Raw genomic sequence first — 43,042 nt, 5'->3', positions numbered from 1 at the left:
CTGGGACGCGGACCTGTGCGCCCTCCTCGCCGACGGCGACGGCCCGCTCGTCGCCCGCCCCATCCACGCCCTGCCCGCCGGCCACCGCGGGACCCTCCTCGAGGTCGGGTCGTGCGGGGCTGGGAGTGCGGTCAAGGCGGACCCGGCTCAGCGAGGGTTGAAAGCGCCTTCCAGGGCTGTGATGAAGAACGGGAACTGGCCGGCGAAGCGGTGCAGGTTGCGGTCGCGGTCGTAACCGGCGAACCAGTACAGGCCGGGCTGGGAGTCGGCCGAGGGGTCCATGTCGCGGAAGGCGCGGATCCAGTTGTCGGCCCGGCCGCTGATCACCGTGTACGGCAGGGCGCGGGAGAAGACCGTTTCCTGATCGATCGGCGGGATCTGCTCGCGGGTAACGGCATCAAGGCCGCGCTGCATGGCCCTGGCACGCCCGGCGACGGTGTCGCCGAGGGTCGTCCTGGTCGGCAGGTAGTTGGGCAGCAGGACCGCCGCGACACCGGCCAGGGCGATGGCGACGCCGACCAGCGCGTGCCCGGAGGTCAGCGCGAGGGTGACCGTGGCGATCAGGCCGAGCGCGATCAGGGCGACGCCGATCCACCGGGGGAGCGCGCGCTGCTTCGGGTCGGCGAAGGCACCGGTGGCGACCGCGTCGGCGCGCATGGCGGCGCGGACCGGCTCGAGCTGCATGCGACCGGGCGCGCGGAGCTCGCGGACGGCGACGGTGTCGGTGCCATCGGGTAGCAGCATGTCGTAGACGACGCGTTCGTAGTCGCGCAGCTGGTCGTCGGGTGCGTTGACCCGGCTGATCCGCCAGTCGTCCTCGCCACGGGCGTTCACCGGCGTGATCCACAGGTAGCGCCGGACGGCGAGATCGACGACGGTCGCGGCGATGTCGACCGGGTCGACGTGCTCGTCGAGCAACAGTCCCGCCTCGCCGGGCAGCACGCCGTCGGGCGAGGTGAAGTCGACCCGGCCGCCCTGTTGGACAAGGGGTTCGAACGCGTCGCTGCCCGCGATCGCCGCGGCGGCCCGCTTCCTGGCCAGCAGCACGTAGGCGATCATGCCCGCCAGGGCGAGCAGCAGCGCGCCGAAGGCGGCGAACACGGGCGCGGTGAAGGCGAAGAACCCGTTCGAATCGCCGCCGCGCACATCGGCATTGGCCGGCACGGTGCCGGGCGGGAGCTGCAGAGTGAGATCGATCGCGTCGCCCTTACGCAGATCGCGCTGGCTCAGGTACAGCACGCCGTCGGGTTCGGTGTGCACATCGGCGCACGGCTTGGCATTGCCCGCCGGTCCGAGTTTGCAGTCGACGATGCCCATTTGATAGCTGGGGCTGATCACCGAGACGTCGAGCGCGGCGATGTCGGCGTTGAGCACGCCGAGCCAGTGGAACACCTGGGTGCCCGGTGCGTCGGAGACGGTGTTGTGCAGCGAGTAGGTGAACTGGGATTCACCCGGCTTCGCTTCGACGACGAACTGATCGTCGACCGTGGTCGCGGTGCCGGCGCCGCTCGCGGTGACGTCGGTGACCTTGAAAATTCGCTCGACGTCGTCACCGACCTTGAGGCGCAAGGGAAGTGTCATCGTGAAATTGCCGCCGGCGGGTACACCGACCGTCTCGGTGACCTCGAGCACACCGGCTTCGGTCAGCGTGAGGTCGGCGGTGATCGTGACGCCGATCGGCGCGGGCTCCGTGTGGGCTACCGGCGCGGCCGCGAGCACACCCGCCGCAGCGAGCAGCAGCGCGCCTGCGGCGCCCCCCCGAAAAGTCAGCATGGCTGCTTACTCTAGACAGCTTGCTATCCTGCGTCAGCGGCTGTCGGCGACGAACTAGACGAGGGGGTACGGGGGACGTGACCCAACCACCGTACGGTTATGGCCCGGTCGGCCCTGGTGGACGACCTGTTCCGCCGCCTCCTGGCTATGGCCCGCCGCCGGGTTATCGGCCGCAGCCCGGATACGGCCCGCCCGGTTATCAACAGCCCCAGGGTTATCCACAGGGTTATGGACCGCGGCAGGGTTACGGTCCGCCGTCGGGCTACCGGCCGCCGCCGATGCCCTACGGCCCGCCCGGCCGCCCGACCCCGCCGCCGCGTAAGCGCCGTGGCGGCCTGACCTCGCTGTTCCTCGTGGTCGTCTTCCTTGTGGTCGGCGGCCTGGTGAAGTTCGCCGTCAACACCGGAATCGACGTCGGGATCGGCGCGATCGGCCCCAAGCCGAGCACCACCTACGAGCCGCAGCCCGGCACCGCACCGGCGGCGACCAGCGACAATCCGCTGCTCACCGACGCCGACGGCACCCTGGTTCCGGCGTCCTGCGACTACGCGCCGTGGGGCACCCAGGTCGACAAGGCGCGCGCGTTCTTCGAATCGGCAGCCCGCTGCCTGGAATCGGCGTGGAAACCGCTGCTGGCCGAGAACAACCTGCCGTTCGAGTCGCCGACGCTGAGCGTCACCGCGACCACCGCGGGCATCACCACCCCGTGCACCGGCTCGACGAGCAACTTCGCCGCCTTCTACTGCGCCGCGAACAAGACCATCTACATGCCGATCAGCCAGCTGCAGACCGACCAGTTCCGCGACAACTGGGTCGTGTACCTGTCGGTGTTCGCGCACGAATACGGCCACCACGTGCAGGCCCAGTCGGGCATCCTGCGCAAGGCCAACAGCGAACGCGTCGACGCGGGTGCCCGCTCACCCAAGGGGCTCGAGCTCTCGCGCCGAGTCGAGTTGCAGGCCAACTGCTTCGACGGCATGTTCATCGCCTCGTCGAAGGGCGGCGGTTCGCTGTCGTCCGCGCAGGTCACCGTCGCCACCAAGGATTCCTACGGCCGCGGTGACGGGCCAGGCGACATGCGCGATCACGGCACCTCCGAGCACGGTGGTCAGTGGTTCGAGGCAGGCCTCGACCACAACCTCACCCCCAAGTGCAACACCTTCACGGCCAGCACAGGCGAAGTGAGCTGACCCGCCTCTCCGCGATTCAGGCCGGACTCGTGTGCCACCTGCGCAACCGTTGGCGGCCGGCGGTTCGGGCTGGGGTGAGTCAGCCCGTGCCCGGTGAGTTACCCATGTGCTTGCGTTGTCAGTGCCCGCCGTAGTGGCCCTCGCCGAAGCGGCGGGGGGAACTGCCGTGCACGCCTTCGGCATACGCTGTCTCGGCGTGCAGGGCGAAGTCGATGCCCGCGGTTTCGTCTTCCTTGCTGACGCGGAATCCGATGACCTTGTCGATGCCCTTGCCGATCACGAACGACACCGCGAACGCGTACGCCGCGACCACAAGGACAGCGACGAACTGCTTGCCGAGCTGGGTGAAGCCACCGCCGTAGAACAGGCCGTTCACGCCGCCGGTCATCACCTCGGTGGCGAGCAGGCCGATCAGGATCGTGCCGACGATGCCGCCGACGAAGTGCACGCCGACCACGTCGAGCGAATCGTCGTAGCCCGCCTTGTGTTTCCAGCCGACCGCGAACGAACACACGATGCCGGCGGCCAGGCCGACGATCACCGCGCCGAGGGTGTTGATCACGCCGCAGGACGGGGTGATCGCGACCAGACCGGCGACCGCGCCGGAGGCCGCGCCGAAGGTGGTCGGCCTGCCGTCGCGGACCTGTTCGACGATCAGCCAGCCGAGCATGCCGAGGCTGCCCGCGACGAGGGTGTTGAGGAAGACCGCGGCCGCCGTGCCGGTGGCGCCGAGTGCGGAACCGGCGTTGAAACCGAACCAGCCGAACCACAGCAGACCGGCGCCGAGCAGCACGAACGGCAGGTTGTGCGGGCGCATCGCGTCGATGTTGAATCCGATGCGCGGGCCGAGCACCAGGGCGAGCGCCAGGGCCGAAGCGCCGGAGGCGATCTCCACCACCAGGCCACCCGCGTAATCGAGCGCGCCGAAATCGAGCAGCCAGCCGTCGGGTCCCCACACCCAGTGCGCGATCGGCGCGTACACCGCCAGCGTCCACAGCGGGACGAAGACCATCCAGCCCGCGAACTTGGCGCGGTCGGCGATCGCGCCGGAGACCAGGGCGGCGGTGAGGATCGCGAAGGTCAGCTGGAAGGTGACGAACAGCAGTTCCGGAATCGTGCCGCGCACTGAGCCGGGATTGATCCCGGCAAGGCCGACGTGCTCGAGGTTGCCGATGAGGCCGCCGCCCGCATCGTCACCGAAGGCCAGGCTGTACCCGGCGACCAGCCACACGACGGTGACCAGCGGGATCGCGATGAAGCTCATCATCAGCATGTTCAGCACGCCGGTGGAGCGCACCATCCCGCCGTAGAAAACGGCCAGCGCCGGCGTCATCAACAGCACCATGGCGGTAGCCGCGAGTAGCCAGGCGGTGGCCGCGGGATCGATCGTTGCGGGCACGGTAACTCCTTCCACGCGTGATTGCGTTGCGTGGAAATTACCGAATACTCACCGCCTGCGCTGGTGTCGGCCCGGTTCTAGCTCCGGTTGTCCTTCGCCAGTGCCCGCGTGCCGCGCTTGCCGGGAACGGGCAGGTCATCGCCGTCGGCGAGCCATTCGGCGGTGATCAGCCAGCGCCGCTGGGCGTGCGCGTCGGCCACGTCGAAGAAGACCCGCCTGCCGCGGTCGTCGCGCAAATCGCGGGCGAGCGCTGACCAGCTCGGCGGCCTGCCTCGCTCGGCGGTGTGCTCGACGACGAAACCCGCGACCAGCTTCCCGATCATGTTGACCGGTTTCTGCGACACCCGATTGCCGTACTTGGTCGTGTGCCAGCGGCGGGCCGGGCACAGCGAACCTGGACTCGCGTTGGAGGCGATCCAGCCCGCGCGCTGCGCCCGCTCGATCAGCCACAGATGCTTGACCGCCGAGGGCGCGATCTCGCCTACCCGCTCGGCGATGAGCTCGGTGATCTCGGCGTCGGCGAGGATGTCGCGCCTGGTCGGGCCGATGTCGTGCGCGGACCAGTACGCGGCGGCGAGCCTGGCCAGGATGCGACCGAACTCGTCGATGCTGCGCTGCGCGCGCCTGCCGAGGCGTTCGATCCGCTCGGCCTCGCGGCGCATCTCGTTCTGCGCGGTGAGGGTGCGGATCGCCGCCATCGTCGGCACCTGCCCGCGTTCGAGCAGTTGCAGGATGGCCGCGGCGGTCGCCGGGTCCGCCGCGGCGGCGACGGGCAGCGAATCGCGCTTTATGTCGAAGTCCTGTGGGCTGATCGCCCTGCTCAGCAGGCCGACAGCGGCGTGGTCGCCTGCGAAGTCGGTGTGGGCGAGCCAGGCGGTTGCGATGTCATCACACGACAGCACGGTGAAACGTTCCTCCGGTCGGCGGTGGGGGAGCGATACGGTGCGCGAAGGTTGTGCCCCGGCCGGGATGAGGGACCGGCCGGGGCCACCAACCTGATGAAGGTTTGGCCACCGAAGTTGCCGAGATCCACGGTAGCCAGCGGCTTGCGCTGCTGTCACGACCATTGATTGTTTCGTTACATCCGGAAAGCGCTGGTCAATCGGGGATCAAGTACGTATTTCCGCCGTAACCAGGATTGTCCGCCGATCCAGGCGGGATTCGCCGCGTGGCGGGCAGTCGTCAACTCGGCCGTTGCGCCCGGTCGACCGGGTTTGCCCGCCTTGTCCCAACCTGTACTCGAACTGTGATTCATGTCACAGTTTCGCGGCGATCTGTGCGAGGAGTGGCGACGCGTCGGCCGCTCATCCGCCTGTCGGTGGGCGGCGGTAGCCTGTGGGCCGTGGCTCTGTACCGGAAGTATCGACCGGCGACGTTCGCTGAGGTAGTGGGTCAGGAGCATGTCACCGACCCGCTGAGTACGGCGCTGGATACCGGGCGGATCAGCCATGCGTATCTGTTCTCCGGTCCGCGCGGCTGCGGTAAGACCTCCTCCGCGCGTATCCTCGCGCGCTCGCTGAACTGTGTCGACGGCCCGACCTCGACGCCGTGCGGGGTCTGCGCCTCGTGTGTGGCGCTGGGCCCCGGTGGTGCGGGCAATCTCGACGTCATCGAGCTCGACGCCGCCAGCCACGGTGGTGTCGACGACACCCGTGAGCTGCGCGATCGCGCGTTCTACGCGCCCGCCGAGTCGCGCTATCGCGTGTTCATCGTCGACGAGGCGCACATGGTCACCACGGCGGGCTTCAACGCGCTGCTCAAGATCGTCGAGGAGCCGCCTGCCCACCTGATCTTCATCTTCGCCACCACCGAGCCGGACAAGGTGCTGCCGACCATTCGTTCGCGCACCCACCACTATCCGTTCCGGCTGCTGCCGCCCGCCACCATGCGCGGCCTGCTCGGCAAGATCTGCGAGCAGGAGCACGTGCCGGTGGAGGAGGCGGTGTATCCGCTGGTCATCCGGGCCGGTGGAGGTTCGCCGCGAGACAGCCTGAGCGTGCTCGACCAGCTGCTGGCCGGTGCGGGGCCCGATGGTGTCACCTACCCCCGCGCGGTCTCGCTGCTCGGCGTCACCGACGTGGCATTGATCGACGACGCGATCGATGCGCTGGCCGCCGACGACGGCGCCGCGCTGTTCCGCACGATCGACAGCGTCATGGAAGCAGGCCACGACCCGCGCCGCTTCGCCGTCGACCTGCTCGAGCGCCTGCGCGACCTGATCCTGCTGCGCGCGGTCCCCGACGCCGCCGAGCGCGGCCTGGTCTCCGGCCCCGGCGACGTCCTGGAACGCATGCGCGACCAGGCCGAACGCCTCGGCCCCGCCACCCTGACCCGCTACGCCGAACTCCTGCACGAGGGCCTCGGCGAAATGCGCGGCGCCACCGCCCCCCGCCTGCTGCTCGAGGTCATCTGCGCCCGCATGCTCCTGCCCTCGGTCTCCGACACCGAGTCCGCGACCTTGCAGCGCCTGGAACGCCTGGAGCGGGGATTCGCGGGCGGTGCCATCCCCGCCGCGCCCGCCCGCTCCGGCCCAGCCGCCGGCGAACCGCCCGCCGAGCGTGCGTCCGCCCCGGCTCAGCGCCCCGCCGCCGGTGGCGAGAACCGCCGTCGCGGTGCGGAACTCCTCGCGGCGGCCAAGGCCGAAAAGGCGGCGGCCGCAGGCGGATCGGGGGCGTCCGAGTCGCCACGTGAACGTCTCGCGGATGCCGCGGGAAACCCCGCTGCCGCAGCCGAGTCTGCTGTGCAGGCCCCGCCGACCCCGCCCGCGCAGCAAAATGTGCCGGTGGCGCAGCAGAACGTGCCGCTCGCCCAGCAGGACGTGCTGGGTTCGCGGCACGGTGCGCCGTTCGAGCAGTCGAACCAGCCGGGTGCCCAGCAGAACCAGCCGGATTCGCAGCAGGACGCGTCTGTCGAGCAGCAGAGCCAGAACCCGCGGGGCGCGCAACAGAATCCGCTGCCGGCTCAGCCTGTGCGCGGGCCTGCAGCACAGCCTGTCGACGGCGTGGCATCGGAAGGCGATGTTTCTCAGGCATCTTCGGCGGAAGCGGGAGTCGGTCCTGCGGGTGACGCGGTGTCGTCTGCCGGGCGATCGTTCGACTTCCAGGAGCAGCTGGCCGATGCCGCTGCCCCGGCTGGCCCGGACGCCGGGTCGGCGATAGGCGATACGGCCGCGCCCGCGTCGCGAGTTGCCGATCCTGGCACCCAGCCATCTGGCGATCCGTACGCCCGTGGCTCGGAAACCCCAGCACCGCAATTTGATTCGCCCGCGCAGGCTCTGTCTCCGGCTGCTGGTCGGCAAGCGCCCGCCGCTCCCCAGGAAGCTGCGGGCCCGCAGACGGCTGGCGCCACGCAAGCCTCGGAAGCGCCTGCCGCTCCGCAGGCGGCAACGACACCGTCGACACCTCCTGTTGCGGCGCATGAGGCAACGACACCGCCGGCGCCTTCTGTCGCTGCGCAGGAATCCGCTGCGTCGCAGGCAGCTACCGCTTCGCAGACGGGTGTCGCCTCGCGGATGGCAGGGGCCTCCCAAGCAGCTGCTTCGTCCTCGCGGGCGGCAGAAGCTCTGCAGACATCTGCCGCCCCGGAGTCGGCTGCGACCCCGCAGGCGCCCGCCGCCCCGGCGGAGGATCTCGTCGCGCTGGTCGACGGTGCCTGGGCGGAGATCAAGGGGAAGGTGCGGGAGTTCGGGCCGACGTTGCAGGCGCTGTTGTCGGGGGCGGCGGTGTCGCGGGCCGAGGGTGAGGTGATCGTGTTCGCGCATCAGAGTCCGCCGTTGGCGCAGCGGTTGTCCGATCCGCGCAATATCGAGGCGGTGCGGTCGGCGGTGCGCGCGGTGCTCGGGCGCGAGCTGGATGTGCGCTGGGAGACGGGGGCGCCCGCGCCGCGTCCGGTGGCGAAGGTCGCGAGCGCGCCGGCGCGGGGTGAGGGCAAGCCGACCGGGCGGCCGAAGTTCTCCCGGCCGAGTCAGGCCAACGGGAATCAGGCCGGTGCGTCGGGGCAGGCCAAGCCGGTGTCCGACGACGACATCCCGCCGCCCGATTTCCCCGACCTACCCGACGACCCGGGTCCGGACGAGGGGTACGGGTCGGATTCGGGCCGGTCCGGTGGCGATTCCGGGCGCGGTGGCAGGCCGGGTGACGCGGTGCTGGCGCCGCCGACGCCGGAAGAGGAGCAGGAGATGCTGGCCGCCGCGGCGGAGCCGGTGGCGCCCGGAGATCGGCAGGACCCGGACGAGGTCGCTCTGGCGTTGCTGCGTAACGAGCTCGGAGCGAAGAGTCTGGATGGTTGACAGCTGCCAGCCGGACCGCGTTAAGTTAACCGGAGTTCGCACACCACGGTAGTATGAACGGGTGGCCGGAAACGCCGGATGAGCATAGTTCTATGCTCCGCTGGTGCTTGCCGGGATTTGTACGGCGTCAGGACGGATGGTCGTGGCGTTCGTGCGGCCACCGCACCCCAAGGAAGGAAACACTCCGATATGACCACAGAGGCCTACATCTACGAGGCCATCCGCACTCCGCGCGGCCGCGGCAAGAAGAACGGCTCGCTGCACTCGGTCAAGCCGATCGATCTGACTGTTGGTCTGATCCAGGAGCTGCGTGGCCGCTTCCCCAACCTCGACGAGGACCAGATCTCGGACCTCATCCTCGGTGTCGTCACCCCCGTCGGTGACCAGGGCATGGACATCGCCCGCACCGCGGTCACCATCGCGGGCCTGCCCGACACCGTCGGTGGCTTCCAGCTCAACCGCTTCTGTGCCTCCGGCCTCGAGGCCGTGAACCTGGCTGCGCAGAAGGTTCGCTCCGGCTTCGACGACCTCGTCATCGCCGGTGGCGTCGAGTCGATGTCGCGCGTGCCGATGGGCTCCGACGGCGGCCCCTGGGCGCTGGACCCGGCCACCAACTACGACGGCTACTTCGTGCCCCAGGGCATCTCGGCCGACCTGATCGCCACCATCGAGGGCTTCTCCCGCGATGACGTCGACGCCTACGCCGTGCGCTCGCAGGACCTGGCGGCCAAGGCCACCACCGGTGGTTACTTCGCCAAGTCGATCGTTCCGGTCAAGGACCAGAACGGCCTCGTCGTGCTCGACAACGACGAGCACATGCGTCCCGGCACCACCGCCGCCGACCTGGGCAAGCTGAACCCCTCCTTCGCCGGTATCGGTGAGATGGGTGGCTTCGACGCCGTCGCGCTGCAGAAGTTCACCTACATCGAGAAGATCAACCACGTCCACCACGGTGGCAACAGCTCGGGCATCGTCGACGGCGCCGCCCTGGTGCTGATCGGCTCCGAGGAGGCGGGCAAGAACTCGGGTCTGACCCCGAAGGCCCGCGTCGTCTCGACCGCCACCTCCGGTGCCGACTCGACCATCATGCTGACCGGCCCCACCCCGGCCGCGAAGAAAGCACTGGCCAAGGCGGGCCTGACGATCGAGGACATGGACCTCGTCGAGATCAACGAGGCGTTCGCCTCCGTGGTGCTGAAGTTCCAGAAGGACCTCAACGTCCCGGACGAGAAGCTGAACGTCAACGGCGGCGCGATCGCCATGGGCCACCCGCTGGGTGCCACCGGCGCGATGATCACCGGCACCGTGGTCGACGAGCTGGAGCGCCGCAACGCGCGCTACGGCCTGGTCACCCTGTGCATCGGCGGCGGCATGGGTGTCGCCACCATCATCGAGCGCGTCTGATCCCCGGCCGAAACTTCTCATAGGAGAGAACGAAAAACTATGACTGACAACATCATCGGCTGGGAGAAGGACGCCGACGGCGTGGTCGTCCTGACGATCGACGACCCCAGCCAGGGCGCCAACACCATGAACGACGCCTACCTCGCGTCGATGAACGCCACCGTCGACCGCCTCGAGGCCGAGAAGGACGACATCACCGGTGTCGTCATCACCTCGGGCAAGAAGACCTTCTTCGCCGGCGGCGACCTGAAGAACATGATGAAGGTCGGCCCGGACAACGCGGCCGAGGTCGTCAAGATGGTCACCGACGTCAAGGCCCCGCTGCGTCGCCTCGAGCAGCTCGGCAAGCCGGTCGTCGCCGCCATCAACGGCGCTGCCCTCGGTGGCGGCCTGGAGATCGCGCTGGCCACCCACTACCGCGTCGCGGCCGACGTCAAGGGCTCGGCCATCGGCCTGCCCGAGGTCTCCCTGGGCCTGCTGCCCGGTGGCGGCGGCGTGACCCGCACCGTGCGCATGCTCGGCCTGCAGAACGCGCTGATGCAGGTGCTGCTGCAGGGCCAGCGGCACCGCGTCACCAAGGCCAAGGAAATCGGCCTGATCGACGAGGTCGTTTCCTCGGTCGAGGAGCTGCTGCCCGCCGCCAAGGCGTGGATCGCGGCCAACCCCGAGGCCGCGCAGCCGTGGGACAAGAAGGGCTACCGGATCCCCGGCGGCACCCCGTCCACCCCGGCCTTCGCGGCGAACCTGCCCGCGTTCCCGGCCAACCTGCGCAAGCAGATCAAGGGCACCAACATGCCCGCCCCGCGCGCCATCATGGCCGCGGCGGTCGAGGGCGCGCAGGTCGACATCGACAACGCGCTGACCATCGAGGGCCGTTACTTCACGAGCCTGCTGACCGGCCCGGTCGCGAAGAACATGATCCAGGCGTTCTTCTTCGACCTGAACCACATCAACGGTGGCGGCTCGCGTCCGTCCGTCGCGGATGTGCCCAAGCGTGAGATCAAGAAGATCGGTGTCATCGGCGCCGGCATGATGGGCGCGGGCATCGCCTACGTCTCGGCCAAGGCCGGCTACGAGGTCGTCCTCAAGGACGTCAAGATCGAGGCCGCCGTCAAGGGCAAGGGCTACGCGGAGGCCATCGAGGCCAAGGCGCTCTCGCGTGGCAAGACCACCCAGGAGAAGTCCGACGCGCTGCTGGCTCGCATCACCCCGACCGCGGACGCCGCCGACTTCAAGGGCGTCGACTTCGTGATCGAGGCCGTGTTCGAGAACCCCGAGCTCAAGAACAAGGTCTTCCAGGAGATCGAGGACATCGTCGACGCCGACGCGCTGCTCGGCTCGAACACCTCGACCCTGCCGATCACCCTGCTCTCGGAGGGCGTCAAGCGCTCCGAGGACTTCATCGGTATCCACTTCTTCTCCCCCGTGGACAAGATGCCGCTGGTGGAGATCATCAAGGGCAAGAACACCTCCGACGAGGCGCTGGCCCGGGTGTACGACTACACCCTCGCCATCAAGAAGACCCCGATCGTCGTCAACGACAGCCGTGGCTTCTTCACCTCGCGCGTGATCGGCACCTTCATCAACGAGGCCATCTCCATGGTCGCCGAGGGTGTCGACCCGGCCACCATCGAGCAGGCGGGCCTGCAGGCCGGCTACCCGGCCGCGCCGCTGAAGCTGTCGGACGAGCTGAACTTCACCACCATGCAGAAGATCTACAAGGAGACCTCCGAGGCCATCCTTGCTGCCGGTGGCGAGCTCAACGCCGCGTCCGCGAAGACCGCTCAGGTCATCGACACCATGGTCAACGACCAGGGCCGCACCGGCAAGCTGGGCGGCGCGGGCTTCTACGACTACGTCGACGGCAAGGCCACCGGCCTGTGGGACGAGCTGCGCTCGATCTACAACTCGCAGCGTGAGCTCCCGGAGGGTGTCACCTTCCAGGACCTCAAGGACCGCATGATGTTCGCCGAGGCCATCGAGACCCAGAAGTGCTTCGACGAAGGCGTGCTCACCAGCACCGCCGACGCGAACATCGGCTCGATCTTCGGCATCGGCTTCCCGGCCTGGTCGGGCGGCTCGCACCAGTTCATCGTCGGCTACCCCGGCGGCCAGGAGGCCTTCGTGGCCCGCGCCGACGAGCTGGCGAAGAAGTTCGGCTCGCGCTTCGAGGTCCCCGCCTCCCTGCGCAAGTAAGTCACTGACAGCGCATTCAGTGCGCTGAGCTGTGCAGACAGCCCCGTTTCGCTCCGGCGAGACGGGGCTGTCCCCATCCAGTGGCAGGACGAATGCTGTTCACCCGGGGACACTTTGGGTGGCAGGCGGTGCGTCGAACGGCTGTGGCGGGGAACCGATGCCGCCACAGCATCGAATCTCCACCCGATAGATGCCGGATCGCGCTAGCTTGGATATGTACGGATTGTTCGGGGGTCCGTATGCCGACTGAAACGCCGGTGACGCCGATTCGCTTCGAGGGGTGGTCACATGGAACCGGAGCCGACCCGTATACAGCGCGGGCCGTCCGAGTCGTCACCGGTGGGGACGAACACCCAGCGCGCCAAGGTGCCGGGGGAGATCGACGAGGCGGTTGTCGCCGAGCTCGACGCCATGGGGCTCACGGGGGCCAAGGAGATCGGGCGCGGCGGATTCGGCGTGGTGTACCGGTGTTTGCAGCCCGCGTTGGACCGGGTCGTCGCGGTGAAGGTGCTGTCCTCGGAGATCGATCAGGAGAGCCGGGAGCGGTTCCTGCGCGAGGAACAGGCGATGGGCAGGCTGTCCGGGCATCCGAACATCGTCGACATCCTGCAGGTCGATGTGACAGCGACCGGGCTGCCGCTGATCGTCATGCCGTACTGCTCGCGCGGTTCGCTCGAACGTCTCATCCACGATCGCGGCCCGTTGACCTGGGCCGATACCCTGCGCGCCGGGGTGAAGCTGGCGGCGGCGATCGAGTCGGCGCACCGGGCCGGGATCCTGCACCGCGATGTGAAGCCGGCGAACGTGCTGATCAGCGGGTACGGCGAACCGCAGCTCACCGATTTCGGCATCGCCCGCATCCCCGGCGGCTTCCAGACCTCGAGCAGCCTGATCACCGGTTCGCCCGCGTTCACCGCGCCCGAGGTGCTCAAAGGTCATGAACCGACTGTTCAGTCTGATATCTACGGCCTCGGCGCGACCCTGTTCGCCCTGCTGACCGGCCACGCCGCCTTCGAGCGGCAGGCGGGGGAGAAGGTGGTGGCGCAGTTCCTGCGGATCACCACCCAGCCGGTGCCGGATCTGCGCGCCATGGACATTCCCGCCGACGTCGCCGCGGTGATCGAACAGGCCATGTCACCCGACCCGGACGACCGCCCCGCCTCGGCCCACGAATTCGGCGAGATGCTGCGCCAGGTGCAGCGCGCGCACGGCCAGATGCCCGACGAGATGGCCCTGCTCGACACCGCGGCGGACACCGCCGAGGTGGAGACCCCGGAATCGCTGAAGGCCGTCACCGGCCGCCGCAGCTGGCCGCTGACCTTGCAGCCCGTCGGCTCCGCTGTGCCGCTGCGCAGTGGCAATACCGGCACCTTTCCGCCGACCGCGGCGACGAAGTTCCGGCCGCCGACGCCCGCCCGCGAGCCCCTCCCTCGGCAGCGCCTGCTCGACGTGCTGCGCGCCGGTGGCCGTCGCAGGCTCGCCCTGGTCCACGCGCCCGCCGGGTTCGGCAAGAGCACGGTCGCCGCGCAGTGGCGCGCCGACCTGATCGCCCGCGATATCCCGGTCGCCTGGCTCGGCATCGACCAGGACGACGACAGCGAGATCTGGTTCCTCGCCCACCTGATCGTGGCCATCCGCCGGGTCCGCCCCGACGTCGGCGCCGGCCTGGAGCAGGTGCTCGAGGAGCGTCCCGCCGACGCGGCCGCGTTCGTGATCGCGACCCTGATCGATGAGATCCACGCCAGCGGCCGCAGCGTGGTGGTCGTCGTCGACGACTGGCATCGGGTCAGCGACCCCGGCGTGCACCGCGCGATGGCGGCCCTGCTCGACAACGGCTGTCACCATGTGCGTTTCGTGGTGACCAGCCGCGACCAGTCCGGCCTGCCGATCAGCAGGCTGCGGGTTCGCGACGAGCTGGTCGAACTCGGGGCGGTCGAGCTGCGGCTCACCGAGGCCGAGACGCGCCAGATCCTGGTGGAGCGCAATGGTTTCGCGCTCACCGACGAGCAGGTCGAGCAGATCCACACGGCCACCGATGGCTGGCCCGCCGCCATCCAGCTGGTGAGCCTGACTCTGCGCGGCAAGGCCGATCCGGTCCAGCTGCTCGGTCAGCTCGCCGAGGGCGGGCACGGGATGCGGGAGTATCTGGCCGAGAACGTGCTCGACAGCATGGATCCCGAGCTGCTGGAGTTCCTGATGGCGATCTCGGTGGTCGAGCGGGTCAGCGGCTCGCTGGCCTCGTTGCTCGCCGATGTCCCCGACGGCGCGTCGATGCTCGAACAAGCCGAGCAGCGTGAGTTGTTCGTGCACCGGATCGAGCACGACCCGGAGTGGTACCGGATGCAACCGCTGTTCGCCGAGCACCTGCGCACCCGGCTCGAACGCATGCACCCAGGGCGCGCGAAGATGCTGCACCGCAAGGCCGCTCGCTGGTATGCCGAGCACAACCTGCTGCGCAAGTCGGTCGACCACGCGCTGGCCGCGACCGATCTCAAGCTCGCGGGCGACCTGCTCGAGAGTGGCGGCATGGACCTGATCGACCGTTCCCGGCTGGCGACCCTGCTCGGCAGCGTGTCCAAACTGCCGGTGCAACAGGTCGCGTCACGGTCCAAGCTGCTGATGGCGGTCGCGCGGGCCAATATGAACCTCCAGCAGACCAGCACGGCACGCTCGGCGCTGGGCAGGCTGTCGAACCTGCTCGCCCGCGGTGGCGGCGAGCCGGAGCTGGCCGAACAACTGGGTGCGGCAACGGTGCTCGACGCCGCCGACCGGGTGGCGCACGATGACACCGCGGAGGTGGCCGACCACCTCGCGGACCTGCTGGCCGACCCGGGCGAGCTGCCCGCGTGGATCGTCTCGACCGCGGCCAACTTGATCTCGTTCGTCCGGATCTGCGAATTCGACTTCGTGGGTGTGACGACGATGCAGGACTGGGCCGCGGATTATCACGCGCAGTCGAAGGACCCGCTCGGCGCGGTCTTCGGGCTCTGCTGCCGTGGTGCCGCCGCCTATGAGCGACTCGACATCGCCACCGCCACCGAGAGTTTCGAGCTGGCATACGAGAAGGCACGGGACGTGGCAGGCCCGCGTTCGGACGCCGCGCGCGTCGCCGCGGCGCTGCTCGGCGAAGTGGCCTACCGCCGTGGCGATCTGGCGCTGGCCGACCGGCTGCTCGACGAGAGCCACGAACTGGTGACCCGGGTCGGCCCGGTCGACTTCCTGGTCGCGACCTTCGTGATCGGGGCGCGGGTGAAGGCCGCGCTCGGCGACCTGTACACGGCGGCGGCGCGCCTGGACGAGGGCACACGGGTGGCCGCGGAGAACCGACTGGCCCGGCTCGACGCGCAGGTGCGGGCCGAGCGGTCCCGGCTCGGCCTGCCCACCGGCGACAGCGCCGACCGGTTCGCCGCCGAGCTGTCCGGCAACGGCAAGCGGCGCAAGTCCGGCGCGGCCGTGCTCATCGCGGAGGCCCGTCAGATCGCCGACATCAGGGCACTGCTGGCCGAACAGCGCCTGCGCGCCGACGATCGGGCCGCCCGGCACGCCAGGGTGCTCTACGCCCGGCTGCTCGACCAGCCCCGGCCGCGCGCGGAACTGGACGCGACGCTGCTGCTGGCGGAGTGCCTGGCGACGGCGGGCTGGGTCGGCGAGGCCACCGGGCTGGTGCTGCCGGTGCTGCGTACCTGCGCAGACCTCGGCTGGACCAGGCCGCTGCTCGACGCCGGTCCCGGCGTCGTCGGGCTGCTGCACGTGCTGCGCACGCAAGCCCACGACGAGCAGCATCACCCGGTGCTCGACGGGGTCCCGAGCCACTTCCTCGACGAGCTGCTCGTCTGAGCCCGGGTGCGCTCGCACCCGGGCTCAGACGCGAACTACGGCTGCCACCAGGGGCGCAGCGGCACGGTCCAGGCGCCGTCGGAACCCAGCTTCACCCCGAGCACGTGATGCAGCTGCACCACATTGCGCTGGAATCCGAGCCTGCACCCGGCCATGTACAGGCCCCACACCTTCGCGGTGCCCTCGCCGACCTCGGCGACGCAGGCGTCCCAGTTCTCGACCAGGTTCTTGCACCACTCGTGCAGGGTCAGCGCGTAGTGCTCGCGCAGGTTCTCCTCGTGCAGCACTTCCAGGCCGATGTTCTGGATCTCGGAGATGATGCGGCCCGAGCCGATCAGCTCCCCGTCGGGGAACACGTAGCGGTCGATGAAATCGCCGGCCTTGGTGGTGCGGGTGTTGTCCGGCCGGGTGATGCAGTGGTTGAGGAACAGGCCGCCGTCGCGCAGCTTGTCCTTGATGTAGCCGAAGTAGAACGGGTAGTTGTGCACACCGATGTGCTCGGTGAGGCCGATGGAGGAGACCGCGTCGAATTCGCCCTCGGGGATGTCGCGGTAGTCGCTGTGCCTGACCTCGGCCAGCTCGCTCAGGCCTTCCTCGGCGATCTTCTGCTGCGCCCAGGCGGCCTGCTCGGCCGAGAGCGTCGCACCGATCACCTTGACCCCGCGCCGGGCCGCGTAGCGGACCATGCCGCCCCAGCCGCAGCCGATGTCGAGCAGCCGGTCGCCTTCCTTCAGCCGCAGCTTCTCGAAGATCAGCCGGTACTTGTTCTCCTGGGCCTGCTCGAGGGTCCAGTCCGGCTCGCCGTAGACCGCACAGGTGTAGGTCATCGACGGGCCGAGGACGTACTCGTAGAACTTGTTCGAGACGTCGTAGTGGTGGTGGATGGCCTCGGCGTCGCGAGTCTTGGAGTGGCGCAGGCCTTCCAGGGCGATCCGGCGCCAGCGGGGCAGCGTCTCCTGCGGCGGCGGCGCGATCGGCTTGAGCCGTTCCCAGCCCAGCGAGCGCGCGATGGTGACCAGCGACAGCGCCGACGGGCGATGGAACTTCATCGCCTGCATGGCCTTCAAGATGTTGTACGGGTCGCCGGGGTGCACGCCGTCGGCGACCATGTCACCGGCGACGTAGGCGCGTGCCATGCCGAGGTCGCCGGGCGCCGAGGCCAGGTAGTTGATGCCGCGTGGCGTCTTGATCTCGAGGGTGTAGGGCGCGGTCTCCGGTCCCGTCGCGCTGCCGTCGTAGGCCTTCAAGCGGATCGGGATGTCACCGTCGATGAGTGTCTCGAACACTTCGGCAATGCTGAGCCGGGTTCCCAGCTCGGCGAATACCTCGGATCGGTCCTTGAATGTCGTCACTTGCGTTGCACCGCCTTCGAATACAGATTCAGCAGTCGTTGGTCCGGGTCGTAACGGTTCTTCAGCGCGGCATACGTCTCGCCGCCGTACAGCTCGGCGAATTCTTCCTCGGCGTAGTAGGAATCCGAGTACAGCGACTTGTGCCCGTCGAATTCGGACACGATCTTCTCGATCGCGCGGTTGGCCGCCCCCTCCGGTTGACCCGGCTTGCTTGGGACGGCCGACCAGAATCCGACATTGACGTAGGTGCGCCCTGGTTCGAGCGGGTACAGCGGCCACGGACGGTCGCCCGCCGGGTCGGCCGCGTTCTCCCGCAACCGCAACGGGCACAACCAGATCGGCTCGATCGGTATTTCCTTCAGGAACCATTCGACGAAGTCGCCGGTGCGGTGCACCGGCACCTCGATGTCCTGGACCACCCGTTCCTGCGGCGGGTTGCCCTTGCGGGCTTCCAGGCGGTCGCCGATGTGGTACTTGCGGTCGAGGGCGACCAGTTTCCAGTAGAAACTGCTGCGGCGCAGCGACTTCGGCCAGAAGCGGCGGATCTTCGGGTTCTGGGTGCCGAAGGCGCGTGAGCACCAGAACCAGTCGGTGTCCCAGCGCCACAGGTAGTCGTGGATGGTCAGCCGGTCCGGTTTCACGCCGTTGGGGTGCTGGATGGACCGGTAGTAGATGTCCATGCCGGTGTAGTCGCTGACCGGGCCGGGCTCGTCGGTCTGCCTGCCCAGAGTCAGGTAGCTCTCGGTCGCGGTGAAGACGACGCCGTCGAGGTAGTCGACCTGCTCGCCGTCGTAGCTGCGCTCGGTGACGATGCGCTCGAGTTCGGCTTCCAGTTCGCGCAGGTCGTGGAAGCGCACGTGGCGCAGCGCGACATAGGGCTTGACGGGTTCGAGCTCGATCTTCAAGCGGACCGTGTAACCCAGGGTGCCGTAGGAGTTGGGGAAGCCCTTGAACAGATCGGCGCGGTCGCCATCCGGCTTGACGGTGACGATCTCGCCGGAACCGGTCAGCACGTCCATTTCCAGCACGGATTCGTGCGGCAGGCCGTTGCGGAACGAGGTCGACTCGATGCCGAGACCGGTGACCGCGCCACCCAGGGTGATGGTCTTGAGCTGCGGAACCACCAGCGGCGCCAAGCCGTAGGGGAGCGTCGCCGCGACCAGGTCCGCATAGGTGGTCATCCCGGCGACGTCCGCGGTTCTGGACTTCGGGTCGACGGCGATCACCTGCCCGAGACCTGACACGTCGAGGCCGGGCGCGGTGGTCGCCGCCCTGGCCCGGAACAAGTTCGACGTCTTCTTCGCCAAGCGGACGACGGCGCCGGGTGGAATGGCGCGATAGCTTGCCAGCAGTCGCTCCACACCCGCTCGGTGCGCGGCATATCCAGACTCGCGTGCGGCCGGTTCGTGGCCGGCCCTACCCAAAAGACTCACTGCCACGGGTTCGACGCTAGTACGACCGTGTCCGTCCGGCTACCAGATAACCGCACGCCACGACGAAATGTCACGCACATGTTTCTCTTTCACCCAACCTGGTCGGCCGATCCGAACCGGCGCAGGGCAGGATGTCACCAGATCGAGACATCGCACCACCGACAAGGAGTCAACAGTGGGACAGGTCAGCGCCAGCAGTTCGATCGTCGTCGCCGCGGATCCGCAGCGCGCCCTCGAAGCGATCGGTGACTACGAGACGATCCGTCCGCGCATCCTCTCCTCGCACTACCGCGACTACAAGGTGGTCGAGGGCGGCAAGGGCGCGGGCACCGTGGTGGAGTGGACGTTGCAGGCCACCGAGAAGCGTTCGCGCAACGTGCGCGCGAACGTCACGGTGTCGGACTCGATCCTCACCGAGCGCGACGCCAACTCCTCGATGGTCAACACCTGGACCGTCACCCCGGACGGTGCGGGCTCGCAGGTCACCCTCCGCACCACCTGGCAGGGCGCAGGTGGTGTGTCGGGCATCTTCGAGGGCATCTTCGCCCCGCTCGGCCTGAAGAAGATCCAGGCCGAGGTGCTCGCGAACCTGGCGCGCGAGCTCGCCTGAGCGTTACTCCTTGCCGATGTCGAAGAGGTTTCCTTCGGGGTCGGCGAGGGTGACCCACTGCTGGCCGTACTCGTCGAAGTCGCCGATGTGCTTGGCGCCCAAGCTGATCGCGCGCTCGACGTAGTCGCGCCACTGGACGGAGTGGAAGTCCAGGTGCACGACGTTCTTGCCCGGGGTCTTGTCGGGCACCTTGATGAACATCAGCACCGGCGAGGCACCGGAGGTCTGGCCGACGGTGGCGAAGAACGCCGAGGCCTCCGGGTCGACGGGCCGGTCGAGCAGCTGGGCGTAGAACTCGGCCAGCTCGTTCGCGTTGTCGCAGTCGAACGTGACATTGCCAAGGGCGAGGGTCATCGGGTTTCTCCTTCGGTGATCGGCCAGCACACTTCGGTGCGGTAGTCGGCCGGGCTATCGGTGAGGTCAGGTCCGACGAGATAGCGCTCGCGGACCGGTTCGCCGGGAAGTACGGTGTCGTGCTCGGCGACATGGCTGCCCAGCGCGCCGTAGGTGCGGTCGAAATCCTCGAACGCGCCCGTGTGCACGGCGACAGCGAAGCGGCGGGCCGGGAATTCGGTGATCGCCAGCCCGTCGGGCGGGGTGAGCTCGGTGCCCGGCGGCAGCGGTACGTACGCGGTGACGGCGCCGGCGTCCTCGGCGAAGAACTCCGTCGAATAGGTCGCGCCCGCAACGCCTCCCGGTGTCACGCCCGCACCGAGCAGGTTCACATACAGCTGTTCGAACGCGTCGCCGCACCACTGCGCGATCGCGCCGCGTTCGACCCGCTCGGTGCGGGTGAGCGCGGTGAACGCGGGCTCGACCCGGTAGTCGACGCGCAGCGGCGGCGCGGGCTCGGTGAGCAGCGCGCGCAGCGACGCCACGACATCCCTGGTCCGCTGTAATTCGGCTTCCATCCTGGTCAGATGCGCGCGCAGGGTGGCGTCGCGGTCGGCCGGATCGGCGGCGGCGAGCACGGTGCGGATCTGTGGCAGCGGCATGTCCAGGTCGCGGAGTCTGCGGATCAGGTGCGCCGTCTCCACCTGATCGGTGCCGTAGCGGCGGTACCCGGTGCCCGCGTCCACCGCGACCGGCTCCAGCAGCTGAATCTCGTGGTAGTAGCGCAGCGTCTTGACGCTCAGATGGGTGAGGCGGGCGAACTCGCCGATCGCCACGGTGGCTGTCATGAGAATCAGCCAACACCCTCCAGTGAGAGGAGAGTCAAGAACGGCTCACGCGGGCGCGAGCAGGAACGCGGTGATCAGTGGCCACTCGCCCTCGCGCCACCACGAATAGCCGAACCAGACGCCCGGGGTGATCTCGCGGATCTCGTCGTAGACCTGTGGTGTCGGGGACGGGGCGTAGTTCAGGGCCCAGGCGGGACGGCCGTCGAGGATGGACGGCGCCTGGTAGACATCGGCGGGGAACGCCTCGGTGCCGACCACCCGGTTGGTCAGGGTGCCGCCGTCGGGGCCGGTGCGGAACACCTTGCCGGTCCACAGGGCCGGCGCCACCGCCACCAGCTGTGGCGGGCGGGTCACCCAGCCGTTGGTGACACCCGTCGGCACGGCACCTGCCTGCGCGTCGCGGTAGATCTGGTCCTGCTGGGTGACACTGCAGCGAGTACGCAGCGAATTGAGGGTCGCCGCGGAATTGCCGGGATCGACAACGCAGCCGTTCCCGTAGTCGACTATCTCCCCGGCGGCCTCGGCCGACGCGGTGACCGGTGCTAGAACTAGCAGGCCAACGGCTGACACCGAAGCGGTGATCAGGGACGCGCGGATGACACTCATCTGTTCTCCCTAGAATTGCTGAACCTGGATCCGACCCCGATCGATCCTAGGCCCGAGGCCCATCACCGGATCTGTTGCGGGCAGGCAGCAATCAAGCTGTTACCGGGAAGGTCACGGATAACGGCACGGTCGGTATGCGCCACCGCGGTGGCGGGTGTGGGAGTATCCCGGCGGCGCGTGAGGACTACGCTTGACGCGGACGAAACTTCTGGAGAGGACGTGCTGTGCAACCCGGTGATGGTCAGTTCGATATGCAGGCCCTGCTCGCGCAAGCCCAGCAGATGCAGCAGGCGGTGATGCAGGCCCAGGCCGAGCTCGCCGAGTCCGAGGTGCAGGGGCAGGCCGGTGGCGGTCTGGTCCAGGCGACCATCAAGGTCAGCGGTGAGGTCATCGCGCTGACGATCGACCCGAAGATCGTCGATCCCACCGATGTCGACGGGCTGCAGGATCTGGTGATCGGCGCGATCAACGACGCCATGGCCAACGCGCAGAAGCTGGCCGCCGAACGGCTCGGCCCGCTCTCGCAGGGCCTCGGCGGCGGTTCGATGCCCGGTCTGCCCGATTTCTGATGTATGAGGGGCCGGTTCAGGATCTGATCGACGAGCTGGGCAAGCTGCCCGGCGTCGGTCCGAAGAGCGCACAGCGCATCGCTTTTCACCTGCTGCAGGTGGAGCCGCCGGAGATCGACCGGTTGCAGGCCGCGCTGCAGAAGGTGCGCGACGGCGTGCAGTTCTGCGTCTCGTGCGGCACCGTGGCCGATGGTGAGCTGTGCCGGATCTGTGCCGACCCGCGCCGCGACCGCACGATGATCTGTGTGGTCGAGGAACCCAAGGATGTGCAGGCGATCGAGCGCACCCGCGAGTTCCGTGGTCGCTACCACGTGCTCGGCGGTGCGCTCGATCCGCTCAGCGGTATCGGCCCCGATCAGCTGCGGATCAGGGAACTGCTGACCCGCATCGGCAATCAGGACGACGGCGTCGACGTGAGCGAGGTGATCATCGCGACCGACCCGAACACCGAGGGCGAGGCGACGGCCACCTACCTGGTGCGCATGCTGCGCGATTTCCCCGGGCTCACCGTCACCCGGCTGGCTTCCGGCCTGCCGATGGGCGGCGACCTGGAGTTCGCCGACGAGCTGACGCTCGGCCGCGCGCTGTCGGGCAGGCGGGCGCTCTAGAACTCCACGCGGGTCCAGCTCACCTCGGCACCCGCGTCGGGGTTCTCGGTGGTCCAGTCCCAGATGATGCGGGCGACCTGCGCCGGATCATCGACGGTGGTGCCGAAGTGCTTGTCGGGCGAGCCGTCGCGGTATTCGACGGTGTAGGGGCCCGCCGGGTCGCGGTAGGTCTGGATGTAGCGCTGCTCGCCGCGTTCGACGATCAGGTACGGGTTCGGGTCGGCCAGCCCGGCGACCCACTGGTGCGCCAATTCCTCGGTGAGATAAGGGAATTCGCCCGCGCCGCCATGGGTGACGGCGACCGGGACGTGCCCGGCCGGGTCGATCAGCCAGCTCAGCTGCGGGTCGTAGACGGCGTAGCCGCGCGGGGTGGCGAGATCGAAGAGCAAGGCGCGGACGAAGCCGATCGCGTCGTACGGCGAGGGGATGTAGAGCGTTGTCCCGTTCGCGCCGCCGACGGATTCCACGCTGAGGAACGAGTCGTCCACCGGCAGTTCGCTGTTGCGCTCGTTCAATTCGGCCGCGATCTCGGCGATCTCGTCGGACTCCGGCTGACCTTCCTGGGCGGCCAGGTACGCGTCCACCTCGTCGACGGAGGTGGCGACGCCGGACGGCAAGAGGATGTGGTCGTAGCTCACGAGATCAGCCTACGGGTCGGTCGGTTCGCGCTGGTCGGGCAGGCATTGTTGCCTGCGGGTTTCGACCCGGTGCCCGTCGGGAAACTCCGGTTTCGTCAGGCCACGAGGTACGGGTGGGGTGTGGTCAACTGGGTGCATGGGCATCAAGGTGTCACTCGAGCACCGGACCGCGTACTCCTTCGATCGTCTCGTCGACGTGCATCCGCACGAGGTGCGGCTACGGCCCGCACCGCATTCGCGGACACCGATCGAGGCGTACTCGCTACGCGTGTCGCCGCCCGGCCACTATGTGAACTGGCAGCAGGACGCGTTCGGCAATTTCGTTGCGCGGCTGGTTTTCCCGGAACCGACCCGGGAGTTGTCGATCACCGTGGGGTTGATCGCCGACCTCGAGGTGGTCAACCCGTTCGACTTCTTCGTCGAGGACTACGCCGAGCACTTCCCGTTCGCCTATCCCGAGGCGCTGGCCGCCGACCTGGAGCCGTATCTGCGCCCGGTCGACGAGGCGGGGCCGGGATCGGGGCCGGGGGAGTTGCTGCGCGACTGGGTGCGGGTGCACCGCGCGCAGGGCCGTATCCGTTCCATCGACTACCTGGTCGAACTCAACTACGCCCTGCGCAACACCGTCGATTACACGGTGCGGATGGAACCGGGAGTGCAGACTCCCGACGACACGCTGCGCCGCAGGCTCGGTTCCTGCCGTGATTCGGCGTGGTTGCTCGTCGCCATCCTGCGCGAACTCGGCCTGGCCGCGCGCTTCGTCTCCGGCTACCTGGTGCAGCTGACCTCGGACACACCAGCGCTGGACGGACCGTCCGGGCCGAGCGCCGACTTCACCGACCTGCACGCGTGGACCGAGGTGTACCTGCCGGGCGCGGGCTGGATCGGCATGGACCCCACCTCCGGGCTGTTCGCAGGCGAAGGGCACATCCCGCTCGCCGCGACCCCGCACCCCGGCGCCGCCGCACCGATCACCGGCGCGACCGGGATCACCGAGGCCACTCTCGAATTCAGCAATGTGGTGCGGCGGGTGCACGAGGACCCGCGAGTCACCCTGCCCTACACCGATTCCCAGTGGGAGCGGATCACCGCCTCCGGCACGGCCGTCGACAAGCGGATGGCCGCCGCCGAGGTGGGCCTGACGATGGGCGGCGAACCGACCTTCGTCTCCATCGACGACCAGATGAGCGCCCAGTGGACCACCGACGCCGACGGTCCACACAAGCGCGAACGCGCCGTCGACCTGGCCGACCGCCTGCGCGCGATCTACGCGCCGACCGGACTCGTGCAATACCGCCAGGGCAAGTGGTATCCCGGAGAACCGTTGCCGCGCTGGGAGATCGCCATCACCTGGCGCGCCGACGGCGAGCCGGTGTGGACCAGGCAGGATCTGCTCATCGATCCGTGGACCCCGGTCTCACAACGCCGGCCCGTGGATGCCGCGTTGTCGCCGACGGCTGCCTCGGAGCGGCCCGAAGCCACGCAACCTTTGCAGGCGGCGGTGCGCCCGGCCGAGACGCAGCCGCTCAACGCGACAGCAGGCGTGCTGACGCAGCCGCGTCCGACCGCCGATGCGGACTCTGCCCGATCTCTGATCGCCCATATCGCGGGCGCGCTCGGGCTGCCCGACACCCAGGTGCGTCCCGCCTTCGAAGACCCGCTGGCCAGGCTGGCCGCCACCGTGACCGCGCCCTATGGCGAGCCGCCTGCGGCCGACCTCGATCCGGGCGAGGATTCCCCCGAGGCCCGCCGGGCGCTGCTCGGCCGGCTCGACGAATCCGTCAACGAGCCGACCGCCTACGTGTTGCCCCTGCACCGCAGGGACGACGGCGTGGGCTGGGCCAGTGCCGACTGGCAGCTGCGTCGCGGTCGCGACGGGGACGATGGACCCGGCCGGATCGTGCTCACCGACGGTGATTCGCCCGCGGGACTGCGGCTTCCGCTGGACTCGGTGTCCTGGCACACCCCACCGCCGATTCCGGAAGCCGATCCGCTGTTCCAGGGTCCGCTGCGGCTGCCGCGCGAGGAACCGCCCGCCGTGCTGGAACCGGCGGACTTCACCCCGACCACGGCGCTGGTCGCCGAGGTGCGGGCGGGGCGGCTGCATGTGTTCCTGCCGCCGGTGGGCGAGCTCGACGACTTCCTCGATCTGATCGCCAAGGTAGAGAAAGCCGCGGTCGCGCTCGGTCAGCCGGTGGTGCTGGAGGGTTATGCCCCGCCGAATGACGCTCGCCTGCACACCTTCTCGGTGACGCCCGATCCCGGCGTGATCGAGGTGAACATCATGCCGACCAGCTCGTTCGCCGAGCAGGCCGTGGTGCTGGGCACCCTCTACGAGCAGGCAAGGCTGGCCAGGTTGAGCACCGAGTCGTTCGACGTGGACGGCACGCACGGCGGCACCGGCGGCGGTAACCACATCACCCTGGGCGGGGTCACGCCCGCGCGCTCGCCGTTGCTGCGCCGCCCGGATCTGCTGGTATCGATGCTGACCTACTGGCAGCGTCATCCGGCGCTGTCGTACCTGTTCGCAGGCCGATTCGTCGGCCCGACCTCGCAGGCGCCACGCGCCGACGAGGGGCGCGAGGGTTCGCTGTACGAACTCGAGATCGCCTTCGCCGAGATCGCCCGGCTGACCGCCGTACCGGCAGCGGGAACGCCGTCCGAAATTCGTTCGGCCCCATGGCATATCGATCGTGCCCTGCGGCATCTGCTGACCGATCTCACCGGCAACACCCATCGCGCCGAGTTCTGCATCGACAAGCTCTACAGTCCCGATTCCGCGCGCGGCAGGCTCGGCCTGCTGGAACTGCGCGGCTTCGAGATGCCGCCGCATTTCCAGATGGCGATGGTGCAGTCGCTGCTCGTGCGCGGCTTGGTCGCGATGTTCTGGGACAAGCCCTACCGCGCACCGCTGCTGCGGCACGGTGACAACCTGCACGGCCGCTACCTGCTGCCGCACTTCCTGATGAGCGATATCGCCGAGGTCGCCGCCGATCTGCGCGCGCACGGCATCGACTTCGACACCAGCTGGCTCGACCCGTTCACCGAATTCCGTTTCCCGCGGATCGGCACCGCGATGATCGGCGACGTCGAGCTGGAACTGCGCGGCGCGATCGAACCGTGGCTGACCCTCGGTGAGCAGACCACCGGCCATGGCACGGCGCGCTATGTCGACTCCTCGGTGGAGCGGTTGCAGGTGCGGGTGGTCGGCGCCGACCGCGGCCGCTACGTGGTGACCTGCAACGGCATGCCGGTACCGCTGCTGGCCACCGGCAAGACCGACGTGCAGGTGGCGGGCGTGCGCTATCGCGCCTGGCAGCCGCCGAACTCGCTGCATCCGTCCATCACGGTGGACGCGCCGCTGGTGTTCGACCTGGTCGACGCCGCGACCGGTCTCTCGCACGGCGGCTGCACCTATCACGTCGTCCATCCCGGCGGCCGCGCCTTCGACGACGCGCCCGTCAACGCGGTGGCCGCGCAGTCGCGGCGCAACCGTCGCTTCGAGGCGGCGGGGCATACCGTGAATCCGATGGATCCCGCCGAACTCCGTGCGAAGATCGCGGCGCAGTCGACCGATGCCGGTGCACCGGGCATCCTGGATCTACGTCGCGCGCGCACCGTGTGGGGCGTCAGCGAAAACCGGTAACTACGACAACCCGCCCAACTACAGCACTCCCCGACCTCGAGGAGGGGACGGCCGCGAAGCGGCCGGTTCGCGGCCGTCCCGTCGGTCAGGTGCCGTTGCGTAGGCGACGAAGGAGCAAGCAACGGTGCCTGACCGACGGGACACAAGGGGCCGCGAACACCGCGGCGCCCGCGCCGCCGATGACGCTGTCGAGCAGTTGGCGCGGTACCGGGCGCAGAGCAAGACGGGGGCGCGCTACGACGAATGCGGCAGGCCGACCCAGGGCTATTACGACGAACTGGTCGACGGACGCGGCCGGGTGCGGTCGATGTGGTCGGAGCTCTCGGCCGACTTCGTCGACCAGGGCATCAGCGGACTCGGCCGGATCGATCACCGGGTGCGCAGGCAGATCGAGGACGACGGCGTCACCTACACCGAGGTCGGGCTCGGCGACGACGCGCCGACCCCCATGCCGTGGCGGCTCGACCCGATCCCGCTGCTGGTCTCGGCCGACGACTGGACCCGCCTGGAAACCGGTCTGGTGCAACGCTCGCTCGTGCTCGACGAGGTGCTCACCGATGTCTACGGCCCGCGCAGGCTGATCGCCTCCGGTCTGCTGCCGCCGGAGATCGTGTTCGGCAACACCGGGTATGTGCGGGCCGCGCACGGCATCACCATCCCCGGCACCCACCAGCTGTTCCTGCACGCCTGCGACATCAGCCGCTGGAGCGACGGGCGGTTCCGGGTGCTGGCCGACTGGGCGCAGGCGCCGTCGGGCGCGGGCTACGCGCTGGCCGACCGCCGCGTCGTCGCCTCGGCCATCCCCGAGGCGTTCGAGCACGCCGGCCCGCGCCCGCTCACCCCGTTCGCGCGGGCCATGCGGCTGATGCTCGAGGAAGCCGCGCCAGAGCTGGCCGACGGCGAGGAACCGGTCGTCGTCGTGCTGAGCCCGGGCTCGCACTCCGAAACCGCGTTCGACCAGGCCTATCTCGCGCAGACTCTCGGCTTCCCGCTGGTCGAGAGCGCCGATCTGGTCGTGCGCGACGGCGCGCTGTGGATGCGCTCGCTCGGCAGTCTGGAACGGGTCGATGTGGTGCTGCGCCGCGTCGACGCCGAGTTCTCCGATCCGCTCGACCTGCGTCCCGATTCGCGCCTCGGCGTGGTCGGGCTGGTCGAGGTGCTGCGCCGCGGCGCTGTCACGGTGGTCAACACCCTCGGCAGCGGCCTGCTGGAATCGCCTGCGCTGAGCGCGTTCCTGCCGCGGATCGCCCGCTCGGTCCTCGGCGCCGAGCTCGAGCTCGACGGGATGCCCGCCTACTGGGGCGGCGACGACACCGAGCGCGCGCACCTCGTCGCGCACCTCGGTGACCTGGTGATCCGTTCCGCCGTCGACGGATCGACGATCTTCGGGCCGAGCCTGGCCGCCGCCGAACGCGCGGAACTCGCCGCGCGGATCGAGACCGAGCGGTGGAAGTGGGTCGGGCAGGAACCCGCCGAGTTCTCGGTCGCGCCCGCGGTCGAGGGGCAGGCGGGGATCGCGCCCGCGCCCGTGGGGATGCGGTTGTTCTCGCTGGCGCGGCGCGGTGGCTATACGGCCATGTCGGGTGGGCTCGGTCAGCAGCGGATGCGGCTGGAGCCGACGCGCAGCGTGATCAAGGTGGCGGCCAAGGATGTCTGGGTGCGCGCCGCCCCGGCGACCGCGCCCGCCGTCGCCGCCGACGCGCCGCAGCACGAGGAACGGCTGCGCCGGGCGGTGCCGGTCGTCGAGGCGATCAGTTCGCCGCGTGTGCTCAACGACCTGTTCTGGATGGGCCGCTACAGCGAACGCGCCGAAGCCGTTGTCCGGTTGCTCGCCGCGACCCACGACGTCTACCAGGACTACCGCTACCGGCCTTGGCTGGAAGGCGCCGAGGCGTTGCCGATCCTGATGCGGGCGTTGTCGGTGACCACGGGCACCGTCGCGCCGGAATCGGTGCTGCCCAACGGGACCGGACCTGTCGGCGCGCTCGTCCGGGTGGAGCCGCAGGTCGGCGACGGGTCGGGTTCCGGTGCGCCGGAGAGCCGGGACGCGCGGTCGACCTCTGCCGAGCCGGACACCTCCGCAGTCAGGACGGCGTCCGGCGCGACGGCGGATTCTGCTGCGGTGGAATCGGAGTCCGACGACGAGGCGTCGCCTCCGTGGGAACGCGCGGGAACCAGTGCGCTGGCCCGCGCCCTGCGCACCACGGGAATTACCGCCGAGCGGGGCACGGAGCCTGCGGAGGACGGCGATCGCGAGGTCGACCGTGGGCGGCAGGAGCCGGTGAAAGCTAGTTCGCGACCCAAGGTTTCGGGTAAGCCGGTCAGTGCGGAGCCTCGAGCCGTCGCAGGTGCCTCGGCCGACGGCTTCCAGTACCTGGCCAGGCTCACCGGGGACCGGCATCTGCCCGGCTCGCTGTCCTACGCCGTCGACCACTACGGTTCGGCGGCGCGCGCCGTGCGCGACCAGCTCTCCGGCGATACCTGGATGATCGTCGGCGCCGTCGATCGCGCGCTGGCCGAATTCCGTAGTGCCAGTGTCGAACAGGAGACCGCACTGTCCTCGGTGCACTCGCTGACGCTGGCCGCGCTGCTGTCGCTCTCCGGCATCGGCGCGGAATCGCTGGTGCGTGACACCGGCTGGTACGTCATGGACATCGGCAAACGCATCGAACGCGGACTCGCGCTGACCTCGCTGCTCAATGCCGCACTGGCGCAGGCGAGTCCGCCCGAGGTGGAGCGGGTGGTCACCGATTCGGTGCTCGTCGCCACCGAGTCCGCGGTGAGTTACCGCCGCCGCCACCGTGGTTCGGCGCATGTCGCCGCGCTGGCCGGGCTGCTGCTGTTCGACGCGGGCAACCCGCGATCGCTGGTGTACCAGCTCGACCGCCTCGAAGCCGACTTCCAGGCGCTGCCGGGGGGTTCCGGCGCCACCAGGTCGCAGCGGCTGCTCGCCGACGCCCAGCGGATGCTGCGCCGCATCGATCCGGCCGAACTGGAAACCACCGACGCCGAGGGCGTGCGCACCGAGCTGGTGGAACTGCTGGAGGGGGTGCACTTGCGGCTGCGCAAGCTGTCGGAGTCGTTCGAGACGACCAAACTCGCTGTGCCGGTAGCTATCCAGCCGCTGTGGGGCAACACCAGGATGGTCGGATGAGCAGGCGGTACCAGGTGGTGCATCGCACCACCTACAGCTACTCCGACGAAGTCACCAGTTCCTACGGCCGTGCGTATCTGACCCCGCGCGAATTCGCCGGTCAGCGCCTGCACGAGCATGACATCCACATCGACCCGGTGCCGTCGGACCGATCCGTCGGAAACGATGTCTACGGCAATACGACGACGTATTTCCATGTGACATCGGAACATCGGAAGCTCGAGGTCACCGGCGAATCGCTCGTCGACGTCGACGGCGACCATCCGTCGACGATGCCGGGCGCCGACCTGCCGTGGGAGCAGGCCAGACCGAGCGCGGCCACCGGTCCGCTGGCCGTCGAGTTCACCCTCGACCTGCTGCCGCCCGAGATCACCCCGGAGGTCGCCGCCTACGCCGCGCGGAGTTTCCCGGCGGGCAGGCCGTTGCTCGACGCGGTCACCGAGCTGAACACCCGTATCCACGAGGATTTCCGGTATCGCTCCGGCTCGACGACCGTGAGCACCAGCGTCGCCGACGTCTTCGCCGCGCGCGAGGGCGTCTGCCAGGACTTCGCCCGGATCGGCGCGGCCTGCCTGCGGTCGCGGGGGCTGGCCGCGCGCTACGTCTCGGGGTACCTCGCCACCGATCCGCCGCCGGGCAAGGAACGCATGGTCGGGGTCGATGCCACGCACGCGTGGGCCGCGGTCTGGCTGCCTGGCATCGACGAGACCGACCGCACCGGCCGCTGGATCGCCTTCGACCCCACCAACGATCAGTTCGCCGACGAGCGCTACGTGACCGTGGCGTGGGGGCGCGACTACCAGGATGTTCCGCCGCTGCGTGGCATCATCTATACCGACGCCAAACAGTCCACGATCACGGTCTCGGTCGATGTAGCCCCGGTGGAGGTGTAGTCCCTTGCGTGATTTCGTCTGCCCGAATTGCGGACAGCAGCTGGCTTTCGAGAATTCGGTGTGCCTGTCGTGCTCTAGCCCGCTCGGGTTCAGCCTGCGGGAACGGGCGCTGGTGGTGATCGGCGATCCGCAGGGCGACACGGCGATCGATCACGCGGGCGGGGTCGTCTGCGGTGACCGGTTCCGGTTGTGTGACAACCTGCATGTGGCGCAATGCAATTGGCTGGTCTCGCGATCCGGTGGCACCGCCGGGCCGATGCTGTGCGAGTCGTGTGCGCTCACCCGCACCCGGCCCAACGACGCCGACGCCGACGGCCTCGCCGCGTTCGCCGAGGCCGAAGCGGCCAAGCGGCGGTTGATCTTCGAACTGGTCGAACTCGGCCTGCCGATCGTCGGCCGCGACGCCGATCCCGAGCGCGGACTCGCCTTCGACCTGCTCTCCAGCCGCACCGACGGCGTGCTCACCGGCCATATCGACGGTGTCATCACCCTCGACCTGGCCGAGGCGAGCGACCCGCACCGCGAGCAGTTGCGGATCGAGATGGACGAACCGTACCGGACCCTGCTCGGCCACTTCCGGCACGAGATCGGCCACTACTACTTCACCGTGCTGGTCGCCGGAGACGAAGCGCTGCGACGGTTCCGCGTGCTGTTCGGCGATCCGTTCGCCGACTATCAGGACGCGCTGAACCGGCACTACTCGCAGGGTGCGCCGCCCGGCTGGGAAGACGACTACGTGTCGTCCTATGCCACCATGCACGCCGCGGAGGACTGGGCCGAGACCTTCGCCCACTACCTGCACATCCGCGACACCCTCGACACCGCCGCGGCCTTCGGGATCGCCCCGGCGGGCGCCACCCTGGATCGGCCGCAGGTCGGGCGCGCCGGCTTCGACAAGATCATCGAACTGTGGTTGCCCCTGGCCTGGTCGCTGAACATGGTCAACCGCTCGATGGGACACGACGATCTCTATCCGTTCGTCCTGCCCGATCATGTTCTGGAGAAGATGCGCTTCGTGCACGAGCTGTGTGAGCGCAGCAATTGCGGGACTCCCGAGGCGTCGGTGGTCGCCTAGCGGCGCGGTTCCGGCCAGATGGCCTTCGGTATTTCGCCCTTTTCTCTGCGATGTGGGTCACAGCTGTCTACTCTCACCAACTGAGACCAACGAGTCTCAGACCCGGGGCTCCCCCCGGGGTGCTCGCTGAGGATGGCTATGAACTCACCGCTGATATCCGTCGGATTGCCACTGGCCCTCGCCGTGGTCATGTTCGGACTTGGTCTGTCGCTCACCACCGCCGACTTCGCGCGAATCGCGAAGAACCCGCGGATTGCCGCCATCGCCCTGGTCTGCCAGCTGGTCGCGCTGCCGGTCGTCGCGTTCGGGCTGGTGCTGCTGTTCGATCTGCAACCGCTCCTCGCGGTCGGCATGATGCTGCTCGCCGCGTCGCCGGGCGGGACGACGGCGAACCTGTTCAGCCATCTGTTCCGTGGGGACGTCGCGCTCAATGTGTCGCTGACCGCGGTCAACTCCGTCATCGCCGTCGTCACGGTCCCGCTGGTGACCAACTTCGCGATCGGCTACTTCGACCCGGCCGAGACCGGCGAGTCGGTCGGGCTGCAGTTCGGCAAGGTGGTGCAGGTGTTCGCCATCGTGCTCGTCCCGGTTGGCATCGGCATGCTGGTGCGCCGCTGGGCGCCCGCGTTCGCCGAACGGATGGACCGCCCGGTGCGGATCGGCTCGGCAGTCATCCTGCTGCTGGTGATCGTCGGCTCGCTGACCGCCGAATCCGAGGACTTCTCCAACCATTTCCCCCAGATCAGCGCGATCACCGTGCTGTTCTGCGTGATCAGCCTGACCATCGGGTTCTTCGTGCCGCGGCTGCTCGGCGCGACGGGTCGCCAGTCCATCGCCTGCTCGATGGAGGTCGGCGTCCACAACAGTACGATCGCCATCACCATCGCGCTGAGTGTTCTGGACAGCACCGAGATGGCCGTGCCCGCCGCGATCTACGGCCTCCTGATGTTCCCGACGGCCGCCGTCTTCGGTTTCCTCATCACCCGCCGTCGACGCAGCCCCGCGGACGGCGGTGAAGTCGTCATGGACAGTCACCAGGTACCGGACTAACCTCTTAGCTAAGGAGGCGTCATGGCAGGGAACGCGGCGGAGCAGTTCAACATTCACGACGCGAAGACGAACCTGTCACGCATCATCGAGCGGGTGGAGCAGGGGGAGGAAATCGTGATCAGTCGTGCCGGAACGCCGGTCGCCAAAGTGGTGCCGTTGACTCGCCGGGTCAATCGGACCGGCCGTGGCTCGCTACGCGGCAGGCTCGAGTTGTCGCCGGGCTGGGACTCGCCCGAGACCAACGCTGAAATCGCCCGCGACTTCGACGCATGAGCCTGCTGCTGGACACCCACGTCATCCTGTGGTGGCTCACCGACGATCCCACGCTGGACGCGGAGCTGCGCGATCGGCTCGACCACGATCCCGACGTCTACGTCAGCTCGGCCTCGGTCTGGGAGATCGCGATGAAGCAGGCGTCGGGAAAGCTGGCCGGTCCGGCCGACCTGCCTGAACGGGTGGTCGGGAGCGGGTTCCTGCCGCTACCGATCGATGCCAGGCACACGATCGAGGCGGCCCGGCTTCCGCTGATCCACCGCGATCCGTTCGATCGGATTCTGGTGGCGCAGGCCCGGTGTGAGGAGCTGACGCTCGTCACCCGGGACCCGCTCTGCCTTCGGTACGAGGTCGATTCGCTGCCGTGCTGACGATGCGCTAAGCGCGGAGGCGTTCGCGGCGGAGGCGGTCTACCTCGGGGAGGTCGAGGGGGGCGAGGTCGGTGGGGGAGATGCCGAGGGCTCGGGCGATGAGAAGGTCGGCGAGTTCGGGGTTGCGGGCGAGGGCGGGGCCGTGGAGGTAGGTGCCGATGACCGAGCCTTGGACTACGCCTTCGGTGCCGTCGCCTACGCCGTTGCCGACGCCTCGGGTGACTTTGGCGAGGGGGGCGGCGTCCGGGCCGAGGCTGGTGCCGCCGCGGTGGTTCTCGAAGCCGGTCAGTGGGGCGGAGAGGCCGTCGAGGACGGGGGTGGTGGTGACCTCGCCGATCGCGCGGGTGGCCTGGGGGGAGGTGGTGACGTCGAAGAGGCTGACGCCGTCGACCTTTTCGCCCGCCGAGGTCTCGTACCAGTTGCCGAGTACCTGGATGGCGGCGCAGATCGCGAGGACGGGGGCGCCCTTGGCGGCGGCCTGTTGCAGGCCGGGGTACTTCTGCAGGTGCCGGGTGGCCAGGCGCTGGGCGGAGTCCTCGGCGCCGCCGAGGGTGTAGATGTCGAACGAGTCCGGCACCGGGTCGGCGAGGGTGATCTCGACGATCTCGGCGTCGTAGCCGCGCATGCGCAGCCGCTGGCGCAGGACCAGCGCGTTGCCGCCGTCGCCGTAGGTGCCCATCACGTCGGGCAGGACCAGGCCGATGCGGATGGTCGACTCGCTCATGCTGTTGCCTCCTGGCATGCTCGGGCGCCCTCCGTGGTTACGCGGGCTTGCGTGTCCCAGCGCTGACCGATCATGCCTGAGCCTCCAGGTCACGGTTGAGATCGCGGAACGCGGTGTAGTTGGCCAGCACCTCGACGTGCCCGGCCGGGCAGGACGCGATGGCGCGCAGCGGGTCGGGCACGAGGGTGTGCTCGACGCCTGCGTAGGTCAGGCGCACGGCGAGGTCGGTGGCGCGTTCGCCGGACGCCACGACCTGCACGCCTTCGAAGTGCTCGAACCGCACGTCCCACAGCCAGGACAGGTCCTCGCCGTCGGGCACCTGCCCGTTGACCGCGATCACCAGACCGGCCGAGGTCGGCTCGATCATCGACAGCGCTTCCTGCCAGCCCGCGGGGTTCTTGGCCAGCAGCAGCCGCGCGTCGTGCGCGCCGACGGTGACCGTGCGGTAGCGGCCCGCGATCTCGCGGACGGTGCCGGTGGCGTCGGTCGCCTTGGTCGCCTCGGCGCCCATCGCCACTGCCGCGGCGACCGCCTGCGCCGCATTGCCGCGGTTGGCGCGACCGGGCAGCGCCAGGTGCAGGGGAGCGCGGAAACCGCCGGGGCCGCACAGGTCTTCGCCCTCGAGCCACCAATCCGGTTGCGGGCGATGGAAATCGGCGCCGGTCGAGCGCCAGTTCTCGCCCTCCCAGACGATCGGCTCGCCACTGCGCGGACAACTCGTCGCGTCGACGGCCCAGCCGCTGCCCGCCGACACCCACACGACCTTGGGATGGTCGTAGGCGATGGAGGCCACCAGCACGTCGTCGCAGTTGGCGATGACGACGGTGTCGGGATGACGGGCCAGCCCGGCGCGCAGCTTGCGCTCGATCATGTTGATCTCGCCGACCCGGTCGAGCTGGTCGCGGCTCAGGTTCAGCAGCACAACGGCCGCCGGGTCGAGCGCGTCGCTGACGTGCGGCAGATGCAGCTCGTCGACCTCGATCGCGGCCAGCGGCACACCCTGGTGCACGCTCAGCGCCGCGACGATGCCCGCGTCCATATTGGCGCCGTCGGCCTGGGTGGCGACCTGGCCGAGCGTGCCGAGCGCCGCGGTGGTCATCCTGGTGGTGGTCGACTTGCCGTTGGTGCCGGTGATCAGCACCGTTCGCCTGCCGCGACCGAGCTGCGTCATGATCGTCGGATCGATCTTCAACGCGATCAGGCCGCCGATCATCGAACCCTTGCCGCGGCCCGCCTTCTGCGAAGCCCACGACGCTGCCGCCGCCGCTCGCAAAGCCAGGCGCCCACGCACCGAGATGTCTGCCACGCCGCGAGTCTATGTGCGCGACGTCGCGGGCCGCGTGCGGGAGCGGTGTGAGCTCCGTCAGCCCATCCTGGCCGGAGACGTGAGCCGGACCGCTTGCCGACGATCGGAGCTCCGTCAGCCCATCCTGGCGACGAGGGTGCGGACGACTTCGGCGCTGACCTCGTCGCGCCAGATCTGGAAGCGCGCGGGGTTGTCCAGGCCGCCGACCGTGGAGTCGCCGCTGACCGAGAAGACGAAGTTGCCCCGGTAACAGGCGACCGTGGATTCGATGATCTTGCCGTAGGTGCATTCGGTGGCGCCCCACTCCGGGGCGACCGGGTCGCCGGTGAAGCGCTTCATATCGGCATAGTGGGCGGCGACGGCGGCTTCCTCGCCGACCGAGGAGAACGTCACCGTGATCTTGGCGTTGTCCGAGGAATCGGGGAGGTCGGGCAGATCGAAGGTGAACAGGCAGCCGCCCTGCGCGATATTGCGCACCGTTTCGCCGACGAGCTGCACGGTTTGCGGAGTGCGGGTGAGGTTCCTTGCCTGCGGCAGGATCGCGGTGATCTCGGCATCGGTGAGCACCGCGCAGGCGTCGGGCCACGTGGCGTCGGTCGCGGGCAGTGTCGCGGTGATGGCTGTGGTGGCTGGCGCCGCTTCGCCGAAGTTGATACCGGGCGGGCCGACCGGACCACAGCCGGACAGAGCAGCTGCCGATACGGCGATCGGCCCGAGCGCACGCCATCCACGCAGATTCACCAGAAAACTCCCCGCTAACACCGTGATTCGCCACCGATGGTGGCTATTGTCGGCCTAACCGGGCGCAGAAGCAACGCGCGTTCTGGTCGTAATGACAGATCACATATCGACGTCGAACATATTGGGAATTCCCCTGGCATAGCGGTCGGCGTCGATCACCCGCAGCGGCTCGAGTTCGGGGGTGCGGCGCAGCCGGAAAGTGTGGCAACGCTGGGCCGATGACCCCGCGACGTCGAGCAGCGCGTTGACCGCGGCGCGCGCGGACTCGTTCGCGCCTTCCATTGTCGCCAGGTCGATATCGGTGCGCACGTAATCGCCTGCGAGAAACAGGTTTTCGATTGAGCCGTGTGCTTCGGGACGCGCGTCCCACGAGCCAGCGGTGTTGATGAGCAACGGATCGGCATTCGCGTTCCGGCTGCCCTGCCAGGTGATTCCCGGATCGAGAAACCAGGAATGGACGTCGGCGGGACGCAGCAGTTGTTCGCGGTCGTTCAGGTGCGCGCTGAGCTGGGCCCAGACCTCACGGAAGATCTCCTCGTTCGTGCATTCCACGGCGGGCTTGCCGTACAGGATGCCGGGGGAATTCCAGTCGGAGATGTCGATGGACAGGCAATCGGCCACCGTGCCGTCACCGAACGACGGCAGCTTGCGCGTCCACAGCTGGTTCTGGCTGATCGAGGTGAGCGACCACGGTGAATCGACGAATGCCGCATGCCCACGCGAAATACGCAGCGGCGTGCGGAAATAGATCTGGATGCCGTTCATCCAGTCGACGAACAGGCGTTCGGTCGCCGCCAGTTCCGGCGCCAGTTCGAGCACCTGGGGCGACCAGAGTTTCCTGACCTGCTCGACCGGCATCGCGGCGACGAAATAGTCGGCTTCGACGGTGCGGGCGCCGGCGGAATCGGTGATCCGGGCCGCGCCGATGCGCTTGTCGCGCACCACGAGTTCCTCGACCCTGGCGCCGAGTTCGAAGCGGACGCCGAGCCCGCGCAGATGGTCGACCCACGGGTCGATCCAGGCGATATTGGTCGCGTTGTTCAGCACCCGGTCCAGGCCGCCGTCGTTGCCGAGGCCGAGCGGGTTGCCGAGGAACTGCTCGCCCATGCCGCCGATGGTGCGGGTGCTGGCCAGATTCTCCTTGGCCGCGACCATGATGCTGGTGAGCGAGCGCGAGACGATCGCGCGGAACTCGTGCGAGCGCTGGTGGCCGCGCACGAAGTCGTGCCAGGAGGTGTGCTCCCACTGGCCGAAGCGGCGCGCGTCGCAACTGCTGTTGAACACCAGCAGCCGGTTGGCGAAGAACGCGGCCTCCGGCGGCGGCATCTTCGACAGCGTCGAGATGGTGGCGGCCAGTGTCTCCCTGATGGCGTCGGGATTCGTCGTCGGGGCGGCGAAGCCGTCGGGCAGGGTGAGCAGGATGTCGTCGGTGTCGCGGCGGGAGAACCTGGCCTCCGGCACGGTGATCAGGTTGTTCCACACGCCGTCGCGATTGCCTGCGACGGGAATCCGGCGCATGGTGTCGGGCAGGTTCTGATAGAAGCCGGGGAAGAAGCGGAAGCCGTGCTCACCGGGCAGATCGGGCCTGCCGTCGCGGCCGGTGCCCGGCACGGGGATGCTGCGGGCCTTGCCGCCGAAGGCCCTCGCCTCGTAGACGGTGACCTCGAACCCGCGTTCGGCCAGCTCGTGGGCGGCGGTCAGCCCGGCGACGCCGCCGCCGAGGACGGCGACCCGGCGGCCGGGGGGTGCGCCGAGCGCAACACCAGCTCCTGTCACGGCCCCCGCCGATACCACCCCCGCTGCGACCGTGCCGCGAAGAAAGGTTCTCCGCGATACGGGCAACCGTTGTTCCGCCATATGCTGTTCAGCTGCCTTGTTCGAGTATTGCCTGCGATTTGCTATCACTGTAGAGCGCGGCCGAGACCTGGCTGTTGTGACCCGTGTGTCGTTCGCCCGAGCTCGAAACCGACCGGTCGCGCGGAAAAAGCATCGCGCGATCGGTCACATGCTAGCCAGCGCCTCGGCGATCGCGCGCTGAATTGGACGTTAGACCTGGACCAGGCTCCGGTCGGGGGCGGGCTCCGGCGTCCGCCGGGTGGTCGTCGCGGCGAACGCGCCCGCGATGACGATCACCCCGCCGATCAGGGCGGCCACCGACGGCTCCTCGTCGAACACCACCCAGGCCGCCGCGATACCGACAACCGGCACGAGCAGCGACAACGGCGCTACCGTGCCCGCCGGATAGCGGCTCATCAGATACGTCCACAGGCCGGATCCGCACACCGTCGCGAGGATGGCGATATAGGCGAGCGCCGCCAGCGCGGGCAGGCCGTCGGTCGCCGAGACCGCCGCGCCGAGCGCGCGGAAGCCGGTGCCAGGCCCCTCGACAGCCATCGACAGCGCCAGCAGCGGCAGGACAGGGATCACCGACATCCACAGCGTCAGGTGCAGCGGATCGAACCCGGGTGAATCCGCGCCGGCCTGACGCGCGCCGATATTGCCGAACGCCCAGCCCAATCCGCCCGCCAAGGTCAGCAGCACCGGGAACAACGTGGCATTGGCCAGCCGATCGGCGCCGATGACGACCATCCCGAGCACCGCGACCGCGAGCCCGCCGACCTGCACCGGGCGCAGCCGTTCGCGCAGCAGGACCGCGCCGAGCACCACCGTGAACGGGGCCGAGGACTGCAGCACCAGCGAGGCCAGCCCGGTCGGCATTCCGGTGCGCATCGCGGTGAACAGGAAGGCGAACTGCAGGATGCCGAATCCGGTGCCGTAGAGCAGCAGCCAGCGGGTGCGCACGGCGGGACGCGGGATGAACACGAGCACCGGCACCGCGATGACGGCGAATCGCAGCGCGGCGAAGAAGAAGGGCGGGAAGTGGTCGAGGCCGATCCGGATGGCCAGGAAGTTCAGGCCCCAGAGCACGACGACGGTCAGTCCGAGCAGGCGGTCACGGGAGGTCACGCCCTCATCGTGCGGTTCGCGAAGCATCAGGACAATCGAATAAAAGTGGATGAATAAAGTAGATTTACTTCATGTTTTCGATCGACAGGCTGCGGATTCTGCGGGAACTGGCCGACCGCGGCACGGTCGCCGCCGTCGCCGAGGCGCTGTCGATGACGCCGTCCGCGGTCTCGCAGCAGTTGAAGGTGCTGGCCAGGGAAGCCGGGGTCGCGCTGCTGGAACCGGACGGGCGGCGGGTGCGGCTCACCGATGCCGGACAGGCGCTGGTCCTGCGCGCCGACGACGTCCTCGCGGCGATGGAGCGGGCCACCGCCGAGATGGCGCACTATCGCGGCTCGCCGCGCGGGCAGGTCAGGGTGGCGTCGTTCCCGTCCGGTGCCGCGCTGCTGCTGCCGCCCGTGCTGACCGCGCTCGCGGGCAGCGGCGTCGAGATCGTCGCGGGTGACGAGGATCTGCCGCCGTCGGAGGCGGCGAAACTGCTGGCCGACTACGACATCGTGCTCACCCATCGCGACGAACGCGCGCCGTCGCCCGCCGGGCCGCGGCTCGCGGCGCGGGTGCTCATGCGGGAACCGATCGATGTCGTCGTCGCGCCGACCCACCCGCTGGCGGGCCGGAGTTCGGTGCGGCCGGAGGAGCTGGCCGAGGAGACATGGGTGAGCGTGCGCGGCGGATTCCCCGTCGACGACGTGCTCGAATCCATCGCCACCATCACCGGCGTGCGGCCGCGGATCGCGCAGCGACTCAACGAGTTCCGGGTGATCGAAACGCTCGTGGCCTCGGGCTACGGCGTCGCGCTGATGCCGCGCTTCGCCGTCGCGCATCCCGCGCTGTCGGTGCTGCGGCTGTCGGGTGTGCGGGCGGCTCGGGTGTATGACCTCGTCACCCGCCCACAGGCGCACCGGCGCCCCGCCATCGCCGCGGTGCTCGACGCGTTCGAGGCCGCGGCACGCGAGGTCAGCGCGAGCTGACGTATCCGCACAGCCGCTCGACCAGCGCGTGCAGGACGAAGAAGTTGGGGATGTCGGCGATCGAGGTCGAGTTCAGCCCGAGCCACCTGCCCTCGACCGAGATCTCGGCATATCCCGAGACCGTCCGCATGCCCTGTACCTGGTGCCACGGCACGCTCTTGTTGCGCGCACCGATCTCGCTCGCCGTCAGCCAGATATCGCCGAAGTCGAGCCGGTGCCCGGCCTGTACGGCGGCGAGTGCCTGCGGCAGCTGGGCTGCGGTGACTGCTTGCTGGATCCACTGGCCCCACTGATCGGCGTGCACGAACGAGCTGTCGATCACGAAGTGCTGCCCGGCCAGATCGGTGAGTGTGTAGGTGTAGACGGTGATGATCGGCCCACCGTTGACGCGCTTGCGAATGATCTTCTGCAGCACCGTCGTCGAGTCGAAACGCGCGACGCTGGGGCGCCCGCCGACCACCGCGACCAGGCCGTGGTCGTAGATGGCGAGCCGGTTGCCCACGGTCTCGCGCTCATGCCACCACGCCTGCGCGGCATTGAGCACGAATCCGAAACTCGCGCCGATCGCGATCAGCCCGGTGATCCAGGCCAGGCCGGCCTGATCGATGACGAACGCGAGGAACGTGGCCGCGAGCGCGATGCCCGCGACGGCACCGATCGTGCGAATCCTGTTCCAGGCGATCACGGCCGGTGCGTACGCGGCTCGGTGATGACCTAGCCCGGCACCGGCCGCCACACCCGCGACATGGCGCGCGGCATCCACTTCGGACATGCGTGTTCCCCCCCAGGTGTTCGGTCGGCTAACTCAGAATTGCCCCGGCTGGTACTGCGGCTGTCCCTGGTACGGCTGACCCTGCGGCGGGAACTGCTGACCCTGCTGCTGACCGTGGTAGCCGAAGTCGTCGGCGACCATGGCGGCCAGCTCGAGCAGCGCGCGCCGGGTGGGCTTGCTGACCAGCTCGAGGTCGATCTCGGCGCCCTCGGCCAGGTGATCGTCGAACGGGACGATCTGCACGGCACGGGTGCGGTCGAGGAACAGCTTGCGCAGCTGGTCGAGGTCGACCGTCGACGCGCCGCGCCGCGAGGCGTTCACGACGACGACGGTGCGTTCGACGAGCTTGCTGTAGCCGTGGTGGTCGAGCCAGTCCAGCGTCGCCGAGGCGCTGCGCGCGCCGTCGATCGCGGGGGAGGTGACCAGCACCAGCGAGCTCGCCATGTCGAGGACACCGGACATTGCCGAGTGCATCAGACCGGTACCGCAGTCGGTGAGGATGATGTTGTAGAACGACTGCAGGATGCCGATCGCCTTGCGGTAATCGGCCTCGCTGAAGGCTTCCGACACGGCCGGATCCTGCTCGGAGGCGAGCACTTCCAGCCGGCTCGGGGCCTGCGAGGTATGCGCGCGCACGTCCGAGTACCGGGTGATGTTCTGGTCCTCGAGCAGGTTGCGCACCGTCGACCGGGTCTGGCGCGGCACCCGGTGGGCCAGGGTGCCCAGGTCGGGGTTCGCGTCGATGGCGATGACGCGGTCACCACGCTGCGTGGCGAAGGTGGAGCCGAGACCGACCGTGGTGGTGGTCTTGCCGACGCCCCCCTTGAGGGAGAGGATCGCGATCCGGTAGTCCCCGCGGACCGGCTGGTTGACCCGCTCGCCCAGATCGCGGTGGACGATGTCGGCCGCCGACTCGCCGGGGTTGATCACGCCGCCGGAGGCCTTGTGCACGGCTCGCCGCCATCCGCTGCGCGGCGCCTTGCGGGCGCGCTTGAGCAGGTTCAGGTCGTTGACCGAATGACCGGGCTGACCCGGCGCAGGCACGTGCTGTGGCTGGAACGGCTGATGCTGCTGGGGCGGTCCGCCCTGCCACTGCTGACCGGGCGGCTGCGCGCTCGGACCCGGCTGACCAGGTTGCCCGGGGAATTGACCCGGCTGACCGGGCATCTGACCGGGGGGCATCCCGCCCTGCATCGGCGGCTGGTACGCCGGTGGCGGCGGAGGGGCCCAGCTGTAGATGGGCTCGGACTGCGGTCCCTGCGGTGCGACCTGCTCCTGACCGGGGAACTGCGGCTGCTCGGGGGCGGGGTACTGCGCCTGCGGCTCCTGACCGGGGTACTGCGGCTGCTCGGGGGCGGGGTACTGCGCCTGCGGCTCCTGACCGGGGTACTGCGGCTGCTCGGGGGCGCCGGGGTAGGGGCCACCCGGATACGGCTGCTCGCCGGTCGCGTGCGGTCCGGGGTAGGGCTGCTCGGGTGCGGGCTGGCCCGGCCAGGGCTGCTGCTCGGGACCGCCAGGGCCAGGCTGCCCCTGCCACGGCTGCTCCGGCGCGTGCGCCAGGGGATGCGCGCCACCGCTCTGATACGGATCGGGTGCCCCGGGATACCCGCTCTGGGCGAAGGGACCCGGCGCGAAACCACCGGGGTGGAAGACAGTCTGCTCGGCGAGCCCGACGTGCGGCTCGGCGCCTGCCTCGGCGGGCTGCGGCTCGGCGGCCTCGCCTGCCTGCTCGGCGGAGGCGGCCTTCTCGGCAGGTTCGATGTCGTCGTCGGCCACCGTTTGCACGCCGGCGGGACCGGACGCAGCGTCGGCCGTCTCTGCCGACGGACTCTGCAGCCAGGGCGGAGAAGTCGGATTATGGTCGTTGTTGGTCACAGTTCCCCCACTTGCTCGCTGAACGAGCAGGAAGCTCGGCGCTGAATGTGCACCAAAACGCTAGCACGGTGTTTTTTGGAGCGCTGGCGCGCTCGAGTTCGCGGCCCCTCCTGTCCCGCCGGTCAGGCGCCGTTTCTTGC

32 protein-coding genes are annotated in these 43,042 nt (G+C 69.1%); 16 read left to right on the top strand and 16 right to left on the bottom strand.

Annotation, left to right across the window (positions count from 1 at the left end):
* Nucleotides 1–147 precede the first annotated feature (147 nt).
* Entirely contained in the window at nt 148–1,773 is a 1,626-nt protein-coding gene (locus tag ACWF82_RS30365; protein WP_452506738.1) for a DUF2207 family protein, read from the bottom strand.
* A 278-nt stretch (nt 1,774–2,051) separates the two neighbouring features.
* On the opposite strand from ACWF82_RS30365, the gene ACWF82_RS30360 reads away from it, so the two are divergent.
* A complete protein-coding gene (locus tag ACWF82_RS30360; RefSeq protein ID WP_452506736.1) occupies nt 2,052–2,963 on the top strand; it encodes a neutral zinc metallopeptidase in 912 nt (303 codons plus the stop codon).
* A 118-nt stretch (nt 2,964–3,081) separates the two neighbouring features.
* On the opposite strand, the gene ACWF82_RS30355 is transcribed toward ACWF82_RS30360, so the two are convergent.
* Together ACWF82_RS30355 and ACWF82_RS30350 are read right to left on the bottom strand one after the other, a co-directional pair.
* A complete protein-coding gene (locus tag ACWF82_RS30355; RefSeq protein ID WP_452506734.1) occupies nt 3,082–4,362 on the bottom strand; it encodes an ammonium transporter in 1,281 nt (426 codons plus the stop codon).
* 77 nt (nt 4,363–4,439) lie between these two features.
* Nucleotides 4,440–5,264 (bottom strand): hypothetical protein, encoded by an 825-nt coding sequence (locus ACWF82_RS30350; RefSeq protein ID WP_452506732.1) that lies wholly within the window; start codon nt 5,262–5,264, stop codon nt 4,440–4,442.
* Between the two features lie 440 nt (nt 5,265–5,704).
* Here ACWF82_RS30350 and ACWF82_RS30345 point away from each other — a divergent pair, with 440 nt between their 5' ends.
* The 4 genes from ACWF82_RS30345 (at nt 5,705) to ACWF82_RS30330 (ending at nt 16,087) form a co-directional block, all read left to right on the top strand.
* Nucleotides 5,705–8,650, top strand: a complete 2,946-nt coding sequence (locus tag ACWF82_RS30345) for a DNA polymerase III subunit gamma and tau (RefSeq protein ID WP_452506730.1) — start codon at nt 5,705–5,707, stop codon at nt 8,648–8,650.
* Between the two features lie 189 nt (nt 8,651–8,839).
* Entirely contained in the window at nt 8,840–10,054 is a 1,215-nt protein-coding gene (locus ACWF82_RS30340) for an acetyl-CoA C-acetyltransferase (protein ID WP_452506728.1), read from the top strand.
* A 39-nt stretch (nt 10,055–10,093) separates the two neighbouring features.
* On the top strand, nt 10,094–12,250 hold the full coding sequence (locus tag ACWF82_RS30335; protein ID WP_452506726.1) for a 3-hydroxyacyl-CoA dehydrogenase NAD-binding domain-containing protein: 2,157 nt from the start codon (nt 10,094–10,096) through the stop codon (nt 12,248–12,250).
* A gap of 288 nt (nt 12,251–12,538) precedes the next feature.
* On the top strand, nt 12,539–16,087 hold the full coding sequence (locus ACWF82_RS30330) for a protein kinase domain-containing protein (protein WP_452506724.1): 3,549 nt from the start codon (nt 12,539–12,541) through the stop codon (nt 16,085–16,087).
* Between the two features lie 35 nt (nt 16,088–16,122).
* On the opposite strand, the gene ACWF82_RS30325 is transcribed toward ACWF82_RS30330, so the two are convergent.
* Both ACWF82_RS30325 and ACWF82_RS30320 read right to left on the bottom strand, forming a co-directional pair.
* Nucleotides 16,123–17,439 carry a class I SAM-dependent methyltransferase gene (locus ACWF82_RS30325; RefSeq protein WP_452506722.1) on the bottom strand — a complete coding sequence of 439 codons (1,317 nt, stop codon included), beginning with the start codon at nt 17,437–17,439 and terminating at the stop codon, nt 16,123–16,125.
* On the bottom strand, nt 17,436–18,872 hold the full coding sequence (locus ACWF82_RS30320) for an FAD-binding oxidoreductase (RefSeq protein WP_452506741.1): 1,437 nt from the start codon (nt 18,870–18,872) through the stop codon (nt 17,436–17,438). Before ACWF82_RS30320 ends, ACWF82_RS30325 begins: the two co-directional genes overlap by 4 nt.
* Nucleotides 18,873–19,047: 175 nt before the next feature.
* On the opposite strand from ACWF82_RS30320, the gene ACWF82_RS30315 reads away from it, so the two are divergent.
* Nucleotides 19,048–19,482, top strand: coding sequence for an SRPBCC family protein (locus ACWF82_RS30315; RefSeq protein WP_452506720.1), 435 nt, complete (start codon nt 19,048–19,050; stop codon nt 19,480–19,482).
* Between the two features lie 3 nt (nt 19,483–19,485).
* Here the strand turns inward: ACWF82_RS30315 and ACWF82_RS30310 are convergent, their stop codons facing one another.
* From ACWF82_RS30310 to ACWF82_RS30300, 3 genes are read right to left on the bottom strand one after another with little or no spacing between them, the layout of a single operon-like run.
* Nucleotides 19,486–19,836, bottom strand: coding sequence for a VOC family protein (locus tag ACWF82_RS30310; RefSeq protein WP_452506718.1), 351 nt, complete (start codon nt 19,834–19,836; stop codon nt 19,486–19,488).
* Nucleotides 19,833–20,663 (bottom strand): MerR family transcriptional regulator, encoded by an 831-nt coding sequence (locus ACWF82_RS30305; RefSeq protein WP_452506716.1) that lies wholly within the window; start codon nt 20,661–20,663, stop codon nt 19,833–19,835. The genes ACWF82_RS30310 and ACWF82_RS30305 overlap by 4 nt, the downstream gene beginning before the upstream one ends.
* 45 nt (nt 20,664–20,708) lie before the next feature.
* Nucleotides 20,709–21,269: a hypothetical protein gene (locus ACWF82_RS30300; protein ID WP_452506714.1), complete on the bottom strand. Its 561-nt coding sequence runs from the start codon at nt 21,267–21,269 to the stop codon at nt 20,709–20,711.
* Between the two features lie 224 nt (nt 21,270–21,493).
* Here ACWF82_RS30300 and ACWF82_RS30295 point away from each other — a divergent pair, with 224 nt between their 5' ends.
* Complete coding sequence (locus ACWF82_RS30295) at nt 21,494–21,838, top strand: YbaB/EbfC family nucleoid-associated protein (protein WP_189032343.1); 345 nt, start codon at nt 21,494–21,496, stop codon at nt 21,836–21,838.
* A complete protein-coding gene (recR, locus tag ACWF82_RS30290) occupies nt 21,838–22,446 on the top strand; it encodes a recombination mediator RecR (protein ID WP_189032345.1) in 609 nt (202 codons plus the stop codon). Before ACWF82_RS30295 ends, recR begins: the two co-directional genes overlap by 1 nt.
* Here recR and ACWF82_RS30285 read toward each other — a convergent pair.
* Nucleotides 22,443–23,084 carry a hypothetical protein gene (locus tag ACWF82_RS30285; protein ID WP_452506712.1) on the bottom strand — a complete coding sequence of 214 codons (642 nt, stop codon included), beginning with the start codon at nt 23,082–23,084 and terminating at the stop codon, nt 22,443–22,445. The genes recR and ACWF82_RS30285 overlap by 4 nt on opposite strands.
* 136 nt (nt 23,085–23,220) lie before the next feature.
* Here ACWF82_RS30285 and ACWF82_RS30280 point away from each other — a divergent pair, with 136 nt between their 5' ends.
* From ACWF82_RS30280 to ACWF82_RS30250, 7 genes are all read left to right on the top strand, one after another.
* On the top strand, nt 23,221–26,730 hold the full coding sequence (locus ACWF82_RS30280; RefSeq protein ID WP_452506710.1) for a transglutaminase family protein: 3,510 nt from the start codon (nt 23,221–23,223) through the stop codon (nt 26,728–26,730).
* Between the two features lie 124 nt (nt 26,731–26,854).
* Nucleotides 26,855–29,884 (top strand): circularly permuted type 2 ATP-grasp protein, encoded by a 3,030-nt coding sequence (locus tag ACWF82_RS30275; RefSeq protein ID WP_452506708.1) that lies wholly within the window; start codon nt 26,855–26,857, stop codon nt 29,882–29,884.
* Nucleotides 29,881–30,777: a transglutaminase family protein gene (locus ACWF82_RS30270; protein ID WP_452506706.1), complete on the top strand. Its 897-nt coding sequence runs from the start codon at nt 29,881–29,883 to the stop codon at nt 30,775–30,777. The genes ACWF82_RS30275 and ACWF82_RS30270 overlap by 4 nt, the downstream gene beginning before the upstream one ends.
* Nucleotides 30,778–30,781: 4 nt before the next feature.
* The gene (locus tag ACWF82_RS30265; protein ID WP_452506704.1) at nt 30,782–31,852 is read left to right on the top strand and encodes a zinc-binding metallopeptidase family protein; all 1,071 of its coding nucleotides are present in this window, start codon (nt 30,782–30,784) and stop codon (nt 31,850–31,852) included.
* A 138-nt stretch (nt 31,853–31,990) separates the two neighbouring features.
* Nucleotides 31,991–32,902 carry a bile acid:sodium symporter family protein gene (locus tag ACWF82_RS30260; protein WP_452506702.1) on the top strand — a complete coding sequence of 304 codons (912 nt, stop codon included), beginning with the start codon at nt 31,991–31,993 and terminating at the stop codon, nt 32,900–32,902.
* Between the two features lie 21 nt (nt 32,903–32,923).
* The gene (locus tag ACWF82_RS30255) at nt 32,924–33,175 is read left to right on the top strand and encodes a type II toxin-antitoxin system Phd/YefM family antitoxin (RefSeq protein ID WP_378847951.1); all 252 of its coding nucleotides are present in this window, start codon (nt 32,924–32,926) and stop codon (nt 33,173–33,175) included.
* On the top strand, nt 33,172–33,546 hold the full coding sequence (locus tag ACWF82_RS30250) for a type II toxin-antitoxin system VapC family toxin (protein WP_452506700.1): 375 nt from the start codon (nt 33,172–33,174) through the stop codon (nt 33,544–33,546). The genes ACWF82_RS30255 and ACWF82_RS30250 overlap by 4 nt, the downstream gene beginning before the upstream one ends.
* A 7-nt stretch (nt 33,547–33,553) precedes the next feature.
* Here ACWF82_RS30250 and ACWF82_RS30245 read toward each other — a convergent pair whose 3' ends face one another.
* The 5 genes from ACWF82_RS30245 to ACWF82_RS30225 form a co-directional block, all read right to left on the bottom strand.
* Complete coding sequence (locus ACWF82_RS30245) at nt 33,554–34,270, bottom strand: type 1 glutamine amidotransferase (RefSeq protein ID WP_452506699.1); 717 nt, start codon at nt 34,268–34,270, stop codon at nt 33,554–33,556.
* 70 nt (nt 34,271–34,340) lie between these two features.
* Complete coding sequence (locus tag ACWF82_RS30240; protein WP_452506697.1) at nt 34,341–35,576, bottom strand: MurT ligase domain-containing protein; 1,236 nt, start codon at nt 35,574–35,576, stop codon at nt 34,341–34,343.
* A gap of 114 nt (nt 35,577–35,690) precedes the next feature.
* A complete protein-coding gene (locus ACWF82_RS30235; protein ID WP_452506695.1) occupies nt 35,691–36,317 on the bottom strand; it encodes a hypothetical protein in 627 nt (208 codons plus the stop codon).
* Nucleotides 36,318–36,416: 99 nt separating this feature from the next.
* Nucleotides 36,417–38,174 (bottom strand): hydroxysqualene dehydroxylase, encoded by a 1,758-nt coding sequence (locus tag ACWF82_RS30230; RefSeq protein WP_452506693.1) that lies wholly within the window; start codon nt 38,172–38,174, stop codon nt 36,417–36,419.
* A 189-nt stretch (nt 38,175–38,363) separates the two neighbouring features.
* Nucleotides 38,364–39,284, bottom strand: coding sequence for an EamA family transporter (locus ACWF82_RS30225; protein ID WP_452506691.1), 921 nt, complete (start codon nt 39,282–39,284; stop codon nt 38,364–38,366).
* A 71-nt stretch (nt 39,285–39,355) separates the two neighbouring features.
* Here ACWF82_RS30225 and ACWF82_RS30220 point away from each other — a divergent pair, with 71 nt between their 5' ends.
* Complete coding sequence (locus tag ACWF82_RS30220; protein WP_452506689.1) at nt 39,356–40,255, top strand: LysR family transcriptional regulator; 900 nt, start codon at nt 39,356–39,358, stop codon at nt 40,253–40,255.
* Here the strand turns inward: ACWF82_RS30220 and ACWF82_RS30215 are convergent.
* Together ACWF82_RS30215 and ACWF82_RS30210 are read right to left on the bottom strand one after the other, a co-directional pair.
* The gene (locus tag ACWF82_RS30215; protein WP_452506687.1) at nt 40,242–41,027 is read right to left on the bottom strand and encodes a DUF6585 family protein; all 786 of its coding nucleotides are present in this window, start codon (nt 41,025–41,027) and stop codon (nt 40,242–40,244) included. The two genes, ACWF82_RS30220 and ACWF82_RS30215, sit on opposite strands and share 14 nt — an antisense overlap.
* A 33-nt stretch (nt 41,028–41,060) precedes the next feature.
* On the bottom strand, nt 41,061–42,812 hold the full coding sequence (locus ACWF82_RS30210; protein WP_452506739.1) for an AAA family ATPase: 1,752 nt from the start codon (nt 42,810–42,812) through the stop codon (nt 41,061–41,063).
* Between the last annotated feature and the right edge of the window lie 230 nt (nt 42,813–43,042).

It is taken from the genome of Nocardia sp. NPDC055053 (assembly GCF_053608285.1).
The sequence above is the reverse complement of the archived record's forward strand: the minus strand, read 5'-3'. Positions and strand labels throughout refer to the sequence as shown.

What these genes read in the sequence shown, in the direction of transcription:
- ACWF82_RS30365 (WP_452506738.1), bottom strand. Translation starts at nt 1,773, where the DNA reads ATGCTGACTTTTCGGGGGGGCGCCGCAGGCGCGCTGCTGCTCGCTGCG.
- ACWF82_RS30360 (WP_452506736.1), top strand. Translation starts at nt 2,052, where the DNA reads ATGCCCTACGGCCCGCCCGGCCGCCCGACCCCGCCGCCGCGTAAGCGC.
- ACWF82_RS30340 (WP_452506728.1), top strand. Translation starts at nt 8,840, where the DNA reads ATGACCACAGAGGCCTACATCTACGAGGCCATCCGCACTCCGCGCGGC.
- ACWF82_RS30335 (WP_452506726.1), top strand. Translation starts at nt 10,094, where the DNA reads ATGACTGACAACATCATCGGCTGGGAGAAGGACGCCGACGGCGTGGTC.
- ACWF82_RS30330 (WP_452506724.1), top strand. Translation starts at nt 12,539, where the DNA reads ATGGAACCGGAGCCGACCCGTATACAGCGCGGGCCGTCCGAGTCGTCA.
- ACWF82_RS30310 (WP_452506718.1), bottom strand. Translation starts at nt 19,836, where the DNA reads ATGACCCTCGCCCTTGGCAATGTCACGTTCGACTGCGACAACGCGAAC.
- ACWF82_RS30305 (WP_452506716.1), bottom strand. Translation starts at nt 20,663, where the DNA reads ATGACAGCCACCGTGGCGATCGGCGAGTTCGCCCGCCTCACCCATCTG.
- ACWF82_RS30300 (WP_452506714.1), bottom strand. Translation starts at nt 21,269, where the DNA reads ATGAGTGTCATCCGCGCGTCCCTGATCACCGCTTCGGTGTCAGCCGTT.
- recR (WP_189032345.1), top strand. Translation starts at nt 21,838, where the DNA reads ATGTATGAGGGGCCGGTTCAGGATCTGATCGACGAGCTGGGCAAGCTG.
- ACWF82_RS30280 (WP_452506710.1), top strand. Translation starts at nt 23,221, where the DNA reads ATGGGCATCAAGGTGTCACTCGAGCACCGGACCGCGTACTCCTTCGAT.
- ACWF82_RS30270 (WP_452506706.1), top strand. Translation starts at nt 29,881, where the DNA reads ATGAGCAGGCGGTACCAGGTGGTGCATCGCACCACCTACAGCTACTCC.
- ACWF82_RS30260 (WP_452506702.1), top strand. Translation starts at nt 31,991, where the DNA reads ATGAACTCACCGCTGATATCCGTCGGATTGCCACTGGCCCTCGCCGTG.
- ACWF82_RS30255 (WP_378847951.1), top strand. Translation starts at nt 32,924, where the DNA reads ATGGCAGGGAACGCGGCGGAGCAGTTCAACATTCACGACGCGAAGACG.
- ACWF82_RS30250 (WP_452506700.1), top strand. Translation starts at nt 33,172, where the DNA reads ATGAGCCTGCTGCTGGACACCCACGTCATCCTGTGGTGGCTCACCGAC.
- ACWF82_RS30245 (WP_452506699.1), bottom strand. Translation starts at nt 34,270, where the DNA reads ATGAGCGAGTCGACCATCCGCATCGGCCTGGTCCTGCCCGACGTGATG.
- ACWF82_RS30230 (WP_452506693.1), bottom strand. Translation starts at nt 38,174, where the DNA reads ATGGCGGAACAACGGTTGCCCGTATCGCGGAGAACCTTTCTTCGCGGC.
- ACWF82_RS30220 (WP_452506689.1), top strand. Translation starts at nt 39,356, where the DNA reads ATGTTTTCGATCGACAGGCTGCGGATTCTGCGGGAACTGGCCGACCGC.
- ACWF82_RS30215 (WP_452506687.1), bottom strand. Translation starts at nt 41,027, where the DNA reads ATGTCCGAAGTGGATGCCGCGCGCCATGTCGCGGGTGTGGCGGCCGGT.